Genomic DNA, 49,922 nt, shown 5'->3' with positions numbered 1-49,922 from the left:
CCATACTTGTACAAAAGAAGTAGCTATGGATTATATACCATGTAAATGTTTTACCAAGTGTTTTACCAAATGGTATCTGAACTTGTATGTATTTAAGAATTAGTAAAATAGAAAGATGTTTAACAACACTCCGAGGTCACTAAGCCGGGAAAACCGGCTTTTTTTATATTGTATGGAACTTTTTTACAGACAATTAGGAAACGGTTTTCCTATTATCATTTTACACGGACTTTACGGAATGTCCGACAATTGGATGAGCATTGCCCGTCAACTATCAAACAAATATCAAATTTGGCTGCCCGATCAACGTAACCACGGACGCTCACCACACTCAACTATTCACACCTATCAAGCTATGTGCAACGATTTGCTTGAGTTTATACAAAAACATCAATTACACAAACCCATCGTCATGGGACACTCCATGGGCGGCAAGGTAGCTATGACTTTTGCTAAAGAATACCCTAATCTCCTATCAGCTTTAGTAGTAGTAGATATTGCTCCCAAAAACTATCAAATACATGAGGCACAAGATATGCATTCGCATCATCATATTATAGAAAGTTTATGTTCGTTACCGCTCAATAAAATCGATAGTAGAGAAAAAGCCGACGAATTACTCAGCGACTCGCTCCCCTCACCTCTTTTGCGAGCATTCTTATTAAAAAATCTACAACGTAGTGAACATGGATTTCAATGGCTGTTTAATTTACCCGTGTTAAAAGAAAATCTTAAGCATATAGCTGGTGGTTTCGATAATGATTGGCAACAAGCTACAATAACAGGGTTCCCTGTTTTATTTCTAAAAGGCGAACAATCTGATTATATTACACCTAATGATATTCCACTCATCGAGCAAATATTTCCTGCTGCACAAATAGAAGTAATTCCCCAGTCCGGGCATTGGCTTCATGCTCAAAATCCTCAAGCTTTTATCGCTGCTTTACAAAAATATCTTAACTTTTAAGTTTTTAACATTAAAAAAAATTTACACTATCTTTACAAAAAGCTTTAGAGCATTTTTACAACAAGCAAAACTAATTTAAATATGAATCGATATACTGAAATAATTGAAAAACAACGTTTGTTTTTTTATACAAACCAAACTAAAAGCATCGATTTTAGAAAAAAACAATTGCTTTTACTTAGAGACGCATTACGAAAAAATGAACACATATTAGAACAAGCCATATACGCCGATTTTAAAAAATCGAAATTTGACACATTTACCAATGAGTTAGCACTATTGTATTTAGATATTCGCGAAGCATTAAAAAAACTTCCCCACTGGGCAAAAACAAAAAAAGTACGCACCAACCTTATCAATTTTCCGGCAAAAAGCTTTATTGTTCCAGAACCCTTGGGTGTTTGCTTAATTATTGGTGCATGGAATTATCCCATTCAACTCTCTCTTGCTCCTGCCATTGCAGCTATAGCTGCTGGCAATACAATTATTCTTAAGCCAAGTGAATTATCGTCAAACACCAGCAGCGTTATTGCTCAAATTATAAAAGACACATTCGAACCGAGCTATTTCACTGTTATTGAAGGAGGAGTTGAAGAAACCACTCTTTTATTAGAAAATAAATTTGATAAAATTTTCTTTACTGGGAGTGTGCCTGTTGGTAAAATTGTTTATCAGGCAGCAGCCCAACAATTAACACCGGTAACCCTTGAATTAGGCGGAAAAAGCCCCACCCTTATTTTACCCGATGCCAACCTAAAGATTGCCGCCAAACGCATTGCTTGGGCAAAATTTTTAAATGCCGGACAAACGTGTATTGCACCCGATTATTTGCTGGTGCATCAACAAATTAAAGACAAGTTTTTAGCTTACCTTGTAGATGAAATAAAGCAAGCGAAGTACTCCATCGATGCCGGCAATTATGTACAAATTATTAACGAACGAAATTTCAATCGCTTGATAAATCTTATCGACAAAGAAAAAATATTTTATGGGGGGATTTATCAAGCTGAAAAACGAATTATAGAGCCTACTATTCTTTGCGATGTTGATTTCAACCATATTTCAATGCAAGATGAGATATTTGGTCCTATTTTACCCGTTATTGTTTTCAACGATTTGCAAGCTATTATCAACGAAATAAAACAACGTCCACATCCTCTTTCGTGTTATGTCTATACCGAAAACAAAAAAACAGCAAAAAACATTATCCATCAGCTATCGTTTGGAGGTGGAGCTATTAACGATTCTATAATGCACATTACCAACAGTCGTTTACCGTTTGGTGGTGTTGGCAATAGTGGTATTGGCAGTTACCATGGCAAAGCAGGATTCGATGCTTTTACGCACTATAAAAGCATTTTAAGCAAACCGACATTTTTTGAACCTAACTTTAAATATTCACCTTATTCTGATAAAAAGCTCCAACTCATTCGTAAATTTATGCGAATATAATTCAAACACAAAAATCAATTTTAATAAACGGAAATATAATTTTATCTTTGCACTTGCGTTATACAAAAGATTATGAGTTTTTTAAACATCATCAAATCAAAGGCTATTTGGAAGCATATCGGTATTCAAATCGGTATTGTAGTTATTATTCTAACTTTTATTTATTTTTGGTTAAGTTCGTATACATTTCACGGCGAAAGCATTGACGTTCCCGATTTATCTAATATGACTTTTGAAGAAGCAGAGCACACTGCAGAATTACACGATTTAAAAGTCGTTCTTTCTGATTCGGTTCATTTTTTAAATAAACCTAAAGGCGTAGTGATCTCGCAAGTACCAGCGCCTAAATCAAAAGTAAAACCCGAACGCACCATTTATCTAATAATCAATGGTTTTAACAATGAAAAAATTGCTATGCCCGATTTAAGAGGGATATCGCTACGTCAAGCTACTGCCGATGCTGAACTTTTTGGATTAAAAATTGGAAAATTGACCTATGTACCTGACATATCGACAACAGTTTTAAAACAACTATATAAAGGAAAAGAAATTGAGCCTCAAACGATGATACCTGTTGGTTCTACTATCGATTTAGTAGTCGGCAAAGGCGAAAGTAACGAAAAAACAGAAATCGTCTGCGTAGTGGGTAAAACATTAGAAGAAGCCAATACTTTATTATCGGCTGCATCGCTCAACATTGGAACAGTTACTAAAGATGCCACCATAAAAAATGCTAAAGACTCTATCAGAGCTTTTATTTGGAAACAATCACCTAGTTGCAATAACAACAATGCAATAAGTTTAGGTAGTTATATTGACTTATGGATAACACTTGATAAAGACTTACTGCCAGAAACAAATGAGACAAACGAAATTAATTTTTAATTTATATGAAAAAATTTACTTTTAACCATATTTCCTTTTTTCAATTATTAGTTTTATTCTTATTATTTTTAATATCTGAGCTCACAGCTCAGCCTGTTTTAACTCGACCTTTTTTTAATGCAACAATAGCCGATGCTTATTCAAAACACATCAGTCTAAAATCAAACGATGACACTTTGCCCATTCCTTTTTTTGATGATTTTTCAAAAACAGGAGTTTATCCCGATAATTCGCTTTGGTTAGACAATAATGTATATGTAAATCAAAATTTTGGTATTCATCCCCCTAGTATTGGTGTTGCTACTTTTGACATATTAAATATGGCAGGGCAAATATACTCCCATGCTTCATCAAACACTTTTATTGCCGATTATTTAACATCTAAACCTATCAATTTATCTTATTTTATTACTTATAACTCTTTTTCTTATCCAACTAACATTCTTTTTTATTACGAATCTGCCACAGGTATATATCGACCGGCAGACTCACTTTATTACTATTCAGGACCTTATCTTTTAAACTGTGTTGTTCAACCTGGAACTTTTACACCAACCATGCATGTTTATTATGGTTCTGTTTCGCTCATAGATGTTAGCGACTCTTTATATTATTATGACACGCTAACTTCTCAGTATGTTCATATAGTACGATATACAACATCATATTACTCATTAACAGACTCTATTTATCTAAGCTTTTATTTTCAACCTCAAGGTTTAGGAGGTAATGCACCTGAAAGCAACGACTCGTTAGTGTTAGAATTTAAAACTCCACTTTCTGACTGGAAACACATTTGGTCATCGCCTGGCTTTTCAGATACTATTTTTCATAAAGTTGTAATTCCATTAGATAGTATATATTTAGTTAAAGGTTTTCAATTTAGATTTTACAATTATGCTAGTTTTGGAAATTTAAATTACCCAAGTTTTGCAAGCAATGTTGATTATTGGAATTTAGACTATGTATATTTAAATACCGGCCAACGAGTAAACGATAGTATTTATCCCGACATATGTTTTAAAGAACCTATTCGCTCATTAGTAGAACCACCTTATACATCTATTCCGTGGGAACACTATAAAATTTTAGATACGCTTCAAATTGATACTTTACGATTTAACTATTACAATCTATATAGTTCTTTAGTAAATGTAAAACGCTTTTTAACGATTAATAATATTACTAATCATCAACAACTCCGCTTCGACTCTTTAGGCAATGACAATATAGGTCCTTTTGAGACATTTCAATTTAAACAAAAGACCCAACCAAATTACTTCCCAGACAACAATTTAAATAAATGTACATTTGAAGTTTTGCTTAATATAACAGCTCCCACATTATCATCGCAAAGCATATTCACTTGGAATGATACACTACGATTTTTTCAAAATTTTGAATATTATTATGCCATTGATGATGGCTCGGCAGAATATGGCGTTGGTTTATCAGGAGAAGGCTCACAAAATGGTCAATTTGCCATGCTTTTCAAAACCTTAACTCCCGATACATTGAGAGCAGTAGATATGTTTTTCAATCGGACACTCAATAATGCAAGTCAAAAATATTTCTATTTAACTATATGGACTGTAAATAAAGGTAAACCCAACCATATCATTTACAAAAAAACTGGATTTAAACCCGAGTATGCTGGTATAAACGAATTTCATCGTTATAGTTTAGACACAACCATATATGTTACCGATTCAATATTTATTGGTTGGACTCAAACTTCTACCGATTTGTTAAATCTTGGGTTCGACCTAAATTACGATTATTCTTCTAATGTTTTTTATAATTTAAATGGTTCATGGACAAAATTACCATTTAATGGTACCCCTATGATAAGACCTGTTTTTAGCAAGTCTCAAATAATTAACGTAGAGGAAGAATATATGCCTTTGACCTTCATTCCATATCCTAACCCTGCTAATAACAAGATATTTTTATGCGATGAGCATATTTGCTCCTACATTTTATATGATATTACAGGCAAAATAATACTACAAGGCTTTTCGCAAAGCATTGATACAAGTCCACTCGAAAATGGCATTTATATTTTACAGATATTCCATAATAAACAAACAAGCTCACATAAAATAATAATTCAACATCCATGATTGACGAAGAACTCGATTTGGATTTAAGCGAAAACGAAGAAAGTACCGATCTATACGAACATCATCGAATTCAAGTAGATAAAGGTCAAACGCCTTTAAGAATAGATAAATTTTTAGTCAATCGTCTTAATCAAGTATCGCGAAACCGAATACAACAAGCTGCTGAAGCTAATTGTATTTTAGTAAACAACAAGCCTGTAAAATCGAATTATAAAGTAAAACCCAATGATCAAATTTCGATTGTATTACCTTATCCGCCCAACGAATATGAACTTATTCCTGAAAATATTCCCTTAGAGATTCTTTATGAAGACGACGACCTTTTAGTGGTCAATAAGCCAGCTGGAATGGTCGTTCATCCTGCAAAAGGCAATTATTATGGAACATTAGTTAATGCTTTATTATATCATTTCAAAGAACTCAGCAACAACGAAAGCATTCGTCCCGGTTTAGTTCATCGTATAGACAAAGATACCAGTGGAATTTTAGTTGTTGCTAAAAATGATTATGCTCATGCATATTTAGCCAAACAGTTTTTTGATAAAACTACACAACGAACATACATCGCTATGGTATGGGGCACATTCGATCAAGCTCAGGGTACGATTGTGGGTCATATTGGGAGGTCGCTAAAAGATCGTAAAAAAATGGCAGTGTTTACTGATGAAAGCCATGGAAAACCTGCTATTACACATTATAAAGTCATAAAAGATTATACCTACGTAAGCCTAATTGAATGTAAACTCGAAACAGGTAGAACTCATCAAATACGTGCACATTTCGAATATATTAAACATCCTTTGTTTAATGATAGCAAATACGGTGGCGATAAAATAATAAAATCTGGTAATAGTCCAAAATTTAAACAATTCATTGAAAACTGCTTTGAAATAATGCCGCGTATTGCATTACATGCTCAATCGTTAGGTTTTATTCATCCAAAGACAAAAAAAATGCTTTTTTTTGAAAAAGAATTACCCTCAGACTTCAAAAATTTAATTCAAAAATGGGAAAATTATATTATTAAGTAATTAACAATCAATGGTTAATATTTTTTTTATTTTTTTTTAAAGAAAGTGTACACTGTATCAAAAAGCTATATATTTTTGCATCGATTAATTTTAAAAATAATTAAAACCCTATGAAAAAGTTATTTGGTCTTTTAATGATTGCAGGTATGATGTCATTCGTAGCCTGCGGCCCAAGTGCAGAAGAACAAGCTGCTGAACAAGCTCGTTTAGATTCTTTAAAGAAAGATTCTTTAATGAAAGATTCTATTGCTAAAGCTCAAGCTGAACAAGCTCGTTTAGACAGCATTGCTAAAGCTCAAGCTGATTCTATCGCTGCTGCTGAAGCTAAAAAAGGTGGTAAGAAAAAATAATCTTGCACTTGCAAAAAATAAAAAAGCCCCTATTAAGGGGCTTTTTTATTGCTCCTTATTGAACCGTTTTAGGTTTAAGCCATTGGTCGAGCCAAGCAAAAAATTCGCGTTGCCACAAAATACTATTTTGTGGTTTTAAAACAAAATGCGACTCTTCGGGAAAGATTAATAATTTACTTGGTATATTAAGTAATTGTGCAGTATTAAAAGCCTGCAAACTTTCGGTATAAGGAATTCTAAAATCGTTTTCGCCTGAAATAATCATAATAGGTGTATCCCAGTTTTGTACAAATCGATGTGGACTATTCGCATACGATTTTTGAGCTATTTTATTGTTTTTGTCCCAAAATGGTCCACCTAAATCATGATTAGTAAAAAATACTTCCTCAGTTTCTGCATATTGACTTTCGAGATTAAACATACCGCAATGAGCTATAAATGCTTTAAAGCGTTTTTGATGATGTCCGGCTAACCAATATACCGAAAATCCACCATAACTAGCACCTACACATCCTAAATGTTCAGCATCGACATAAGGCAATTTTTTAGCATCGTCGATAGCCGATAAATAATCCTGCATATTTAAACCACCATAATCGCCTGAAATTTGTGCATTCCATTCTTGTCCAAACCCTGGTAAACCACGACGGTTAGGAGCTACAATAATATAATCGTTGGCTGCCATAATTTGAAAATTCCAACGATAGCTAAAAAATTGGCTTACCATGCTTTGAGGTCCACCTTGACAATAAAGAATAGCCGGGTACTTTTTAGTAGAATCAAAATGAGGAGGATAAATTAACCAAACTAACATTTGCTTTCCATCTACTGTTTTTACCCAATGCTCACGCGATTCACCCATCGCTACTTTATCGTAAATATTTTTATTTACTTGAGTTAAAGCTTGTAAAGCACCGTTTTCGGTTTTTACTTTATATAATTCGGTTGCCATTTGATGCGACATTTTAGCCGCAACTAAAGTATTGGCTACTAACTTAAAGGCAGTAATATCGTGCATGCCCGAGGTTAAGGGCTTAATAAAACTATTTTCTAAATTAACTACATAAATTTGTTTTGTACCTCTTATATCTGAAATAAAATAAATTTGTTTATCGTCAGAAGACCATTGATATTCAGTAGCATTCTGGTCAAATTGAATAGTAAGTTCTTTTTTCTCTTTTGTATTAAAATTATAAACAAATAATCGCATTTTATCCGATTCATAACCTGGTGTTGCCATGCTCATCCATGCTAAATACTTACCATTATGTGAAAAAACCGGATATTTATCATAACCAGGCATTCCTTCGGTCAAATTAACAGTAGTTTTAGTTTGCAAATTATACAAATAAATATCACTATTGGTAGAAATTGCATATTCTTTACCTGAAAGTTTTTTACAAGTATAGGCAATCATACTTCCATCGGTACTCCACGATATTTCGTTTGCTTCAAAATATGGCGACAATGGGCTATCATATGGTTCACCCTTCATAATATCTACCATATTGGTTAAGCTATCACCCACTCTATCTGCAATAAATATGTGGCTATAGGCCCCATCCTCCCAATGATCCCAATGCCTATACATCAATTCATTCGCGATATATACGTTTGCTTTGGGTAGGTCGGGATACATTTCTTGTAAAGTTGGCTTAATTTGGACGTCTTTGGTATAGTAAATTTTATCTCCTTTAGGGCTATATTCAAATGAATTGATACCATCGGCAATATTTGATATTTGCTTTGCATCGCTACCATCTGGGTTAATTTCCCACATTTGAGGGCTTCCGCTTTCAGTTGCAATAAAACCGATTTTTTTGCCATCGGGACGCCAACGAGGATTCATTTCACTGCCGACAAAAGTAGTTAGATGTTTTGATTCACCGCCATTTATATTTGTAACGAATAAATCGGTAAAACCTTTATTAGCCGCTATAGAATAGCGTGTTACCGAATATACTACCCATTGGCCATCGGGCGATATATCAAATTCGCCAATACGACCAAATTTCCATAATAATTCTGGGGTTACCTTCGTTTCGTTGATCGTTTGATTTGCCAACGAATCAAAAAGATTCACCTGTGTTGAAGATGACTTTTCTTCTGAAGGTTGAGGCTTGTTACAACTCCAACTCATTAATAATAAACTACAGAAAAATAATGCTGCTTTCATAACTTTTTTATTATTTTTTTTGATCTAATCGATTTAAAGCTTCAACAGCTAATTCGTAATTTGGAACCAATGATTTTGCTTTAATATACATACTACGTGCAGAAGTATAATCGTGAATCGACTCATAACAATAGCCTTTATTATATACAGCTTCTACCCTGTTGGGTTCCAATTGCATAACAGAATCGAAGTATGCCATTGCCTTACCATAATCTTTTAAGTACATCATGTAAATATAACCTTGATTGAAAAAGGCATTAGAATATTTTTTATCAATGTTCCTTAAAATATAATTATATGTTTCGAGTGCTTTTGTATAATTTTTATTTTCTTGATAATAAAAACCAATGTTATAATATGCTTGGGGATCGTTAGGACGCATTCGAGTAACAGTTCTGTAATATTGCAATGCAATTGAATCGTTAAGTTCTTGATTTAACAAGCCTAACATCATATATGCTTCTGCATCATCGGGGTTAAATTGAATAACATCCATAAACGCTTTAATAGCTTCTTTGGGCTGGTTTGTTTCAGTAAGTATAACTCCTTTAATAAAATGTGCATCGGCATATTGAGGGTCAATAGTCAAAGCTTTGTCAATATATTCTTTAGCTTTTTTATAATCTTTTAAATAACTATAATATTTACCTATACGAGTAAGTACTTTTAAACTTTCGGGCTTACGTTTTAAAAAATTTTGCAATACAGCACTTGCTTCGTTAATTTTGAGTGACTTAAAATAATATTCAGCAAGTTGTAAGGCATAATCATCGTTCATCGAATCTAAACGCAATGCAATATTAGCATCGTTTATGGCACTATCGGTAAGTTGTAATTGCCAATAAATACCTGCTCGCTTGTTAAATAACTCAGCATTTAAAGGGTTTTTGCGAATTTTCTGTGATATCTCAATAAGTCCTAGAGTATCTTTATTGCTTTTGTCAATAGACTTATTACCATTGTTTGTACATTCCCACACTAATAGATTTATCAAAAGAAAATAAATTATTTCCCTCATTTTTTGAGTTTTACGCATTCGTTAATAAATTGAAAAAAGTTCTATTTGGCAGTAAGTATTTCTTTAATCTTAGCCGATATTTCGTTCATTAATTCTGTATTGTCGGTTAAAATCTGCTTAACCGCATCACGTCCCTGACCTAGTTTAATATCGTTATACGAGAACCATGAGCCACTTTTCTTAATGATATTATTTTCAACACCGATGTCGATTATTTCGCCGATACGCGATATTCCTTCGCCAAAAATAATATCAAACTCAGCTTTTTTAAATGGAGGAGCTACTTTGTTTTTAACAACTTTTACTTTTACACGGTTACCCGTAGCATCTTCGCCTTCTTTTAATTGGCTAATTTTACGAATATCTAAACGAACAGAAGCATAAAATTTAAGAGCATTTCCACCTGTAGTAGTTTCGGGATTACCAAACATAACGCCAATTTTATCGCGTAATTGATTGATAAAAATGCAACATGTATTGGTTTTGCTAATATTGGCGGTTAATTTACGCAATGCTTGCGACATTAAACGAGCCTGAAGTCCCATTTTGCTATCGCCCATATCGCCTTCAATTTCAGCTTTGGGTGTAAGTGCTGCAACCGAATCTATTACAATAATATCGATAGCACCACTTCGAATAAGGCTATCGGCTATTTCGAGAGCTTGTTCACCATTATCGGGCTGCGATATATAAAGATTATCTAAATCGACGCCTAATTTTTCGGCATAAGTTCGGTCAAAAGCATGTTCGGCATCAATATAAGCAGCTATGCCACCCAATTTTTGGGCTTCAGCAATGGCATGAATGGCTAAGGTAGTTTTCCCAGATGATTCGGGTCCAAAAATTTCAACAACTCTTCCCTTCGGATATCCACCTATACCTAAAGCGGCATCGAGTCCAATGCTACCTGTAGGAATTACATCGACAGCAACAAAGCTCTCATCACCTAATTTCATAATAGAGCCTTTGCCATAATCTTTTTCAATTTTATCGAGTGTAGCCTGTAACGCTTTTAATTTTTCTTTTAAGTTCTCTTGTTTTTCTTGCTTTTCTTTTTTTTCCATAATATGTTTATTTTAATATTTGTTCAGAATGATTTTTAGTATCTACTTTTTCAATAATGTCTTGTATAATACCATTTTCGTCAATAATGTATGTTTTGCGAATAGTACCCATTACTACTTTACCATACATTTTCTTTTCGCCATAAGCTTGATAAGCTGTTAATATTTTTTTATCGGGATCTGAAATAAGCGGAAAAGGTAATTGGTATTTCTGAGCAAAATTTAGATGCGATTTTATGCTATCGGCACTTACACCAATAACTGCATAACCTTGGGCTAAAAATGTTTTGTAATTATCGCGAAGGTTACAGGCTTCGGCTGTACATCCCGGTGTATTATCTTTAGGATAAAAATACAATACTAGTTTTTTGCCTTTAAATTGTTCGAGTGTTATAGTTTGTCCATTTTGGTCAATACCCTCGAAATGAGGTGCCTTATCGCCAATTTTCAATATCATAGCATTTTTTTTAGTAGCCTTAAAGGTATGAAAAAAAACTGAAAAAAGATTAGAAACTTTTTAAAAACCATATCAACACTACATATTTAATATAACATATATTTGTTTATCAATACATTACATTAACATACTATATAGACTTAATCAATTTTCAAATGTATTATAGGAGTGTATTTTCGATAAACAAGCAAATATTTTTACATACTAAAGTTGAAAATTTTCTCATAGTTTTTAAATTATTTAAACAAGCCCACCAACTAAAATCATATTTTTTTCGTTAATTTTACGCTTTAAAAATAAACAGAGACTTATGTTAAAGAAAATCTTAAAAATCAGCGGAATCAGTTTTCTGATTTTTCTTATTTTAATAATAGTATTACCCTTTATATTTAAGGATAAGATTCTTCAGTTTGTAAAAGACGAAATAAACAACAACTTAAATGCAAAAGTAGATTTCAAAGACTACAGCATAGGTATTTTCAAAACATTTCCAAATTTATACATTGAGCTTGATCAACTTTCGGTTGTCGGCACCAACGAGTTTGAAGGCGACACACTGGCATATTTTCCCGAGTTTACCGCCTCGCTCGACCTTATAAGTGTTTTTGGCGATCAAATTAAAATAAAAAGCATAGTGCTTAACCAACCTTTGTTAAATCTGCTTGTACTAAAAAATGGCAAAGCCAACTGGGATATCGCTAAAGAAACAACCGATACAACACAAACCGAAGATACCACCACCTCGCATTTTGCTTTAGCATTAAAAAAGGTTGAGTTAAACGAAGCCAATATCAATTACAACGACGAATCGATGAATATGAAGTTTGTTGCACAAAATCTCCATTTTCTTCTCAAAGGCGATTTAACCGATGAACGCACCACACTTAAAACCGAAACAAGTATAGACTCTTCTTACTTTACTTTCGATGGAATAAGCTACTTAAAAAAAGCAGTTGTAAAAATTGTTTCAGAAATAGATGCCGATCTTGCTAATTTCGTATTTACTTTCTCTAAAAACGAACTGTCGATCAACGATTTTAAACTCTTAATCGATGGTAAAGTTGCCATGCCCAAAGACGATATCGACATCGACATTCGTTATGCTGCCGAAAAGACCGATTTCAAAACCCTATTATCGTTGGTTCCTGCTATTTATTTACAAGATTTCAAAGAAGTAAAAACAACCGGAAATGTTAAATTCGACGGAAAAGTTAAAGGTATATACAACGATAGCCTTATGCCCGGCTTCAACTTAAACTTACAAGTTGACAACGGAAGCTTTAAATATCCAAGCCTTCCTGCTTCGGTAAACGATATTAACATTAAACTCTCGGTTGACAACAAAGATGGCAACCCCGATCACACCATTATTGATTTGAAAAAATTCCATATGAATATGGCAAACAATCCGTTCGATGCAGTTCTCTATGTTTCCACTCCCATATCAAACGCCAACTTAAAAGGAACAATCAAGGGGAAACTCGATTTAGCTCAGGTTCAAAACTTCTACCCCATGCAAGGAGTTACCATGAAAGGAATTGCCGATATAGATATAGAATACCAGACCAATATGGCACAAGTAGAAGCCGAAAAATACGAAGACATTAAAGCACTTGGTTACCTTAAACTCCAAAACTTTGAATACAAAGCAAGCGATTTACCCTATACCGTTGCTATACCCGATATGCAAACAGAAGTATCGCCTAAATATTTCGACTTGAAAAACCTTCAAATGCAAATCGGTCAAAGCGACATAAATTTAAAAGGCAAAATCGAAAACTTTATGGCTTACTTATTCAAAGACCAACTTTTAAAAGGCTCGTTTGAACTCAATTCAAAAACATTAAACATCAATCAGTTTTTAAGTTCAGACGAAGCTCCGACTTCCACTCCCACGCCCGCCGACACTGCCGCATTAGAAGCTCCTTCTATTCCTAAAAACATCGATTTTGCATTTCAAGCCACTATCCAACAATTGCTCTATGATAATTTAGAACTCGCCCAAACACTTGGTAAAATAACCATGAAAGAAGGTATCTTAAACTTAGAAAATCTAAAATTCAACACCTTAGATGGTTCTATGGCTATGTCAGCCCAATATGCTTATACCGATGTTCTTCCCGATGTTAAAATGAATCTAAAGATTGACAACATTGATATTAAACAAACCTACAACACATTTACCATCGTTAAAAAGATGGTTCCCATAGCCGAAAAATGTTCGGGAAAAGTATCTATGGGAATTGATATGCACCTGAATATGAGCAAAACTATGGATCCGATGCTGAACACCGTAGATGCCGAAGGAACATTAAGTACCAAAAACATCACGGTTGAAAACAGCGATTTAGGACAAAAAATAGCTGAATTTTTGAAAAATAAACAATACGAAAAATTCACCTTAGATAACCTAAATATCCAATTCAAGATAGAAAAAGGCAATATTACCATAGAACCTGTAAAAACCAAAATGGGCAATATTCCTGTTGAATTTAGTGGTAGCCAAAACCTCGACCAAACACTTCATTACAATATGCTCATGAACGTTCCCAAACAAGCACTTGGCAGTCAAGCCAACGAAATTATTGGGCAATGGATGGGTTTAGCAAAGCAAAACGGCGTAAATCTGAAAACTCCCGATATAATTCCCGTTAAAGGTCTTATTGGCGGCACCCTAACCAAACCCGAAATAAAACTCAATTTAAAAGACATGGCACAAAATACTGTAGAAACAGTCAAAGAAGCAGTTACACAAAAAATCAACGAAGAAGTAGATAAAGCTAAAGCCGAAGCAATTCGTAAGGCTCAAGAACAAGCCGACAAATTATATAAAGAAGCCGATGCCAAAGCAACTCAGTTAGTTAATGCAGCTCAAAATGCAGCCAATCAAATAACTCAAACAGCTAAAACAACTGCCGATCAAGTTCGCAAAGAAGGCTACGATAAAGCTGCACAATTGGAAAAAGAAGCTGAAGGCAAAGGTCCCATTGCTAAAAAAATAGCCAAAGAATCGGCAGATAAAATACGCAAAGAAACCGACAAAAAAGCTTCGGACATAGAAACCAAAGCACAACAAGAATCGCAAAACAAAGTAAATCAAGCAAAAGCCGAAGCCGACAAAATCAGAAACGAAGCTAAACAAAAAGGCGACAAGCTGATTGAAGAAGCAAAAAAGAAATAAAAATGATAAAAAAAATAAAACTTGCAAATATTGTTGTAGTAATATCATTGCTTTGCACGCTTAAAAGCTTTTCGCAAGAATGCCCCGAACCCGAAAAAAAAGCCCAAAAGCTTTTTGAACAATCGCAAGAAGCTTATCAAAAAAGGAATCCGGAGCTTGCCTATAAACTATTGACCGAAGCAGTTCGCGAAGACCCTAACTTTGCCAAAGCCTATCTTATATTAGCCGATGTTAATGTGCAACGAAGCAATCAAGCCACAAATGGTAACTCTGCTCTCCAATACAAAAACAATGCTATCAATTATTATGTTAAAGCTGCCGATGCGTGCCCATCGATTGACAACTATCGTGCCTGCTATGAAGCGGCATATTATTATTACCACGAAAAAAAATACGATAAAGCTAAGCCTTACCTCGAAAAATTTATAGCAAATGCCAAAAATTCTCCTCAAATAACCGAAGCCCAAAACATGAAGAAACATATCGATGTATATTTAGACCTTATCAATCATCCAGTTCCCTTTAATCCTATTAAAGTAGAAGGTGTAAGCGGACCCGATGATGAATTTCTGCCACTCATAAGCCCCGACGATGAACTCATGTTTTATACCCACCGCATAAATAAAGTAAACGAGCTTGGTACTACTCAAAAATTCGATGTTTTTACAGTAGCCACTCGCGACAAAAACAAAGAAGTTTTTTCGGCAAACCAACCCATGCCTGCACCATTTAATCAAAATACCAACAACAACCAAGGAGCTGTTAGCATCACCATCGACAACAACCACCTTTATGTTACTATTTGCGAAGGTCCCAATTGCGATATTTGGGTTTCTGATTACGAAGACGGTAGCTGGAGTCAATTACGCAATTTAGGTGCTTCTATAAATGGACGTCGTTCGTGGGAAAGTCAACCTTCAATATCATCTGACGGTAAAATGCTCTTTTTTGCAAGCATCCGTCCGGGCAATATTGGCTTTGAATTAGATAACCCTGAAACACAAACCAGCGATATATGGATGTCTCAACAAGATGCTAATGGTAATTGGCTACCTGCCAAAAATTTAGGACCTATTATAAACACACCCGGGAACGAAAAAAGCCCTTATATTCATAGCGACTCCAAAACACTCTATTTTTCATCGGATGGGCATTACGGAGTTGGTGGATACGACATCTATTACTCTAAAATGCTTCCCAATGGGAAATGGTCAGAACCTAAAAATATTGGCTACCCTATCAATACCGAAAACGACGAAATAGGTTTTATTGTCAGCACTAATGGCAAAAAAGCATACTTTTCTTCCAATAAACTCAACGATTCCAAAGGATATGATATTTATTCGTTCGACTTGTACAACGAAGCTCGTCCTACCGAAGTGGTTTTCTATAAAGGTCAGGTAAAAGACGAAGAAGGTAATCCACTCGAAGATGCTAAAGTCGTAATAAAAAATGTTACTGAACAACGAACCAGCGAAGCAATGGTCGATAAATTAACCGGTAAATATGCCGTAGTTATTCCCGTTGAAAAACCGAATGACGATTTTATTTTGATGGTTAAGAAAAAAGACTATGCCTTTACATCCAATTACATAAAAGCCGATGAACTCAAAAGAGATAAACCCGTTGAAGTAAACTTTGAAGTAAAACCCATTGAAGAAGGTAAAACTGTAAAAATTAACAACATATACTTTGCTAGCAATTCAGCAGTTTTCGAAAAATCGAGTTTAGTGGTATTGGACAATTTTCTCGAATTCCTCAACGAAAATCCAACGGTATGCTTTGAAATTCATGGACATACCGACAATGTAGGAGATGATAACAGCAACTTAATTCTTTCCGAAAAAAGAGCCAAAGCCGTTGCCGAATATTTAATCTTAAATGGCTTAGACCCCAAACGCATCACTGCTACAAAAGGCTTTGGCGAGACCAAACCCGTTGCCTCCAACGATACCGAAGCCGGACGTTCACTTAATCGCCGTACAGAATTTATGATTGTCAAAAAATAAAAATATAACTTCACTTTTTTCGGTTTTGTTTTTACTTTTAATTTACTTAGCTTTGTTCAAAACAAGTCCTTATGGAAAGCATTAAAACCATTTATAAAATTGGTTATGGTCCATCGAGTAGCCATACCATGGGTCCCAGAAAAGCTGCCGAACAATTTATTCAAAAACATCCCAATTACACTGCCTATCGAGTTACCTTATACGGAAGTCTTGCAGCAACTGGCAAGGGACACCTTACCGATGTTGCCATAAAAAATGTTTTCGACGAAAAAGGTAAACCTATCGAAATTGTTTGGCGTGCCGACGTTTTTTTAAAAAAACATCCTAATGCTATGGAATTTGAAGCGTTAAACGAGACCAACGAACCTGTCGTTCAATGGAAAGCCTATAGCATTGGCGGTGGAAGCATTATGGGCGAAGAAGATGATGCTGAAAGTATAAACCATATTTATCCTTTTAAAAATTTGAATGCAATCTTAAAATATTGCCACGAAAACGGACTTCAAATTTGGGAAATGGTAGATCAGTTTGAAAGCAATGAGATTTGGGATTACTTAGCAGAAGTTTGGGCTGTTATGCAAGAGTGTATTCAACGGGGGCTTGAAAACGAAGGTGTTATACCGGGTGTATTAAAACTTCCACGTAAAGCAGCCAATTTTCATATTAAAGCAAATGGTTTTACGAGTTCAATGCGAAAACGAGCTTTGTTATACTCCTATGCTTTGGCTGTTTCTGAGGAAAATGCTTGTGGTGGTAAAGTTGTTACCGCACCGACCTGTGGAAGCAGTGGAGTAATCCCTTCGGTTCTGTATTATCTTAAAACAGAACATGGTTTTTCAGATAAAAAAATCTTGAGGGCCTTAGCCACAGCAGGCATTATCGGGCTAATTATTAAAAAAAATGCAAGTATCTCAGGTGCCGAAGTAGGTTGCCAAGGCGAAGTAGGCACTGCATGTGCAATGGCATCGGCTGCCACAACACAACTTTTTGGTGGTTCAATTTTTCAAATCGAAACCAGTGCCGAAATGGGATTGGAACATCATTTAGGCTTAACCTGCGACCCCGTTGCCGGGTTGGTGCAAATACCCTGCATAGAACGAAATGCTTTTGCTGCAGCACGAGCATTAGACAACAATGCTTTTGCCATTTTAGGCGATGGCCGGCACAGAATAAGCTTCGATACCGTTGTAGAAACCATGAAACGAACAGGGCACGATTTGCCCAAAATATACCGCGAAACCTCCGAGGGAGGACTTGCCAAGTTTTTGAACAAATATCAACACGAGTTTTAAGCTATTATATGGCTTAGTGAAAAAATAAATACGAAACTAAAATTGCAGCTATCACACCCGCTAAGTCTGCAATAAGAGCACACCCTATAGCATGACGGGTATTTTTAATTCCAACAGAACCAAAATAAACAGCAATGATATAAAAAGTAGTATCGGTAGCTCCTTGAAATACACACGACAAGCGACCTGCAAAAGAGTCAACACCAAAAGTTTTCATCGTATCTATCATCATTCCACGTGCGCCACTTCCACTCAGCGGCTTCATCAGAGCTGTAGGTATGGCATCTACAAAATCGGTATTCAGCCCCATAGCTATAATAAGTTTACGCAAGCCCTCTACTAGCATAGGTAAAGCACCCGATTCGCGAAAAATACCAATAGCCACTAAAATCGCTATCAAAAAAGGAATAATTTTAACAGCTACCTGAAAACCATCTTTAGCACCTTCAATAAACGTATCGTACACATTAATTTTTTTTATAAAGCCCACAAAAACAAAGCTAACCAATACCAGTAAAATTAAGAAATTTGATGCAACAGTAGAAACAGTTTGCAATTTCTCAACGGGTATGGTTGTAAAATACCAAATAAGCCAAGCAAGGAGTAACGAAAAACCTCCTAAATATAGCAGAATATAACGCTGAAAAAGATTGATTTTCTGAACAATACCAACAGCAATAATACCGGTTAAAGTTGCTATAAATGTTGCAATTAAAATAGGGATAAAGACATCGGCCGGATTAGCTGCCCCCATTTGTGTACGATAAACCATTATGCTAATAGGTATAATAGTTAACCCAGAAGCATTTAGAACCATAAACATAATCTGAGCATTCGATGCCTGATCTTTCTTTGGATTAAGTTCTTGCAACTCATTCATAGCCTTTAATCCAAGTGGTGTTGCAGCATTGTCGAGTCCAAGCATATTGGCAGCAACGTTCATCATAATAGAGCCATGTACCGGGTGCTTTGACGGAATTTCGGGAAAAAGTTTCGAAAACAACGGACTTACTAACCTTGCTAAAACTTGCACCATACCCGATTTTTCGGCAATTTTCATCATCCCCAGCCATAAGGTCATTACACCCGTTAATCCTAACGAAAGTTCAAAACCGGTCTTAGCCATATCGAAAGCTGCATTCATCATCGAAGGAAAAACACTTACATTGCCGGTGATTAAAGAAGAAATTACAGCAAAAAGAAAACCTATAACAATTAAGCCTATCCAAATGTAATTTAAAACCATACTAATTAAATATACCTGTTGATGTATATATTTTATGAATATCTTCTATATTTTTAGAATAATCGGCAGTATCGCAATAAAAGAACAACATATATAAACTTGCAGTATCTGCTGTTGCTAAAAAAGAAATATGTAAAGTATTAGAAGTACCATCTTCATAGGTTTTTGTTCTTATATATGAAGTCATAACCGCTTTTTGTCCGGTACCTAAATTAAATACTAACGAATCTTCCATTTTAAACCACGAAGCATTGTTTTTATTAGCATTTATAGTAGAAACAATATAGTTATCGAGTGAAAAATTATAAGCAGTAGAATCGGTTGATTTTAAATCGCTATATAAAATAAATTTTAGTGGTGGCAAATAACGTTCAAATTGAAAAATTGCATCTTCTTCGGTTGTTAAACTGCTTTCATAAAATGAATTAGGTATTAAATAAGCAATTCCTTTGTATGTTATTAGCTTAAAATCTTTATACTTTTCTAATTTTAATGAATCAATATAATATTCACTCTGAGCTATTTTTATCAACGAATCGTAAGTAACAGGATTATATAAACTATTTTTTTCATACTCTTGTTGAACGCCTACAATTATCCAAGCAGTTAACAAAAGTAAAATTAAGGGTAAAAAAAATTTTGCCATAACTTTTACTCATTGGTGTTGTAAAAATAAGCAATATGTTTTAAGTAAAAAAATTTTATGGATGCATCGTTTTATTAAAAATAAGAAAACCTATATTAAATTGTCCAAACCAACCTTGAGTATGCCAAGGGTAATAATTAATACTTAAAGATACGTTGGCAATAGGAGAAGAAAATACCAATGCCCCACTATATAATTGATATAAATTTCCAATTATTCGAGCATTTTGCTTAATATTACCTGATTCGTCTTTAATAACAGGATTTATTGGAGCATAAATGTAAGAAGATAAACGAGCATGAAAATTATCAGAAAAAAGATATATAAAATCAATTCCACCAGCTGTAAATGAGGCATTTCGGAGAGGTTCGATGTATATTGTTTTAGCATGTATGGTAGGTGTATAAAAAGGGCTCATCAATAAAGTAGCTGAATAATTGCTAAAAAGTGGTTGGTTCGACCACACTAAGTTGGATGATATTCCCCAATTAATTCGCTTACTAATCGATAAATAATCGGCTGATTTTATATTAATATAAAACCATTCGTGATGATGCTTCAGCATTTGCTTTATAGTTGAAGTTGAGCCAGGTTTATAACTCTCTATGCCATGATAATAACGCAGTTCAAGTTTTAACATATGACCCTTATAAGCATAATTTTTATTATTTAAAGTGTTTCGCTCATAAATCATATATGGTGTATATCCATAAAAAGATGTTTTATCGGTTGTATCTTTTATGCTAAATGAAGAAGTTTGATAATATTGATAACCAAAATCGTTAAAAACAGCACCCAAATTAAAACGAGCCTGATTTCTGATCGGTAATACTAGTTCGCTACCAAAAAGACGTTCTCGTTGTATAATATACAAAGGACGATTATCTTCATAAAAAATAAAACTGCTGCCTCGATAAAAATCGAAATTGTTCATGGCAACATACGATTGCCAATAGAAAGGCAACTTGGTTAAATTATCAATCCTTATTCGTCCATACAAACTAGTGTAAAATTTTCCAAAATAAATATTACCATATAGCGAAGTAGCCACCTTCGATAAATACTTATACTCCATCGCTAAAAAGCCTTCGTTTAAGTTATCGGATGATATTAACCCCCCTATTCGAGCTACAAAAGGTTTTTCGCGTTTGACATTTAGAAAAAGATTATAAAATCCTGAATTTTCGTTGTATTTAGCACGCGGAAATATACTTTCTATTTGATCATCCGCAATAAGCTTATAATATTCTTTCTTAAAATTATTAAAATTAAGTGTCTCTTTATTTTTTAAAAAATTTTTTAATAAATATAAACTTTGCGAATAAGTCAATCCCGATATATATATATTTTTAAATAGCAATTCTTTTTTTTCAGAATTAAAATTGTTTCTTCGAATACTTACATTATGGGTATCTATTCTAATTGGAATTAATTGCTTAATATAATTCATTTGAGCCATAGCAGCTCCATATCCAATTTTAATAAGCTCTTTTGCAAGATGAAAATCCATAAGTTTTATCATTTTAACATCGGGCTTAATCATAATACCATTTGAGTCGGGTACAGTATAATTAGAATTCGAAACAATCATATTTTCTATTTGCAATAAAATATTATCGTCCGATGGAGGCATGGCATTAGAAGCAACACAACTTCCGATAATAAAATCGGGTTTAAAATCATTTTGCATTATATCAATCGGGAAATTGTTATAAATACCACCATCAAAGAGCAAACGCCCTTTAATAGAAATGGGTTTAAAATAAAACGGAAAAGTCATTGAAGCACGTACAGCCGAACCTAAATCGCCCTCTTTGAAAATAATTGGTTCATTAGCATAAACATCGCTTGCTACACAACGAAAAGGCACAAAAAGGCTATCGAAATTATAATTTGCCTTTGCCGATGCAGAGGCTAACAATTGCATAAAAGCGAGATCCATTGAATGAGGTGGAACTACATTGGTAGGCAAGCTAGGAGAAATAACAGAATCGTATTTAAACTTTAAATCGAGCCATGAAGCATCGTCTTCTTTACGCTTAAAATAATAGACATAATCGTCGGGTATTTTGCCCCATGCCCAGTTTTGAAATTCAGGGTCTGTTACAATTTTTTCCATCTCCTGAGGCGAATAACCAGCCGCATAAAGCGAACCTACAATTGCACCCATTGAAGTACCCGTAATGTAGTCGATGGGAATACCATTTTCTTCTAATGCTTTAATTACACCAATATGAGCTAAACCTTTTGCCCCACCTCCGCTCAATACTAAGCCAACACGCTGACTAAATAAAAAATTCGTTAATAATAAAAATAAAGCCCATATTATAAGCAATTTGCGAGTCATAACATATTAAAACGTCCGGTTTTATCTCTATCAATCACATCCTGAAGGGTTAGCTCTTTCATAATAGCTACAGTCTTATCGCGAATTTCTTTTACTACATTACGCAAACCACAATCGTCATCATTCTCACACTTTTCGCATTTTTCGTAATACTTATAAGTGGCACAAGGCAACAAGGCAATAGCACCGTCGAAAACACGAATAATATCGGCAAAATTTATTTCTTTCGGTTCCTTTATCAAATAATAACCGCCGTTTTTGCCTTTTTTGCTATTTACAAAACCTGCATTCTTTAAATCGACTAATATAGCCTCAATGAACTTTTGGGGTAGTTTTTCAGCTTCAACCATTTCTTTTATTAAAACAGGACCATTTGCCTTTTTAAAAGCTAAGTATCTTAAAGCATACAAAGCATATTGGGCTTTTTTTGTCAACATTTATCCTTAGATTTATTGCAACAAAGTTAATATTTTACTTTAAAATAGCCTATTTTTTTTAATAGTTTTTAAAGCCAAATAATCATTCATAAAGCGTTTTTAGATTTATTAAAAAAAATTAAAATACCATATTCTTAATTCGCTATCTATTAACAAGTTGTTTAAAAAGCAAAAAAAAATTTTAAGGTTTTTGCAATTAAAATTCAAATTATAGTTAAATTCGCAAAAAGATTGTTTAACTAAACCATTAAGATACATGGCAACAAAAAAGAAAACTGAAAAAGAAAAGAAATACGTTTATTTCTTTGGTAATGGCGAAGCCGAAGGCAAAGCCGACATGAAAGAACTACTAGGTGGCAAAGGAGCTAATTTAGCCGAAATGGATAGCATTGGGCTTCCGGTTCCTGCTGGTTTTACCATTACAACCGAAGTTTGTACTTATTATTACCAACACAACAAAACTTATCCCAAAGAACTTGAAAAACAAGTAGAAAAAGCTCTTGCACGAGTTGAAAAAATAATGGGAATGAAATTTGGCGACAAAAATAATCCGTTATTGGTTTCGGTTCGTTCAGGTGCAAGAGCATCTATGCCGGGTATGATGGATACCGTTTTAAATGTTGGTTTAAACGATACCACTCGCGAAGGACTCATAAAAAAGACCAAAAATCCTCGTTTCGTTTACGATTCTCAACGCCGTCTCATACAAATGTATGCCGACGTAGTAATGGAAAAAGCTGCTGGCATTGAACCCGCCGACGGTATGGGCGTTCGCCAGCAACTCGAAAAAGAAATGGAAAAACTTATGCACAAAAAAGGTGTAAAACATGAAACCGAACTCAGTGCAGACGATTTAAAAGAACTCATTGTTATTTATAAAAAGAAAGTTAAAGAAGTTTTAGGCAAACCCTTCCCCGAAGATGCTAAAGACCAATTATGGGGAGCTATTGCAGCTGTATTCCAAAGCTGGAATGGTAAACGCGCTATATCATATCGTAAAATTGAAGGTATACCCGACTGGTGGGGCACTGCTGTTAATGTTCAATCAATGGTATTTGGTAACATGGGCGAAACATCGGCTACCGGTGTAGCCTTTACCCGCAACCCCGCTACCGGCGAAAAATACTTCTACGGCGAATGGCTACCCAATGCTCAAGGCGAAGATGTTGTAGCTGGTATTCGTACGCCCAACCCTATCAACGAAGTAGGAAAATCTGAACACAATAAGCACTTACCTTCACTCGAAACTGCAATGCCTAAAGCATACAAACAATTGGATGCTATTCAAAAGAAACTCGAAAAGCATTACCGCGACATGCTCGATATTGAGTTTACCATTCAAGAAGAAAAACTTTATATGCTCCAGTGTCGCGTTGGTAAACGTAATGGACCTGCTGCAGTTAGAATGGCACTCGATATGCTAGACGAAAAACTTATTACCAAAGAAGAAGCTGTATTAAGAGTTAGCCCATCGCAATTAGACGAATTATTACATCCCATTATCGACCCCAAAAAGGAAAAAGCTGCTAAAAAAATAGGAAGCGGTTTACCTGCTGGTCCTGGTGGCGCTACTGGTCAAATAGTATTCAATTCTGCCGATGCCGTTGAATGGGCAAAAAAAGGTAAAAAAGTTATTTTGGTTCGCGAAGAAACAAACCCCGAAGATATAGACGGTATGAGAGCTGCCGAAGCTATTCTTACAGGTAGAGGTGGTATGACCAGCCATGCTGCCTTAGTAGCAAGAGGATGGGGAAAATGCTGTATTGTTGGCGCTAGCAACCTTAATATAGATGTTAACGAGAAAACAATTAAATGTGCCGATGGTACTATCTTAAAAGAAGGCGATTGGATTACACTCAACGGCTCTAAAGGTATCGTTTATCTTGGCGAACTACCTATGATTAAAGCAGCCGAAGAAAACAAAGATTTTGTAAAGTTCATGAAATTATGCGATAATATTCGTACTTTAAAAATCAGAACCAACGCCGATACACCAGAAGATGCAGCTAAAGCTCGCTCATTTGGAGCCGAAGGTATTGGTTTATTCCGCACAGAACATATGTTTTATGGTGTGGGTAGCGAAAAACCTTTATTCTTACTTCGCAAAATGATTGTTTCTACTACCGAAAAAGAACGTCGTGCTGCTTTAGATGAATTATTCCCATATGTAAAAAAAGATGTTAAAGGCACCTTAGAAGCCATGGACGGACTACCTGTAACCTTCCGTACCCTCGACCCTCCTCTAAACGAATTCGTACCTCATATTAAAGAAGAACGCGAAAAACTTGCCAATAGCTTAAATATTTCTTCAGAAGAATTTAATAAACGTGCCGACTCACTCCACGAAAACAACCCCATGATGGGACACCGTGGTGTTCGTCTTGGCATTACCTACCCCGAAATTACTGAAATGCAAGTTAGAGCCATTTTTGAAGCAGCTGCCGAACTCATCAAAGAAAAGAAGAATCCTTATCCCGAAATCATGATTCCTGTAACTTCTGTATTTACAGAGTTAAAACACCAATACGAACTTATACAAAAAGTTTACTCCGAAGTTTTAGCAAAATTCAAATTAAAAGAAATACCACATTTAGTTGGTACCATGATAGAAATTCCTCGAGCAGCATTAACAGCCGATAAAATTGCCGAATATGCTCAATTCTTCTCATTTGGCACCAACGACTTAACACAAATGACCTTTGGCTTCTCTCGTGACGATATTGGAAGTTTCTTACCCGAATACCTCGAAAAGAAAATTTTACCTGTTGACCCATTCCAACAAATTGACCGCGATAGCGTTGGCGAATTAATGCGTATTGCATGCGAAAAAGGTCGCTCTACCCGCAAAGACATAAAACTCGGTATCTGTGGCGAACATGGTGGCGAACCCAGTTCTATCGAATTCTGCCATATGCTTGGCTTAAGCTACGTTAGCTGCTCTCCGTTCCGTGTTCCTATAGCTCGCTTAGCTGCTGCTCAGGCTGCTGTTCGCTTTCCCAATAAGAAATCTACTAAAAAAAGTAGTTCAAATAAAGCAAAAAACAAGAAAAAATAATTGATTTAAAATGTAATAAAAAAAGAGGCTGCCTCAAAAGGGCAGCCTCTTTTTTATAGTTTTTTTTCTTAAACAACGCAATAGAACTAAGGGCTAAATGGTCTCGTCAAAAATTTTGACAAGACCTTCTCACAGAAGGTAACTCTCGTGATAGAAGCTGTACGCTTCATGCGGGAATAGGCATCGAACAAAGAACGTTATCCAGAGCTCGATTATTTCCGAAGCCGTCCCGAGTATTCGGGAGAGAGCAATAGGTTTTGAGAATTTAGAAATTTCTCACCAATCTCTTGCTCATGCTCAAAAAAGTTAGAACCTTCAACCCGCTTTAAAACTTCTACATATCACAGAAATTTTAAATGGAAAAACCGTAAAGCGAAGCGTATTGCTCTCTATCGGTTCACGGCTTGGCGTTTGTGGCGGCAATCAGGGAACATCAGCCCAAATTTAGCACAAAAGTTTAATAGTAGCACTAAGCTCAAATTATGCACGTCAGCCGCCATAACGCCAAACCGATGTTGGCAGCTGTGGTTTTTTCCGTCCGTTCGTATTTGTCTGTCAGGTTTGGTGTGTCGGCAGATTTAATTTTTTGCGAAGCGTGGAAAGATTTTTTTGTTTTTTCTGTCGTGCGTTGGAAAAAGCAAGCTCTTTTGCAAACTTTGGCTTGTGTGTCGCCTTGTGCGGTTTGCAAATGTGCTTGCTTTTAGCGTTGGTTTGTCAAAATTTCATTCGTTGTATTCGTACTGCGTTTAAGATTGCCAATAATGCTACACCTACATCGGCAAAAACGGCTTCCCACATTGTTGCCAAGCCACCTGCACCAAGTATTAAAACAATTCCTTTTACTACAAATGCCAATGTGATATTTTGCCAAACAATTTTCTTTGTCTGTTTACCGATATTGATTGCCATAGGTATTTTACTCGGCTTGTCGTCTTGTATTACTACGTCTGCTGTTTCAATGGTGGCATCGCTACCTAAACCGCCCATTGCAATACCGACATCACTTAACGCTACAACAGGTGCATCATTTACACCGTCTCCGACAAAGGCAACGGTTTCATTTTTGGCTTTGATTTCTTTAACTCTGTTTACTTTATCTTCAGGCAATAAATCTCCGAAAGCATTATCTATCCCCAACTGTTCCGCTACATACTTTACAACCGTACTTTTATCTCCGCTAAGCATAGTAGCTTTAACATTGAGCTTATGCAATAGATTTATGGTTTCCTGTGCGTCTTCTTTTATGCTGTCCGCAATGGTAATGTAACCAACAAACTTTCTATCATAAGCCACTGCGATTACCGTGTAGACAATGCTGTTCGGGTCTATGTCATAAGTAATAGAAAATTTATCCATCAGCTTAAAATTCCCTACCAATAATTCTTTCCCATTTACATTAGCCTTTAGTCCGTGTCCTGCAATTTCCTCTATATTTTCTAATGGGATATTGTGGTTTACATCGCCTACATATTCTTGAATGGCAGTTGCTACGGGGTGGCTACTATGGCTTTCCAAAGCATTGACCATTTCTAAAATTTCTTTCTCATCAAATGCCTTGTCAAATACAACTTCCTGAACTTTAAATACGCCCTCCGTCATTGTACCTGTCTTATCCATTACTACATTTTGTATGCTGGCAAGAACATCCAAAAAGTTGCTTCCCTTAACCAATATTCCATTTTTACTCGCTGCCCCAATTCCGCCAAAGTAGCCTAAAGGAATACTTATTACCAATGCACAAGGGCAAGAGATAACAAGGAATACCAAAGCACGATACAACCATTGGCTGAACACATAATTTTCTACAAAGAAGTAGGGCAATGCTGTAATTAGAATAGCTAACAGTACAACTATCGGTGTGTATATTTTTGCAAACTTTCTAATGAATAATTCTGTCGGTGCTTTTTGTGAAGTGGCATTTTGTACCAATTCTAAAATTTTACTCAACTTACTATCGGTGTATGCTGTGGTAACTTCTATCTGTGCAACGGTGTTTAGGTTTATCATTCCTGCCAAAACTGTTTCGCCTTTGGCTTTGGTATCGGGTTTGCTTTCGCCTGTTAAAGCTGCGGTGTTAAATGATGCTGTTTCGGATAACAAAACTCCGTCTAATCCCAATTTTTCGCCCGATTTTAATTGTATGATTTCGCCAATGTTTACGCTTTCTGCCTTTACGGTTTGGGGTTGGTTGTTTCGCAAAACGGTTACTTCATCGGGTCTTTGGTCAAGCAAAGATTTGATATTTGCTTTTGCTCTTTTTACCGCCAATGTCTGAAACACTTCGCCAACAGCATAAAACAACATTACGGCTACGCCCTCCGGATATTCGCCAATGGCAAACGCTCCGATTGTGGCAATGCTCATCAACAGAAATTCGGAAAATATCTCGCCTTTGGCAATGCTTTCAACGGCTTCTTTGATTACAGGAAACCCAACAGGAATATAAGCCACCACATACCAAACAATCCTTACCAAACCTGTAAACCATTCTGGTTTTAGGAAATTGTCTAAATAAACGGCAACAAGCAATAGCACCAATGAAATAATGCTTGGCAAAAACACTTTGAAAAGGTTGCTATCACTGTGGCTGTGGTCGTGTCCGTCATCATCGCTATGGTCGTGTTGATGCTTTTCTTTTATCAACTCTTTTGCACCTGCATTGGTGTAAATTTTTTCTTCCTGTGTGCAACAAAGCTGCTTACCTTGTACATTGTAAATATGCTTGTGATTTTTATCTGTATTTATCATTGCTTTTAATTTTTAATGATTGTGTCCTCCTGTGTTAGATAATTTGGCATTGACAAAAAATGCTCCTTTGATTACAATTTGAGCATTGGCAGGAATGTCCTGTACAAAAGTTATTGCGGTGTAGCCCATATTGGAAACGCCTTTTACAACTTCTATTTTTTCAAAATTGATGTTGCCGTTTTCTTCATTGCTGTGTTTACGGTCTTCACTTTCGTGGTTGTGTTCTTCGCTTTCTTCTTCGTGGTGTTCTTCCGCTTTTTTATCAGTAACAACAAAAATGTAGTCTTTTCCGTCTGCGTTTACAATGGCTTCATTGGGTACGGCAGGTGTTAGGGCATTGCTCAAACTCACAATTCCTGTAATGTTCATTCCGTCAATCAAACCTATTTTGTTTCCTGTAACGGTGCAATGCACGGCAATGGTTTTGCTCTCGTTTTCAAATGATGAACCAATGCTAAACACTTTTGCATCGTATTCATTAGTAGGATTATTGGTTAAGGTAAAATGAATGGTTTGCCCGATTTTCAAAAGCGGTAAATCTTTTTCAAACACTTGTAAATCCAAATGCAATGAACTGTTATCTACGATTTCGGCAACAGGCGAAGAAATATCTACATAACTGCCAATCTTTGCAAACAAATTGCTTATTGTTCCATTCAACGGACTTGTAACTACCAATGTAGATTTCAAGTTGCTGTTTGATACCGAATTTGGATTGATGCCCATTAGCTGTATTTGCTGTTGCAATGATGCTTTTCGGGTGCGAAGCGTATTGAGTTCTGCCGTTGCGTATTGCAGATTTTTCAAAGCTCCTGCGTTTCCTGCATTGAGTTCATTTTGGCGTTGTACTTCCTGTTCTGCAAAAGTGATTTTACTGCCAATAGTCAAATATTCTTCCTGCAACTGTATAAACTGCGGATTGGCAATCGTAGCAATTACCTGTCCTTTCTTTACATAATCGCCAATTTGCACATTCAGCGTTTTGATAACTCCACCATACAAAGAAGTGGCAATTGCTTTGTTGTTGTTTGGAACTTTAAGCATACCATTTACCTTTATAGTGGCTGTGAGTTCCTTGTTTTCTACTTTGCCCAACGTGATGCCAACGGCTTTTATCTGCTCTTGTGTAAGCGTGACAATGGTTGGCGTTTCTTCTTCGTGGTTGTGTCCGTCAGAAGTACCTGTTTCTTTTGTATTTTCGTCATTATGCGAATGATTGTCTTTGCTACCGCAACTGCTTATCACAAGCAAAGTGCATAGTGCCAAAGGAAAAACGATTGAATTTTTTATTTTGAATTTCATACCGAATTATTGATTGATTATTGAATAAATATTGATGACCGATTGATTGACCTGCTGAATACTTTTTAGGTAATTCAACTGAATGTCTGTTGCCGTTTGCAAAGCATACAAATACTCCACATAGCTTATATCGCCTGTGCGATAACCTAATTGAGCCGATGAAACAATATCGTTTGCATTAGGCAAGGCTTGTTGCTGATAGTAATTGAACTCCTGCAAATCCTGCTGATACTGCTGTATGGCATTTTGAAACTGTGTTTCCAACAAAATTTGCTGTTGCTTGGTGTTGGCTTCAATGGCTTGTTTTTGATAGTCCAAAGATTTTATCCTTGCTTTTGTAGCTCCGAAAGTCAAAGGAATAGAAACACCAACGCTTACATAACTGAACCGATTGCCCGAATTAAAATACTGCTCCTGTCCGTTTATAGTTTGAAAACCTATTAAAGACTGATTAGTGTAACCAATCGTAAAATCGGGCAAACCCTGTGCTTTCTCTACCTTTTTTGTTTGTTCTGCAATGATTATATCTTGATACAACGCCTTAATTGTCGGGTGGTTTGCAATGGCTGTGCTGTCTAACAAAGTGCTTACCTGCAAAGGCTTAAAATCTGTATCATTGGCAACTTCAAACGGTTCTTTTGTATTCATCAATGCCTGTAAATTTTGATAAGCATTATTGAGATAAACTCCATTTTGTTTCAGCAATAAATTGATTTCGCCTTGCTTGGCTTGTGCTGTACTGATTTCTACTTTTTTGGTGTCGCCTGTTTTGTAACGCAGTTCTGCCACTTTGATAAAATCATTGTACAAACTATCCAAATACAACAACTGCTTTTGATTATTCTGCAAATACTGAATTTGATAGAAATAAGTACGCACTTGATTTTTTAACTCCAATACGGTTATTTCACTTTGTAATTCTTTGCCTTTTACTTCGGCATTTATCAGTTGTTTTTTAGCACCGAACAAAGTCGGAAACGGTATCGTTTGTGCTACTTGAAAAGATTGGTCAAACTTTATACTGTTGTATTGTCCCAACTGTGCATTAAAATCTAATTTCGGTAATTCGCCCGATGTTCTTTTCAGACTTTGAGCCGATTTTATTTCAAAATCTTTCGCTTTTATATTTCCGTTGTTTTGCAATGCAATGTTTATCGATTCATCTACACCAATTATTTTTTTGTTTTGAGCATTTGCATTGAAACTTAAAACAGAAAGCAACAACACAATTACGGTTGTAACGGATTTCATTTTTCCTTTTTTTCTGATGTTGATTTTTGAATTGAAAATGATATACAGCAAAGGCAGTACAAACAGCGTAAGGAAAGTAGCCGTAATCAATCCGCCAATAACAACGGTTGCCAATGGTTTTTGTACTTCTGCTCCTGCACCTGTGCTTAATGCCATAGGCAAAAAGCCCAAACTTGCTACGGTTGCCGTCATTAGTACAGGTCGCAACCTTTCCTTTGTGCCGTCAAATACTCGTTTGAAAATGTCTTTAACTCCGTCTTTTTCTAATTGGTTGAAAGTTCCGATTAAGACAATTCCGTTTAATACTGCTACACCAAACAAAGCAATAAAGCCGATACCTGCCGAAATGCTGAACGGCATACCACGCAACAGCAACGCAAACACGCCACCTATGGCACTCATTGGGATTGCGGTAAAAATCAGGCTTGCCTGTTTGACCGAACGGAACGTAAAGTATAGCAACGAAAAAATAAGGAACAGCGAAATTGGAACAGCTATCATCAGGCGTTTACTTGCTTTCTGTAAATTCTCAAACTGTCCGCCATAAGTAAAGTAATAGCCTGTGGGCAATTTTATCTGCTCGCTTAATTTCTGCTGAATATCTTCAACCACACTTTGTACATCTCTGCCCGATACGTTGAAGCCGATAACAATTCTTCTTTTGCTTGCTTCCCGGCTGATTTGTGCTGGTCCCAACTTGTAGCTAATATTAGCTACTTGTGATAGTGGTATCTGATTACCTGTGTTGGTAGGTATCATCAAATTGCTTACATCGTCTATGTCCGTTCTGTATGTACTGTCTAATCGTACCACTAAATCAAAACGCCTTTCGTTTTCAAAAACCTGTCCTGCACTTTTTCCTGCAAATGCGGTGCTTACTACATTGTTTACATCTTCTACATTGATACCGTAATTGGCAAGTCGTGTTCTATCGTATTCTACATTGATTAGTGGCAATCGGCTAACCCGTTCTACCTGTGGCGAAGTCGCTCCGTTTACTGTTTGAATAACCTTACTTACCTTATCTGCATAAATGGCAAGACTGTCTAAATTTTCCCCGAAAATCTTAACCGCCACATCCTGCCGAATCCCTGTCATCAATTCGTTGAAACGCATTTGTATAGGCTGATTTTTTTCAAAGAATACACCCGGTATAACCTCCAAAGCTTCATTGATTTCATCAGCTAGCTGGTTATAGCTTTTCTGTTCTTTCCATTCCTTTTTTGGTTTAAGTATTACCATTAAATCTGTGGCTTCAGGTGGCATCGGGTCGGTAGGTACTTCGGCAGCCCCTGTTTTGCCGACTACCATTTTTACTTCATCAAATTCCTTGATAATTCTTGATGCCTGCATTGAAGTTTCAATACTTTGGCTCAACGAACTGCCTTGTGGCAATATGCAATGAAACGCAAAATCGCCCTCTTGTAATTGTGGTATAAATTCGCCACCTAAATTTTTAAAGAGCAAAAGGGAAAAGGCAAAGAGTAGAGCGGTCGAAGCAACAATCCAATATTTTATTTTTACGGCTTTCTGCAAAAGCGGTTGGTAAATGCTTTGCAGGTAGTTCATCATCTTGTCTGAAATGGTTTCTTTGTGTGAAACTTTTTTTTGACAAAAACAAAGCACACATCATTGGTATATAAGTAAGCGACAAAATAAATGCTCCCAAAATGGCAAATCCTACTGTTTTAGCCATTGGTGTAAACATTTTGCCCTCAACGCCTACCAATGTGAGAATAGGAATGTACACGATTAAAATAATGATTTCGCCAAACGCTGCACTGTTTCTGATTTTGGAAGCGGACACAAAAACTTCGTTGTCCATTTCCTGCTGTGTCAGCTTGTTCATTGATTTTCGCAAACCCAAATGGTGCAAAGTGGCTTCTACAATAATAACTGCACCGTCCACAATCAAACCAAAGTCAATAGCTCCTAAACTCATTAAATTGGCACTTACTCCGAAAACATTCATCATTCCCAAAGCAAACAGCATTGACAACGGAATAGCGGAAGCCACAATTAAACCTGCTCTTAAATTTCCCAAAAACAGCACCAACACGAAAATGACAATCAACGCTCCCTCAATTAAATTCTTTTCTACGGTGCTGATTGCTCTGCCAACTAAATCTGTTCTGTCCAAATAAGGCTCAATGACAATATCATCGGGCAAAGATTTCTGAATGACAGGCAATTTTTCTTTGATACGTTTTACTACTTCGTTGCTGTTTTCGCCTTTGAGCATCATTACCACACCGCCAACGGCATCTACTTCGCCATTGTAGGTTAATGCTCCGTAGCGAACCGCATTACCAAAACGAACTTCTGCAACATCTTTTATAAAAATCGGAATACTGCCGTTAGTGTTTTTTACAGCTATGTTTTTTACATCTTCCAACGAAGTAACCAAACCAATACCCCGAATGAAGTAAGCATTTGGTTTTTTGTCAATGTATGCACCACCTGTATTCTGATTGTTCTTTTCAAGAGCATTGAAAATATCGGTAACACTTACACCCATTGCCTTTAAGCGGTTGGGATTTACGGCTACTTCATATTGTTTCAGTTCGCCACCAAAACTGTTTACTTCGGCTATGCCTTTTGTTCCGTTTAGCTGTCGGGCAACAATCCAATCCTGCATAGTACGCAAGTCTTTGGCATTGTATTTATGTTCACTCCCTTTTTTGGGGTGTATGATGTATTGGTACACTTCGCCCAAACCTGTGCTTACAGGTGCAAGTTCGGGTGTGCCAATGCCTTTTGGGATTTTTTCTTCGGCTTCTTTCAGTTTTTCATTGACAAGCTGTCGGGCAAAATATATATCCACATTATCATCAAATACAACCGTAATAACCGAAAGCCCAAACCGTGAAATACTTCGGGTTTCTTCTAAATCGGGCAGGTTGGCAATGCTTTGTTCAATAGGAAATGTCACCAACTGTTCCACTTCCTGTGCCGCAAGCGTAGGACAAACGGTAATAATCTGAACCTGATTGTTGGTAATATCAGGTACGGCATCAATGGGAAGCTTTGTGGCACTCCACACTCCCCAAATGATAAGCAACAAGGTCATTATACCAATAACAAGCTTGTTTTGAATACTAAATTTTATGATTTTATCTAACATTATTTTTAATCAGTTTAATGAATGAATACACGATTATTTGCGGTGCGTAAGCACCGTAAATAATTCTGTTTTGTTCTGCGTTACAGAACATCATAAATTCATTAACTGATTTATGGCGGTTGCCAAATGCTTCCGTAGTAATTGGAAGCGAAAAAGAAATTAAAAACGGGTATTTTAAGTGAAGTTGCGACAGGTTTATTTACCTTTATGCTAAACGAATCAAAGGTTATATTAACAGGGGTATTACAACAACTACAAATACAAAACGGACTGCAAAAATCGTTATGTTCTGCATCGCCATTGTGCGTTTTAGTAATTTCTGTTTTTGAAGTATTGGGGGCATTCATACCGAGTGCATCAGTACAAGGCATTAGCGATAATGCCAAGAAATAAACACTGAATATGATTAAAAAACACTTCATTCGCTGGTAAAGATACTTAAAAATTTAAAACGCTGTCTAAGTTCGATAGGGAAAAAGTGGCTCTTTTGGTTTTGCGAAGCGTTGGCGTTGTGTGTCGGGCAAAACCAAATGTGCCACTTGTGCGGTGGCAGAAAAACAAAAAAATGTGTGTTGGGCAAAAATTAAATCTTTGTCTTGTGTCATTGTCTGCTCGTTTTTTCTGTCCGTTTGGTCTTGGTAGTGTCGTCCGTTACCATTGCTGCCAACGTTCCGCCGCTTGGTAGCGTTTTTATGAACGTTGCTCGACAAAGTTAAAACATTTATTTATAATATCCAAGTGTTATTGAAAATAAACTAAAAAATGCTACCAAGCGGCTGTTATGTTTGTGTTGCGAAGTATGCTGTTAAGTAAGCTTTGGCATGGAAATTTGTATTGCTCCCTTTCTCCAATAAGCTCAATAAAGTGGTTTATTTCGTAGAACGTTTATTTTGTTGCCCATTTTTTTGTTTTCATGCCCGTACAAATTTCATGACAAAGCGTGTGAAAAGTATTTTTGCTCGAAAAAGCTTCTGAGGTGATAATTTTATGATATGCTAAAAAAATAAACTCAGCTAATATGAAACACTAATACTTGTGAATACGAGCAATGAAATATAACTCGTTTATATGCGCTACTTTATTGCGCCTTATTTCCATATTTGGATGTATAAGCGCTATAATGTAGCGTTTTATTTTTTTACAAATATAAAAGATAAATTACAAATCATTAAAAGGCGATTTAATTTTTTGTAAACTATTTTTGCTCATTTTATTCTACAGCTCCGCCCTTTCACTTACAGTTTTTGTAAGCTAAAAAGAGCTTGTATATAATACCTGAAAAGCATTACAGATGTTAACTATACAAAAATAAAACAAATTTCAATAAACAGCAAATAAGTTTTTTATTATTTTTCCTCTGTAATTTTTTAAATGTTTGGATTTTTGCAACGTTCTTTAAATTATTAATTTTAGATAATTGGATTCACCATTTTTGTGCAATAACTTCAGCAACAGCTACCCCATCAAAAGCAGACGACGTAATTCCTCCTGCATAACCGGCTCCTTCGCCACAAGGGTATAAGCCTTTTATTTGCAATTGTTCATAAGTATCAAGATTTCGTGGAATACGAACAGGCGAACTGGTACGACTTTCTACACCAATCATAATAGCTTCAGCATCAATAAATCCTTTCATTCGGTATTGCAATTTCTTGAATGCTCCCTTTAATCGTTCTACTATAAAAATAGGGAGCCATTGGTGCATAGGCGATGAAACTAGACCCGGAATATACGATGTAGTCGGCAAATGATCAGATACTCTGCCTTGCATAAAATCGACTATTCGCTGTGCTGGGGCTTTTAAGCCATTTTCAACCATTTGATAAGCTTTTTTTTCAATTGCCAACTGAAATGCTAACATATCAGCCGCAGTAGCCTGTTTAGCAATATCTTCTGGACGTATTTCTACAACAAAACCGCTATTAGCAAATGGCGAACCTCTATGCGAAGCCGACATTCCATTTACTACCGTCAACCCTTTTTGAGTTGAAGCAGGAACAACCATACCCCCTGGGCACATACAAAAAGAATAAACGCCTCGCTCATTTACCTGTTCTACAACTTTATATTCTGCAGCAGGTAAATACTTTATATATTTTTCATCATGATATTGAATCGTATTTATCAATTTTTGTGGATGTTCAATACGAACCCCTAAAGCAAAACCTTTTGGCAAAAGCTCAACTCCTAATTCATCAAGCATTTTATATACGTCATGCGACGAATGCCCCGTTGCTAGTATAACAGCATTGGCATAAATAGTTTCATCACCATTAACTTCAACACCCTTGCAAATACCATTATTAACAATGAGTCGATTAACTTTTGAGGCAAAATGTACTTCCCCACCCGATTGTATTATCCATTTGCGAAGATTTTCTACAATTGCCGGCAATTTATCACTACCAATATGTGGATGAGCATCGATAGCAATATTAGTCGAAGCACCAGCTTGTATCAACAATTTTAAAAACCATTCAATATCTCCACGCTTTGACGAACGAGTATAAAGCTTTCCATCTGAAAAAGTCCCAGCTCCACCCTCACCAAAACAATAATTCGATTGCTCATTTACTTCATTGATCCGATACATTTGAGCAATATCGCGTTTGCGTTGATGCACATCGTTTCCTTGTTCAAAAACAATGGGCTTAATTCCTAACATAATTAAACGCAAAGCAGCAAACAAACCAGCAGGTCCCGAGCCTATTATTATAACCGATTTATCTTTTTTTAATTTTTGAGGTATAAAAGCTTCATTTTCTTTTATGACCTCAAACTTATCGATATGAACTAAATAGGTTAACTGTAATTTTACCTGTGCATTGCGAGCATCAATCGAACGCTTAATCAATTGTATAAAAACAATTCGTTTAGAATTTATTTTCAATTGCTGAGCTAAATAATTTATTATTTTATTATCGTTTTTAGCATCAGCGGGCGAAATAATTATGGTAACTTTTTGAATCAAGTTAAATTATTTTCCTTTACGTTTTCCAAATTTAAATATCCGAATATCGCTACCTTCAAATGTAAACGAAAGCATAAGCATTTTGCTATTCATACGTTCAATAGCCTTTGTAAACTGCGTATTATCAGGTACAAGAACATTATTTAAACCAACCACATACTTAAGTTCCATTGCAAACTTAAAGTATTCTAAAAAAAAATCTGTGCCAAAGCCTAATTCATAATAATAGCTCCAGCGACCAAGTCTAATCTTGGGTCGCTCATCATCGCGAATACGTTTTTGCGATGCCAAATCTACTTTTATACTTCCACCAGCTATTAAATAAGGACGAAAATTATTTATACGCGCACCTTTATATTCTAACAATAAAGGGAAATCGAGAAAGGTTGATTCTATTTTCATAGTATGTGTGTAAAATGTTGTATCTTTTTTAACCCAATATTCTAAATTTCGCTGACCTAAATTAAGTCCAGGCAAAAAACGAATCGAAAAATTTGAAAATGGAATATTATAATTCGATACAATATTTATATTTAAACCAACTTGAGGGATATTTTCTACTGAATAAACAGAATCGAGTAACCAAAAAGCAGAAGAATTGTGAATAGTAAAATCCATATAATTAAAACCTAAAGACATGCCAAAATGCAATGGAATTACATCATATTTGGGCAAATTAGTAGGTGCTGTCGATTCTTTTTGCGACTTAACAGATATATGTATTAAACAAAATATAAATAATATGAGTAATAATTTAAATTTCATGCTCCTATAACGGGAAAAATATCTTTTTATTTTTTTAATACAAAAATAGCAACTAAACCCATAAACAATACTTTTGTTTTTAAAATTTTAAAACCAGCATGTTGGCATATTTGCTGAAAATTGTCTTTAGTATAAAACTCATCGATACTCTGTGCTAAATATTTATAAGCATCGCGATTTTTTGAAATAAGATAAGCTATAAAAGGCAATATATATTTTAAATACCACCTCAAAAAGACACGTGTTAATTTGTTATTGGGCTTAATAAACTCCAATACAACCAATACTCCACCAACACGCAACACTCGATAAATTTCGGCTAATCCTTTGGGTAAATTTTCAAAATTTCGAACGCCAAAAGCGACACTTGCTGCATCAAAATAAGCATCGCTAATAGGAATTGATTCAGCAGCCGATTCTATATATTGTATATTCTTTAATTGTAAAAATTGATGTTTTTCTTTTGCTATGGCTAGCATCTTCGTAGATATATCAATTCCTATTATGTTAAAATTGCCTCTGTTAGCTATTTCTATAATCATATCGCCTGTACCAGTTGCTACATCTAATATTGTAGTAGGTCTATTAGACAATAGCTCATCTACTGCTTTTTTTCGCCATTTTTTATCTGCATTAAATGATAAGATATGATTCAGCGTATCGTAAGTTGGGGCTATATTATCAAACATAGCTCCAATTTTTTCGTTCGATTTATCGAGCATCATGGCTATGCGTTCATGATTTTCTCAATTGCATTATTATATAATTGTGTATAATCTTTGATAAATCCGTACGATACATCGTCAATACGCAATTCACCTTTTGTAACATGCCCAAGAGTGATAAAGGGGAAATTTTGTTTTACCATAAAATCGATAAAAGCATCTTCACGCGATGGACAAACCGATACGACTACCCTGCTTTGACTTTCACCAAATAAAAAGGCATCTTCGCGAATTTCGCTATCTGTAGTTATATCAAAACCTAATTGATTGGGAATAGACGATTCAAGTAATGTAATAAATAATCCTCCTTCTGAAACATCGTGAGCCGAACATATCATTCTATGTTCAATTAATTCCATTATAATTTGTTGCAACTTATATTCTTCTTCAATGTCAAAATAAGGTGCAGGCGATTTTTCTACTCCATGATAATGAATTAAATATTGCGACGATGCAATATCGTTTTTCGAAGGGCCTATTAGGTATATCATATCGCCTTTACGCTCAAATGCTAACGACATCTGGTTTTTCTTATCCATAACTCCCAGCATACCAATAACCGGAGTTGGGAATATGGGTTCTATTTTACCGTCGATAGCAGTTTGATTATAGAAACTAACATTTCCACCTGTAACGGGAGTTTCAAACTTTTTACAAGCTTTAGACATTCCTTTGATAGCTTCGACAAATTGCCAATATACTTCGGGATTATAAGGATTACCAAAGTTTAAACAATTTGTAATAGCGATAGGTTTTCCACCAGCGCATACAATATTTCGGGCAGCTTCGGCCACTGCCATAGCCGTTCCCTCTTGCGGATTAGCATATACATATCGAGAGTTACAATCAACCGTCAATGTCAATGCGATATTGGTACCTTTAATATTAACGATTCCAGCATCAGCAGGTAAGTTAGTCGTCATATTTACGGTCCTAACCATGGTATCGTATTGTTCGTATATCCAGCGTTTTGAAGCTATAGTAGGAATTTGAGTTATTTGTTTAGCCACTTCAACTAAATTTTCTGGTATATCAATATCATCAATATTAAAACTACTTAATTGTTTTAAGTAATCTGGTTCTTTGTACGCTCTATCATATACCGGGGCGCCACCTCCTAGAACAAGCGATTCTGCTGGTACTTCTGCCACTAGTTGGTTATTGAAATAAAAATACAATTTATCTTCATCAATTACCTCACCAATAATAGCATAATGTAAATCCCATTTTTGAAGTATTTGCTCTACTTTAGCTTCGTTGCCCTTTTCAACAACAACTAACATTCGTTCTTGCGATTCTGAAAGAAGTATTTCCCATGGTTCCATATTTTGTTGACGAAGTGGCACTTTAGATAGATCTATTTTCATACCACACTTACCACGAGCCGACATTTCCGATGTGGAGCAAATAATACCAGCAGCGCCCATGTCTTGCATACCAACAATTAAACCATTTTCATTAAGTTCGAGTGTGGCTTCTAATAAAAGTTTTTCCATAAAGGGGTCGCCAACTTGTACACTTGGAATATCGTCAGCAGATTTCTCATGCAAATCAGCACTTGCAAAAGTAGCACCGTGTATCCCATCTTTACCTGTAGAAGAGCCAACAATGTATACAGGGTTTCCTACGCCTTTGGCTGTTGCCGATATAATTTTATTAGTTTCAACAATACCAACCGACATGGCATTTACTAATGGATTGTAATTGTAGCATTCATCAAAATATACTTCGCCTCCAACTACGGGCACGCCAAAAGAATTTCCATAATCGCCAATTCCTTTTACTACTCCTTTTAACAACCATTTGGTTCGATCAAGTTTTAAGTTTCCAAAACGCAAAGAGTTTAATTGAGCAATGGGTCGAGCTCCCATTGTAAAAATATCACGATTGATGCCACCTACTCCAGTTGCTGCTCCCTGATAGGGTTCAACAGCCGATGGATGATTATGTGATTCTATTTTAAAAGCACAAGCCAAGCCATTACCTAAATTTACCAAGCCTGCATTTTCGCTTCCTGCTTCAGCTAATAAATACTCGCCCTTACGAGGTAATGTTTTTAACCATTTTATAGAGTTCTTATAGGATGCATGTTCTGACCACATTACAGAATATATACTTAATTCAGTAAAGTTTGGAACTCTACCTAAAACTTTTTTTATCATTTCAAACTCTTCGGGTAAAATACCTAATTCTTTTGCAGTTTCTATATTTACTTGTTGATTCATGGTGGTGTTTTTTTTCTTTTACAAAGATAACAGAAAAAGTTTAAAGTATAAAAGACGAATTGTATATAAAAGCTTTAAATTATGGGTCAAATTTTATATATTTAAATGAATAACCTTTTGAGCATTTACTTCTTCGCCAAAAAAAATATTAGCTCTTTTATTAAATAATTCTTCGTTATCAGTAGTATAAAAAGTAGTTGTTCCAGTTTTTGTACAACGTGTCTCTATTTCGGGATGACGTTTCAAATAATCTTTCAAGCTTTGAGCAACAATAACATCTTGAGAAATAATTTTTACTCCTTCGGGAACAAAACGTTCAATAGTAGGTAGTAATAAAGGATAATGTGTACATCCCAAAATAATGGTATCTATACCGCTATCTTGACTTAATAAGGCTCGAATATCTTTTTCGATAAAATAATCGGCACCGGGCGTATTCATTTCCTCGTGTTCTACAATTGGCACCCATAAAGGACAGGCATGTTGGTAGGTTGTAATTTCTGGATATAACTTTTTAATTTCAATTGGATAAGATTCTGATACTATGGTACCAATGGTACCTAAAATCCCGACTTTTTTTGTTTGTGTATAATTTCCAATCGCTTCAACCGTTGGACGAATAACACCTAACACGCGTTTGGTATTATCTATTTGAGGCAGATACCGTTGTTGAATGGTTCGTAAAGCTTTTGCCGATGCGGTATTACAAGCAAAAATAATAAGCGGACAACCTTGTTTAAAAAGCCATAATACGGCTTCGAGTGAATATTCTAAAATAACTTCAAACGAACGACTTCCATAAGGTGCACGAGCATTATCGCCCAAATAGATAAAATCATATTGAGGTAAAAATTGTTTAAACGATTTTAAAACCGTTAACCCCCCATAACCGGAATCAAAAACACCTATGGGACCTTGTATGCTATTCATGCCGTAAAGGTAAAAAAAAAGGCTGTCGATTCAAATGACAGCCTTTAATATTATTTTCTATGCATTATAACAATTTAGAACCTCGGTTTTTGCCTTCTGTAATATTAATACCGATAAGAATTTCGTGACTACCACTGGTATAACGTTTAATGTTACTCATAGTATAATCAAAAGCATAACCCAAATAATATTTTTTTACCTTTACCCCAAGCATAGCCACTATATCTTTACTTGAACGATATGAAACACCAAGCCAATACATTCGTTTATAATATCCTTTAACATTAAAATCGATTTGCCAGGGTGTTTGCATAGTGCCTTTAAACAATAAGGAAGGCTCCACTTCAAAATCATCGTTTAATACAAATTTATATCCTCCCATTGCATAGTAATGACGAATAATGGCATTTTTATCTACACTGCTATCGCCGAAATCAATATTAAGTTGAACTAATTGTGTGGCCGAAACTCCAACAAAATATTTGTCGTTGTATAAATAGATTCCGAAATCAGCATCAGGAACAAATTTTGTTATTGTAGAGTAAGACAATGCTGGATCTGCATCATCAATGGCTTTAAATTTCGATTCATCAAATTTAAACTGAAATGCTTTTAAAGCTAAGCCAATCCCCAATTTTGAATTAATGCCTGTAAGTGGTAAATGATACGATGCACAAGCCTGTATACCAATGCGGCTCATTGGACCAAATTTATCGTTAAAAACATATCCACCCACACCCAATTTTTGATATTCAAATAAATAATGAGCACTTAACGCTTGCGTAGAAGGAGCATCATTAATACCTACCCATTGTTGGCGAGCAGTTAAACGTACTGGAAAATAATCTACACTACCAGCTATTGCAGGATTTAACAAAAAAGCATTCATCATATACTGAGAATACAAAGGAAGCTGTTGAGCATTTGCTGCAAACCAAAAACTTCCTAACAAAAAGAAAATCAATCTTTTCATATTTTTATTTTTATAAGTTCATATTTTAATTATCTTACAATGGATACAACTCCCGTTATAGGATCATCATCATTTAATTTAATAATATATATATAAGAGCCCATTGGCAAGTCTTTACCATTATGTTTACCATTCCATCTATTAGATTTATTCACATATTCTAAACCAGTGCCTTTAAAATCGAATAATTTATCACCCCAACGCCCATATATTTCAATAGAAACTTTTTCATATCCTTGAACCCCAATAATTTCAAAATCATCATTTTTACCATCATTATTAGGTGTTATTACATTAGGTATTTCAAGCGGAATGTCTATGTAAAAAGTATCAACTAATAAACAATGATGAGCATCCGAAACAGTAACGATATAGGTTCCGCCTCCTAAATTCGTTAAATCTTCGGATGTAGCACCATTTGACCACAAATAAGTGTAGGGTAATAAACCTCCTTGTACTGTAATATCTATACTACCAATATGATTTATAACTTGAGTTTGGGACATCAAAGTCATGGCAGGAGGATTATATAAAGTAGCACTAGATGTAGCGGTACAATAATGAGCATCTACAACGGTTACAACATATGTTCCGCTTGCTGCTTGTGTTAATGTGTCATTATCAACTCCACCTATCCATTGGTATTGATACGGAGGCGTGCCACCATTAGCCACAGCAACTATAATTCCTTCGTTACCATTGTAACATAATGGATTTTGAGCTTGAGTAGAGACGATTAATTGTGGTGGATTAGAAAGCTGAATATCATTAGCAACAACACTACATTGATTGGCATCGGTTATAGTGAGGTGATATACTCCAGCTGCCAGCGGTGATATAGTACTTCCACTACCACCTATCGACCAACTATACGAATAAGGACTTACCCCTCCATTTACATTTGCAGTTATTTGACCATCATTGGAGTTATAACAAGCAGGATGAGTAATATTCAAATTTAAATTAAGAGCAGCAGGTTCGGCTATAGGAATGGTAGCCACTGATGTGCAACCATATGTATCAGATACCGTTACGTTATACGCCCCAGCTGGTAAATGATTTTGAATAAGGCTTGTATCGGATGTATGCGACCAATTAACTAAATATGGTGGGGTAATATTTAAAATACTTAATTGTATTGAACCTGTTGAATCACCATTACATGCTACATTGGTGGTCGTATAATTCAATTGAATATTTCCGCCTTGATATGCTACGTTTGCATTGAATTGAGCCGTACAACCATTAGCATCCGTTACTGTAACGGTATAGTTTCCATGGTAAATGCCATGAATAGCTGAAGTAGTATCGCCTGTTGTCCATAAGTAAGTATAAGGAGCGGTACCACCGGTAATATTAACAGAAGCACCACCGGGAGCACCACAGACTTCAGGATCGGCAGTTATTTCAGCAGTCATTGCTGATGGCGATGTTAAGGTAATAACATCATAATCCGTACATCCATTGGCATCACGCACAATAACTTGATAAGTACCAGTAGGTAAATTATTAAAAACAGCGTTAGAAGACCATGTATTACCATTATCAATGCTATAAAATTGAGCACCTGTTGCTTGTATTGTTATTGAACCATTGGCACCATTAAAACAAGATACGTTAGTAGAATTGATTACATTAATGATTGGAGCTGGAACTGAACCTACTATTGTATTAAATACTTTGGTACAATTATTAGCATCAGTAACTGTTACTGAATACGAACCACCAGTTATATTAAAAATAGAATCAAGTGTTGAGCCATTTGACCATAAATAAGAATAACCCGGTGTTCCGCCACTAACTACAATGTGCGAACTACCAGGCGTACCACAAAATTCATCTTGATTAACAAAATTAGCCATAATTTCAGAAGGTGATTGTATTACAGCTAATGAAGGAGTATTACATTGACCAGCATCTTGAACTAATATGGCATAAGTTCCTGCAGCTAAATTAGTAAATGTATTTGACACTTGCCAATTTGTACCATTATCAATACTGTACTGAACAGCGCCGGTTGCATCAATTGTAATCACACCTGTATTAATGCCATAACAAGCAAGATCGGTAGTTTGAACTTGATTTATTATCGGTCCGCTTGTTCCATTCACTTGAATATTATTATAAGTTGCTTGACAACCGTTTGCATCTTGAACCAATGCATTATGGCTACCTGTTCCAATTTGTGTAAACACATTATTAGCCTGTAAAGTTCCTCCATCCAAAGAATAGCTAAGTGGAGCTGTACCACCATTCGCATTAATAGTTATTTGTCCATCGGGTGTGCCAATACAAACAGAGTTATTTACTACATCAACAGAAGTAATTGTGGGCGATGGATTGACGGTTACAACAACGTTAGCAGTGCTTCCTGTACAACCATTAGCCGTAGCTTGAATAGAATATGTAACCGTACCCGCGGTTGCATCACTATTAACAAGTGTTTGTTGTATTAAACTGCCCGTACCATTGGCATAACCTGTAATATTCCCACTAGGAGTTGCTATCCATGAAAAATCAGCTCCAGAGACATTAGAACCTATAGTAATGTTAGTGGCTGTTCCACTACAAATAGATTGTGTAGTAACCGATGGAATTGCCGACGGAACAGGATTCACATTCACAGTAGAAGATGCTGTAGTGGTTAAACCACAAGCATCGGTTATAGTAACCATATATGTAGTTGTTGAGCCAGGGTTTACGTTTATAGGATTCGTTGTATGTCCAGAGTTCCAGCTATATGTAAAAGGAGTTTGTCCACCGTTAATGGTTGCATTTAAAGTAGTGGAACTGCCATTGCAAATATCAACCGTTGGTGGAAGCGAACTGGAGAAAGGTGTAGAATTGTCTAAAATATAAACGGTACCCGAATTGATTATTGGTGTTCCGCATAAATTGGTTTGAATGCCGAAATCAATATTTTCAGTGGCTTCAATACTACCATCTTGAACCGGTACTATCGATAGCGTAGTTGTTTGTTGTCCAGCAGGAATAGTAACATAATAATTGTTAGGCGGAGTATATGACCCCGATATATCGGGAATTGTGTAATAATCAACTCCAAATTGTGCACTACCACCTAATGTAAATGGCACATTTCTGTTCATTGGCGTTGCAGAACTTAACGAAAAAGTAAGCGTACCATTACTGCAACCTTCTACCATATTGGTCCCTCCACCGGCCGTTGGATTTGAGGTAGTGTATGATATTTGATTCACAATAGGGCTAATAAAACTATTTTCTTCTAAAAATACACCAGAATCATAATAAGGATCTGTAACATCAGCAATAGCAATTTTCATATGATATTGTTTACATGGAGTTACATAACATGAAGCTGTTAATACGGTTGTAAGTCCATCAAACTCAGTTTGTCTAACATTATAAGTATTATCAATAAAATAAGCACAATTGGTACATGTACCATTAGAATTACCCCATGGTTGGTTATTTGGATCAGGACAAGGTCCATTATTGATGGTATTTATGGCTACTGCAGTATTAGGTGTTCCTGGAACTATAGCTATATTTTTATTACTATAATTATAACCATCAGCCTCTAAACTGGTAACAAAGAAACCAAAAACGTCATTATAAATATTATTTACCCATTCATTATATTCTTCAGAAGCAAAAACATATCGAAATTGAATATAATTTGATTCGGGCACAAAATCAAACTCTAACACAGCTTTATCAAAAGTATTAGCATTAACAATTGAATGCAAAGTAGCATCATCACCCGTGCCTGTTACTGTTGATAGTCCAAAATATGTATTTGAACCAGTTATTGTTGCATTATTAAAATACTGAATCCAAACACCATTATTATAATCCCACGTTGTACTTCCAACATTACCCGTTGAAATAACAATTCCATTTGATATCCCAATAGAAGAACTTCCCCCACTAAAAAAACCAGCATTACCCGATTGAGTTCCTGCAGTGCTTCCAGAAAATGTGGCATTAGAATAAGTAACACCAGTGCCTACTAACTTGTCAACCAATTGATTAGCATTAGAAGGATTGGAAACAGTTGATATGTTATAAATAGAAAACTGTGCGTAAGAAACCATAAAGGTAAAATTCAATAATAAGAAAAAAATGCTTTTTTTCATGTGTAATTATTTTTTAATTTTTAAATTAAGGTCACATGGAATACGCCATTCGAATAAAGAGCAAGGCTTATTTGTGAGTGATAATTTCATTTTCGGTTGCTGTGAATTTATTCTCATGGCTATTTCATACCGTTTAATTTATACATATTTGCACAAATATATATTTATATGATGAAAATACAAAATTTTTTAATTATTTTTTTTGAAACTTCAAAAGTTCTAATTAACTTTTTTTTTAATTCGCCTAAAACGATTTAAGATAAAATATGTATATATTTGCATGTTTAAAAAAATAATACATGAGAACGTTAATATTTGCTATTGTATCAATTCTTTTAGTTTTTAGTGCTCATGGGCAAGTAAAAAAACATGTTTCATGGACATACGAAACCAAAAAAATTTCTGAAAAGGAATATCAAATTATTTTTAAAGCAAAACCCGAAAAAGACTGGCATTTTTACACTCTAAAAGATAAATTAAATCCACTATTATTCAATTTTAAACGTAATAATTTCTATATCCTAAAAGGCAGAATAAGCGAGTCGCCCAAACCCAAAGTTGAATACGATGAACTCATGGAATCAGAACGCAGCTATCATGAAAAAGAAGCAATATTTAACCAAAATATTGAAATAAAAAGCAATGAAGCTTTTAATATCGACGTTTCAATTGAATACCAGGCCTGTTTATTAGATGGCATGTGTGTGATGGAAGAATATGATTTTAGCATTCCTATAAAACCCGAAAAAAATGAAACTAACATTGATACTACTAATATAGCTCTAAATAACGATTCTAATATTAGTCCTATAGACACTAATGAAGCTTCGAAGCAAGAAAACGTCTCCATTGAAAATAACAATACCCCTGTTCAAAATGAACAAAATTCTGACAATGATTCGCTTTGGTTGTTTTTTTTATTTTCATTCCTTGCTGGCTTAGCAGCGATTTTAACTCCTTGTGTTTTCCCCATGATACCTATGACGGTTTCGTTTTTTATGCACAACGACACAAATCGTAGAAAGGCAAAATTTCAAGCTATTGCATATGGAATAAGCATTATTTCAATATATACCATAATTGGAACCATTGTAGCCATTACTTTAGGAGCGAATTTTGCCAATTTTTTGAGTACTCACTGGTTGCCCAATGTTTTCTTTTTCTTAATCTTTTTAATTTTTGCTTTTTCTTTTTTTGGCATGTTCGAAATCGTTCTTCCTTCATGGCTAGTTAATAAGTCAGACCAAAAAGCTGAAAAAGGTGGACTTTTAGGACCATTTTTTATGGCATTCACGTTAGTACTTGTTTCATTCTCATGTACAGGTCCTATTGTTGGTGCTATATTAGTTAAATCGGCTGGTGGTCAAGTATTAGAACCCATTATTGGCATGTTTGGATTTTCACTTGCCTTTGCATTACCTTTTACTATTTTTGCTTTATTCCCATCACTCATGTCTAAACTTCCCAAATCGGGAGGCTGGCTCAATTCAGTTAAAGTTGTTCTGGGATTTCTTGAACTTGCTTTAGGTTTAAAATTTTTAAGTATTGCCGATCAGACCTATCACTGGGGAATACTTGATAGAGAAATTTATTTAGCTATCTGGATCGTTATTTTTACACTTATGGGTTTTTATTTACTAGGAAAAATAAAATTTATACACGATAGTGATGTCAACCATATTGGAGTACCTCGTTTAATACTATCGATCATTACCTTCTCTTTTGTAATTTACATGTTGCCAGGAATGTGGGGAGCACCATTAAAGGCATTATCGGGTTATTTACCACCACAAAATAGCTTGGATTTTGATTTTGAAAAAATAGTACGCGAAACTATAGATGCCTCTTCCCATATAAATAATTCAAACCATGATAATGAATTATGCGAAAAACCCAAATATGCCGATTTTCTGCATTTACCGCATGGTCTCAAAGGCTATTTCGATTACGAACAAGCTTTACAGTGCGCTAAAAAACAAAACAAACCCTTATTTATCGACTTTACAGGTCATGGTTGTGTAAATTGCCGCGAAATGGAAGCCAATGTATGGAGCGATCCTAGAGTATTAAAACGTTTACGCGAAAATTACATCGTTGTTGCCCTGTATGTTGACGATAAAACAGAATTACCCAAAGAAGATTGGATCGTTTCAAAAATAGATGGGAAAACCAAAACATCGATTGGAAAAAAATTTGCTGACTTTCAGATTTCCCGTTTTAATGTTAATGCACAACCTTACTATGTTTTACTTGACACTTCCGGAAACCTTATTATTCCTCCAAGAGCTTACAATCTAGATGTTGAAGCTTTTATTCAATTTTTAGATGATGGACTTCAAAAATTCCACCAAACCAAGTAATTTTTTTTAATAAGATAAAAAGATGTTATTTTATTAAGTCTATAAGAGTAAATAGATTATTATTCTTTTTTATACCTTTGCCATTAGAATCATACACAAAATGAATGAAAACCTTTTTTAGTTTTATCATAAGCAACTACAAGCGAGTAGTAATAACTATTTTATTTCTTATTACTATATTTTTAATATTGCTTATTATTCCTCACCAAAGTCGATTTAAATATGAATTCCGTAAAGGAGAACCATGGAAGTATGAAACTTTATACGCTCCCATTGATTTTCCAATATTAAAAACAAAAAACGAAATTGATAAAGAAATTGATAGTATTAAAAACAATTCACCTTTATATTATAGTTATGACACAATTGTTTTTCAAAAAGCACAAAAAACATTACAAAAAGATATTAGTTCATTATTTATAAACGATTCAGCATATAAAGATAAAAATATTTTTATATCGAATGCTTTTGCTCAACTCTTCGAATTGTACTACCATCCTGGAATTATTAACGATAATGATAGTTTATTAAACCCTACCAATAAAATAAGAACTGTTTTTATTCAAACCGATAGTTCAACCGAAGAATTTTTAAATATATCATTTCTTACGAAAGAAAAAGCTAAACAACGTTACATACAATCATTACAAGATAGATATGCCAAAATTCTAAATCAACTAAATATCGATAAATA

30 protein-coding genes and 1 pseudogene (1 of these 31 cut by a window edge) are annotated in these 49,922 nt (G+C 35.3%); 12 read left to right on the top strand and 19 right to left on the bottom strand.

What is annotated here, in order from left to right; genetic code table 11:
* The first annotated feature begins 172 nt into the window (after positions 1-172).
* From HPY79_00570 to HPY79_00545, 6 genes are all read left to right on the top strand, one after another.
* Positions 173-967, top strand: a complete 795-nt coding sequence (locus HPY79_00570) for an alpha/beta fold hydrolase (GenBank protein ID NSW44313.1) — start codon at positions 173-175, stop codon at positions 965-967.
* Positions 968-1,048: 81 nt separating this feature from the next.
* Positions 1,049-2,419: an aldehyde dehydrogenase gene (locus tag HPY79_00565; protein NSW44312.1), complete on the top strand. Its 1,371-nt coding sequence runs from the start codon at positions 1,049-1,051 to the stop codon at positions 2,417-2,419.
* A 72-nt stretch (positions 2,420-2,491) separates the two neighbouring features.
* The gene (locus HPY79_00560) at positions 2,492-3,304 is read left to right on the top strand and encodes a PASTA domain-containing protein (GenBank protein ID NSW44311.1); all 813 of its coding nucleotides are present in this window, start codon (positions 2,492-2,494) and stop codon (positions 3,302-3,304) included.
* Between the two features lie 5 nt (positions 3,305-3,309).
* Positions 3,310-5,427 (top strand): T9SS type A sorting domain-containing protein, encoded by a 2,118-nt coding sequence (locus HPY79_00555; GenBank protein ID NSW44310.1) that lies wholly within the window; start codon positions 3,310-3,312, stop codon positions 5,425-5,427.
* A complete protein-coding gene (locus tag HPY79_00550) occupies positions 5,424-6,458 on the top strand; it encodes an RluA family pseudouridine synthase (GenBank protein NSW44309.1) in 1,035 nt (344 codons plus the stop codon). Before HPY79_00555 ends, HPY79_00550 begins: the two co-directional genes overlap by 4 nt.
* A gap of 110 nt (positions 6,459-6,568) precedes the next feature.
* A complete protein-coding gene (locus HPY79_00545; GenBank protein NSW44308.1) occupies positions 6,569-6,808 on the top strand; it encodes a hypothetical protein in 240 nt (79 codons plus the stop codon).
* 55 nt (positions 6,809-6,863) lie between these two features.
* Here the strand turns inward: HPY79_00545 and HPY79_00540 are convergent, their stop codons facing one another.
* Genes HPY79_00540 through bcp form a run of 4 tightly spaced genes read right to left on the bottom strand, consistent with a single transcriptional unit; the run spans position 6,864 to position 11,523 of the window.
* Positions 6,864-8,984 carry a S9 family peptidase gene (locus HPY79_00540; protein NSW44307.1) on the bottom strand — a complete coding sequence of 707 codons (2,121 nt, stop codon included), beginning with the start codon at positions 8,982-8,984 and terminating at the stop codon, positions 6,864-6,866.
* A gap of 10 nt (positions 8,985-8,994) precedes the next feature.
* Positions 8,995-10,002 (bottom strand): tetratricopeptide repeat protein, encoded by a 1,008-nt coding sequence (locus tag HPY79_00535; protein ID NSW44306.1) that lies wholly within the window; start codon positions 10,000-10,002, stop codon positions 8,995-8,997.
* Between the two features lie 41 nt (positions 10,003-10,043).
* Positions 10,044-11,066, bottom strand: coding sequence for a recombinase RecA (recA, locus tag HPY79_00530; GenBank protein NSW44305.1), 1,023 nt, complete (start codon positions 11,064-11,066; stop codon positions 10,044-10,046).
* 7 nt (positions 11,067-11,073) lie between these two features.
* On the bottom strand, positions 11,074-11,523 hold the full coding sequence (gene bcp / locus HPY79_00525) for a thioredoxin-dependent thiol peroxidase (protein NSW44304.1): 450 nt from the start codon (positions 11,521-11,523) through the stop codon (positions 11,074-11,076).
* 310 nt (positions 11,524-11,833) lie between these two features.
* On the opposite strand from bcp, the gene HPY79_00520 reads away from it, so the two are divergent.
* The 3 genes from HPY79_00520 (at position 11,834) to HPY79_00510 (ending at position 18,005) form a co-directional block, all read left to right on the top strand.
* Positions 11,834-14,704 (top strand): AsmA family protein, encoded by a 2,871-nt coding sequence (locus HPY79_00520; GenBank protein NSW44303.1) that lies wholly within the window; start codon positions 11,834-11,836, stop codon positions 14,702-14,704.
* 2 nt (positions 14,705-14,706) lie between these two features.
* Complete coding sequence (locus HPY79_00515) at positions 14,707-16,713, top strand: OmpA family protein (GenBank protein NSW44302.1); 2,007 nt, start codon at positions 14,707-14,709, stop codon at positions 16,711-16,713.
* A gap of 71 nt (positions 16,714-16,784) precedes the next feature.
* Positions 16,785-18,005: an L-serine ammonia-lyase gene (locus HPY79_00510; protein ID NSW44301.1), complete on the top strand. Its 1,221-nt coding sequence runs from the start codon at positions 16,785-16,787 to the stop codon at positions 18,003-18,005.
* Positions 18,006-18,018: 13 nt separating this feature from the next.
* On the opposite strand, the gene HPY79_00505 is transcribed toward HPY79_00510, so the two are convergent.
* From HPY79_00505 to HPY79_00490, 4 genes are read right to left on the bottom strand one after another with little or no spacing between them, the layout of a single operon-like run.
* The gene (locus HPY79_00505; GenBank protein ID NSW44300.1) at positions 18,019-19,251 is read right to left on the bottom strand and encodes a hypothetical protein; all 1,233 of its coding nucleotides are present in this window, start codon (positions 19,249-19,251) and stop codon (positions 18,019-18,021) included.
* 1 nt (position 19,252) lies between these two features.
* Complete coding sequence (locus HPY79_00500; protein ID NSW44299.1) at positions 19,253-19,897, bottom strand: hypothetical protein; 645 nt, start codon at positions 19,895-19,897, stop codon at positions 19,253-19,255.
* Between the two features lie 55 nt (positions 19,898-19,952).
* Positions 19,953-22,244, bottom strand: a complete 2,292-nt coding sequence (locus tag HPY79_00495; protein ID NSW44298.1) for a patatin-like phospholipase family protein — start codon at positions 22,242-22,244, stop codon at positions 19,953-19,955.
* Positions 22,241-22,681, bottom strand: coding sequence for an Rrf2 family transcriptional regulator (locus HPY79_00490; GenBank protein ID NSW44297.1), 441 nt, complete (start codon positions 22,679-22,681; stop codon positions 22,241-22,243). Before HPY79_00490 ends, HPY79_00495 begins: the two co-directional genes overlap by 4 nt.
* A 256-nt stretch (positions 22,682-22,937) precedes the next feature.
* Here HPY79_00490 and HPY79_00485 point away from each other — a divergent pair, with 256 nt between their 5' ends.
* Positions 22,938-25,736, top strand: coding sequence for a pyruvate, phosphate dikinase (locus HPY79_00485; protein NSW44296.1), 2,799 nt, complete (start codon positions 22,938-22,940; stop codon positions 25,734-25,736).
* A 714-nt stretch (positions 25,737-26,450) separates the two neighbouring features.
* Here the strand turns inward: HPY79_00485 and cadA are convergent.
* The 11 genes and pseudogenes from cadA to HPY79_00430 form a co-directional block, all read right to left on the bottom strand.
* On the bottom strand, positions 26,451-28,484 hold the full coding sequence (gene cadA / locus HPY79_00480; GenBank protein NSW44295.1) for a cadmium-translocating P-type ATPase: 2,034 nt from the start codon (positions 28,482-28,484) through the stop codon (positions 26,451-26,453).
* A gap of 12 nt (positions 28,485-28,496) precedes the next feature.
* On the bottom strand, positions 28,497-29,786 hold the full coding sequence (locus HPY79_00475; GenBank protein NSW44294.1) for an efflux RND transporter periplasmic adaptor subunit: 1,290 nt from the start codon (positions 29,784-29,786) through the stop codon (positions 28,497-28,499).
* A 6-nt stretch (positions 29,787-29,792) separates the two neighbouring features.
* A pseudogene (locus HPY79_00470) lies at positions 29,793-34,161 on the bottom strand (CusA/CzcA family heavy metal efflux RND transporter).
* 110 nt (positions 34,162-34,271) lie between these two features.
* Positions 34,272-34,583 carry a hypothetical protein gene (locus tag HPY79_00465; protein ID NSW44293.1) on the bottom strand — a complete coding sequence of 104 codons (312 nt, stop codon included), beginning with the start codon at positions 34,581-34,583 and terminating at the stop codon, positions 34,272-34,274.
* A gap of 1,001 nt (positions 34,584-35,584) precedes the next feature.
* Complete coding sequence (locus HPY79_00460) at positions 35,585-37,132, bottom strand: FAD-binding protein (protein NSW44292.1); 1,548 nt, start codon at positions 37,130-37,132, stop codon at positions 35,585-35,587.
* A gap of 6 nt (positions 37,133-37,138) precedes the next feature.
* Positions 37,139-37,897 (bottom strand): PorT family protein, encoded by a 759-nt coding sequence (locus HPY79_00455; GenBank protein ID NSW44291.1) that lies wholly within the window; start codon positions 37,895-37,897, stop codon positions 37,139-37,141.
* Positions 37,898-37,923: 26 nt separating this feature from the next.
* Positions 37,924-38,622 carry a bifunctional demethylmenaquinone methyltransferase/2-methoxy-6-polyprenyl-1,4-benzoquinol methylase UbiE gene (gene ubiE / locus HPY79_00450; GenBank protein ID NSW44290.1) on the bottom strand — a complete coding sequence of 233 codons (699 nt, stop codon included), beginning with the start codon at positions 38,620-38,622 and terminating at the stop codon, positions 37,924-37,926.
* 2 nt (positions 38,623-38,624) lie between these two features.
* On the bottom strand, positions 38,625-40,847 hold the full coding sequence (purL, locus tag HPY79_00445; GenBank protein ID NSW44289.1) for a phosphoribosylformylglycinamidine synthase subunit PurL: 2,223 nt from the start codon (positions 40,845-40,847) through the stop codon (positions 38,625-38,627).
* A gap of 93 nt (positions 40,848-40,940) precedes the next feature.
* The gene (gene murI, locus HPY79_00440) at positions 40,941-41,777 is read right to left on the bottom strand and encodes a glutamate racemase (protein NSW44288.1); all 837 of its coding nucleotides are present in this window, start codon (positions 41,775-41,777) and stop codon (positions 40,941-40,943) included.
* 64 nt (positions 41,778-41,841) lie between these two features.
* Positions 41,842-42,750, bottom strand: a complete 909-nt coding sequence (locus tag HPY79_00435) for a type IX secretion system membrane protein PorP/SprF (protein NSW44287.1) — start codon at positions 42,748-42,750, stop codon at positions 41,842-41,844.
* Between the two features lie 29 nt (positions 42,751-42,779).
* The gene (locus HPY79_00430; protein NSW44286.1) at positions 42,780-46,868 is read right to left on the bottom strand and encodes a gliding motility-associated C-terminal domain-containing protein; all 4,089 of its coding nucleotides are present in this window, start codon (positions 46,866-46,868) and stop codon (positions 42,780-42,782) included.
* 299 nt (positions 46,869-47,167) lie between these two features.
* Here HPY79_00430 and HPY79_00425 point away from each other — a divergent pair, with 299 nt between their 5' ends.
* Complete coding sequence (locus HPY79_00425) at positions 47,168-49,228, top strand: thioredoxin family protein (protein ID NSW44285.1); 2,061 nt, start codon at positions 47,168-47,170, stop codon at positions 49,226-49,228.
* Positions 49,229-49,332: 104 nt separating this feature from the next.
* Positions 49,333-49,922: the 5' portion of an HDIG domain-containing protein gene (locus tag HPY79_00420; GenBank protein NSW44284.1), read on the top strand. The gene runs 1,456 nt beyond the window's last position; 590 of the gene's 2,046 nt are visible here — the first part of the coding sequence; its start codon is at positions 49,333-49,335; its stop codon lies beyond the right edge, outside the window.

Source organism: Bacteroidales bacterium (assembly GCA_013314715.1).
Classification (GTDB): Bacteria; Bacteroidota; Bacteroidia; order Bacteroidales; family GWA2-32-17; genus Ch61.
This window is presented reverse-complemented; position numbering and strand designations above follow the sequence as displayed.

What these genes read in the sequence shown, in the direction of transcription:
- HPY79_00570 (NSW44313.1), top strand. Translation starts at nt 173, where the DNA reads ATGGAACTTTTTTACAGACAATTAGGAAACGGTTTTCCTATTATCATT.
- HPY79_00565 (NSW44312.1), top strand. Translation starts at nt 1,049, where the DNA reads ATGAATCGATATACTGAAATAATTGAAAAACAACGTTTGTTTTTTTAT.
- HPY79_00560 (NSW44311.1), top strand. Translation starts at nt 2,492, where the DNA reads ATGAGTTTTTTAAACATCATCAAATCAAAGGCTATTTGGAAGCATATC.
- HPY79_00555 (NSW44310.1), top strand. Translation starts at nt 3,310, where the DNA reads ATGAAAAAATTTACTTTTAACCATATTTCCTTTTTTCAATTATTAGTT.
- HPY79_00550 (NSW44309.1), top strand. Translation starts at nt 5,424, where the DNA reads ATGATTGACGAAGAACTCGATTTGGATTTAAGCGAAAACGAAGAAAGT.
- HPY79_00545 (NSW44308.1), top strand. Translation starts at nt 6,569, where the DNA reads ATGAAAAAGTTATTTGGTCTTTTAATGATTGCAGGTATGATGTCATTC.
- HPY79_00540 (NSW44307.1), bottom strand. Translation starts at nt 8,984, where the DNA reads ATGAAAGCAGCATTATTTTTCTGTAGTTTATTATTAATGAGTTGGAGT.
- HPY79_00535 (NSW44306.1), bottom strand. Translation starts at nt 10,002, where the DNA reads ATGAGGGAAATAATTTATTTTCTTTTGATAAATCTATTAGTGTGGGAA.
- recA (NSW44305.1), bottom strand. Translation starts at nt 11,066, where the DNA reads ATGGAAAAAAAAGAAAAGCAAGAAAAACAAGAGAACTTAAAAGAAAAA.
- bcp (NSW44304.1), bottom strand. Translation starts at nt 11,523, where the DNA reads ATGATATTGAAAATTGGCGATAAGGCACCTCATTTCGAGGGTATTGAC.
- HPY79_00520 (NSW44303.1), top strand. Translation starts at nt 11,834, where the DNA reads ATGTTAAAGAAAATCTTAAAAATCAGCGGAATCAGTTTTCTGATTTTT.
- HPY79_00515 (NSW44302.1), top strand. Translation starts at nt 14,707, where the DNA reads ATGATAAAAAAAATAAAACTTGCAAATATTGTTGTAGTAATATCATTG.
- HPY79_00510 (NSW44301.1), top strand. Translation starts at nt 16,785, where the DNA reads ATGGAAAGCATTAAAACCATTTATAAAATTGGTTATGGTCCATCGAGT.
- HPY79_00505 (NSW44300.1), bottom strand. Translation starts at nt 19,251, where the DNA reads ATGGTTTTAAATTACATTTGGATAGGCTTAATTGTTATAGGTTTTCTT.
- HPY79_00500 (NSW44299.1), bottom strand. Translation starts at nt 19,897, where the DNA reads ATGGCAAAATTTTTTTTACCCTTAATTTTACTTTTGTTAACTGCTTGG.
- HPY79_00495 (NSW44298.1), bottom strand. Translation starts at nt 22,244, where the DNA reads ATGACTCGCAAATTGCTTATAATATGGGCTTTATTTTTATTATTAACG.
- HPY79_00490 (NSW44297.1), bottom strand. Translation starts at nt 22,681, where the DNA reads ATGTTGACAAAAAAAGCCCAATATGCTTTGTATGCTTTAAGATACTTA.
- HPY79_00485 (NSW44296.1), top strand. Translation starts at nt 22,938, where the DNA reads ATGGCAACAAAAAAGAAAACTGAAAAAGAAAAGAAATACGTTTATTTC.
- cadA (NSW44295.1), bottom strand. Translation starts at nt 28,484, where the DNA reads ATGATAAATACAGATAAAAATCACAAGCATATTTACAATGTACAAGGT.
- HPY79_00475 (NSW44294.1), bottom strand. Translation starts at nt 29,786, where the DNA reads ATGAAATTCAAAATAAAAAATTCAATCGTTTTTCCTTTGGCACTATGC.
- HPY79_00465 (NSW44293.1), bottom strand. Translation starts at nt 34,583, where the DNA reads ATGAAGTGTTTTTTAATCATATTCAGTGTTTATTTCTTGGCATTATCG.
- HPY79_00455 (NSW44291.1), bottom strand. Translation starts at nt 37,897, where the DNA reads ATGAAATTTAAATTATTACTCATATTATTTATATTTTGTTTAATACAT.
- ubiE (NSW44290.1), bottom strand. Translation starts at nt 38,622, where the DNA reads ATGATGCTCGATAAATCGAACGAAAAAATTGGAGCTATGTTTGATAAT.
- purL (NSW44289.1), bottom strand. Translation starts at nt 40,847, where the DNA reads ATGAATCAACAAGTAAATATAGAAACTGCAAAAGAATTAGGTATTTTA.
- murI (NSW44288.1), bottom strand. Translation starts at nt 41,777, where the DNA reads ATGAATAGCATACAAGGTCCCATAGGTGTTTTTGATTCCGGTTATGGG.
- HPY79_00435 (NSW44287.1), bottom strand. Translation starts at nt 42,750, where the DNA reads ATGAAAAGATTGATTTTCTTTTTGTTAGGAAGTTTTTGGTTTGCAGCA.
- HPY79_00430 (NSW44286.1), bottom strand. Translation starts at nt 46,868, where the DNA reads ATGAAAAAAAGCATTTTTTTCTTATTATTGAATTTTACCTTTATGGTT.
- HPY79_00425 (NSW44285.1), top strand. Translation starts at nt 47,168, where the DNA reads ATGAGAACGTTAATATTTGCTATTGTATCAATTCTTTTAGTTTTTAGT.